Origin of the sequence: Streptomyces sp. NPDC006012, assembly GCF_042871185.1 — a bacterium.
In the GTDB taxonomy this organism is placed as follows: domain Bacteria; phylum Actinomycetota; class Actinomycetes; order Streptomycetales; family Streptomycetaceae; genus Streptomyces.
Genome location: NZ_JBIAIE010000023.1, coordinates 56,449 through 114,119, shown reverse-complemented (window position 1 = coordinate 114,119; position 57,671 = coordinate 56,449). Strand labels below are relative to the sequence as shown.

Genomic DNA, 57,671 nt, shown 5'->3' with positions numbered 1-57,671 from the left:
TCGCCCCGGGTCAGCTCGCCCAGGTCGGCGGCCGTCGTCATGCCCGCCTTCACGCGCAGTGTCTCGTTCCCGGCGGGGGTGATCAGGCCGTCCGAGGAGGCCAGGCGGATCTTCAGGTCCGCGTCGCTGTCCGAGGGGGTGAAGGCGATCAGCCGGACGTCGGTGGCGTCCTTCGGGATGCCGGGCAGCACCAGCGTGTCGGCCGGGTCGCCGGACGCCGCCAGCCAGTCGCCGCCGGTCTTGGCGTCGAGGGCCTGGACGGCCGCGCCGACCCGTCCGCTGCGGACGTTGACGTGCAGCGTCAGGTCGCTCTGCGGGTCGCCGGCGAGCGTGGACAGCAGGACGGGCTTGCTGGAGTGCGGCGGGACCGTGATGCCCTCCCCCACCGTGGACTTGATCGCTCCGTCCTTGCCGAACAGATCCAGGTCGACGACGGCCGCGCCGTCGTCAGGGTTGGTGAGGTGCACGTAGTCCGTGCGGTCGGCGGCCGTGGAGACACCCGGGAACCAGAACTCGGTGTCCGCCGCGGTACAGGTGACGCCCTGCAATCCGCGGGCGGTGCCCGCGGCGATCGAGGTGGTCTCCTGGACGGTCCAGCCGGGCGCCGGCTTCCCCTCGGCCGTACCGGCGAGCGCGGGCGTGTCGGATCCGGAGGTGTCACCGGTGGCCGGGGTGCCGGGTTCCTTGGGGGTGAGCACCGGCTCGGCGCCGTTCTTCTTGCCGCCCTTGCCGCCCTTTCCCTTCCCCGGGTCGCCGGTGCCGTCCGCCGACACCTCGGTCACCGGCTTCAGTTCGGCCTTGCCGTCGCCCTTCGTGCCCTTCGTGACCGGGGTGAAGGACGTGTACGACGTCTCGGCGATGTCGGAGAGGCTCGGCGCCGGGCACAGCAGGCTCGTACGCTCCACGGGCAGTTGGGCAGCCGCCTCGGGGACGGCCGCGCCGGAGGCGTCCGGCGTCTCCAGCGTGGCGAAACCGGTGATGGCGGCGAGCGCGGCCGTGCCGGCGATCAGGGACAGGGTGGTGCGCTTCACTGCTGGCTCCCGTCGGGGCGCTCACTGGCGGTGCCGTGGTGGTGGGGATGGGGGTGGGCCGCCGGGTCGTAATGCGGGTCGTAGCCCGCGTCGTAGCCGGGCTGCTCGTAGCCCTGCTGATACGTCGGGTCGTACGCACCCTGCTGGGGAGCGCCGTCGTACCCGTACGGGTCGTACTGGCCGGTCTGGTACGGGTCCGCCTGGTAGCTCTGCTGGTCGTAGCCGCCCTGGTACTGGCCGGCGCCCTGGTACTGGTCGCCGTAGTACTCGGCGCCCGCGTAGGCCCCCGTGTCGTTGCCCCAGTTCGTCATGTCCTCGCCCGGGGGCACCGGCGTGTCGTAGGTCTGCTGGTGCGGTACGGCGGCCTGGGCCTCCTCGGCGGGCTGTGGGCCGTCCGGGCCGGGCACCTCCGGCACGCCGGACTCCTCGGCATCCGCCTGGGCGCGCAGGCGGCGGGCGCGGCGGCCCTCGCCGGCCACGGCCTGCGCGGGGACGGCGGCCTCCTCCTCGGGCAGGTCGTCGTCGACGTCGCGGCGACGGCCGGGCAGGGCGAGCACGACCAGGACCACCGCGAGCGCGCCCTGGGCCCACAGCCAGCCGGTGTGGCCGATCGGAGCGTCGTAGCCGACGTCCAGCGTGCCGCCCTCGGCGGGGAGTTCGAAGCCCTGGGCCCAGCCGGCGACCGTGGTACGGGTGAGCGGTCTGCCGTCCAGGGTGGCGGTCCAGCCGTCGTCGGCCGCGTCGGCCAGCCGCAGGACGCGGCCGTCGGAGCCGGACGGGACGGTGGTGTGGATGTCGACGGGACCGGCGGGGACGGGCTGCGGGGTGCCCGAGCCGTCGGCGGACACGATGGCCGCGCGCGAGACCTGCTGGTCGACGCGCCACAGCGCGCTGCCGTCCTGCTCGCTGAGCCGGCTCAGACCGGGCGTGGCGTCGAGGACGCGAGTCATGTCGCGGGGTGCGCCCTTGTGGACGATGACGTAGCGCACCGCGAAGCCGCCGAGCTGGTCCGCCTGGTCGGCGCCGGAGCCGGCGACGAGGTTGGCGACGACCTTGTCGAGGGTGGCGCTCTCGCCCTGCGCGACGGCGAGTTCGGCGTCGCCCATGCGGGCGCCGGAGCCGCGGACGAGGGTGTAGCGCACCTGCGCACCGGAGTCGCTGGCGAGGACCAGGGTGCGGGCCTGGTCCTCGGTGCCGCTGTCCTCGGCGACGAACGCGGGCACCTGCACCGGCTCGCGCCGCTCCACCGGCCCGTCGGCGCCGCCGATCATCCAGCCCACGGCGACCAGCAGCGGGCCTGCCGCCGACGCGAAGGCGATCAGCGCGGCGACCGGCTGGCGCCAGCCGAAGCTCTGCTCGGCCACGCGCGCGCGTGCCCCGTCGGCTCCGAGTGCGGCGGCGGCGAGCAGCGCGATGCCGTAGACGAGGGTGGCGGGGCCGGCCCAGGCGGAGCCGTTCGACAGGGCGGCGAAGACGAGGGCCACCAGGGCGACCGCCCAGGCCCGATGGATGCCCGCCTGGCGTTCGGAACGCAGCAGGGCGGCCAGCGCGGCCAGCACGAGGCCGATGAGCATCAGCCCGTCCACCGTGCCGGGGCCGCCCGGGCTCGCGCCGAGCAGGTCGAGCGTGGAGGCCGCCGAGGCGCCGTACTCCAGTCCTGCTTCCTTGAAGAAGCCGAACGGGAGCAGCGTCAGCGACCACGGCGCGAGGACCAGCAGCGGGGTGCCCAGCTGGGTGAGGAAGCGCAGGCCCTGGGCGGGGAGGTCCGCGCGGCGCACGGCCAGCACGCCGATGCCCAGGATCAGCGCGATGGGCCACACGATCGGCGTGAAGGCCGTGGTGACGGTCAGCAGAAGTGCGTACGCCCAGGTGGCACGCCAGCTGCCGCGCGTGCCCGAGCCGTGCGCCAGGCCGCTCGCGGCGATGCCCGCGCGGGCGATCAGCGGCAGCAGCACGGACAGTACGGCGGTGCCGATCCGGCCGCTCGCGAGGGCGCCGGTGGCGGCGGGCAGGAACGCGTAGGCGATGGCCGCCCACGCGCGCAGGAGGCGCGAGGTGACGAGCGGGCGGGAGGCGAAGTACGCGGTGCAGCCGGCCAGCGGGACCGAGCAGACGAGCAGCACCGTGACCGCGAGGCCGGTCGAGCCGAACAGCACGGACGCCAGCAGCGCGACGATCGCCAGGTAGGGCGGCGCGGACGGGGTGCCGCCGGTGCCCACCGGGTGCCAGGCGTCGAGGTAGCGCGACCACAGTCCGCCGGCGTCGGCCGGGGCGGGCAGCAGGGCGCCGCCGGACAGCGCGCCGCCGCCGAGCAGGGAACGGCAGGCGACCAGCGAGACCAGCAGCAGGACCAGGAAGAGGACGGGGCCGGGTTTGCGGGCGATGCGCTTGAGGCGGGCGAACTGCTCGACCTCCAGGAAGTCCGCGTCGTCGCCACCGGGGCCGGACTCCACCGCGCCGCCGTGCCGGCCGGCCGAGGAGACCTCGGGGTCGGAGGAGCCGAAGACATTGCCCGCGACCTGTTCCACGGTGGCCCGCACGGTCGCGCCGGGCGGCGGGAACAGCGGGCGCAACTCGCCCTTGTCCACCTGCGGGCGGCCGCGCCTGCGCCGGCCCGCGAGGATCCGCTCGGGCCGCAGCAGGACGCCCAGCAGACCGCGGACCTCGTCGACGGCCTGGCCGGGGACCTTGCCGACCAGGTAGGCGAGGGTGCGCAGCAGCGTGCCGAGCACCAGCCGCAGCAGGATCCAGGGCAGCACCGCCGTACGCGCGTTGACGAGGAGGGTGTAGGCGGCGCCCGCCTTGTCGACCTTGTGCGGGGAGGCGGCGGTGCGGCCGCCGCAGTCGACGGTGCGGCGCTCGCGGGAGGCGGCCTCGGCGTGCCGTACGACGGCCTCGGGGGCGATGAGGACGCGGTGGCCGGCGGCTTGGGCACGCCAGCACAGGTCGACGTCGTCGCGCATGAGGGGCAGCCGGCGGTCGAATCCGCCGAGTTCCTCGAAGACGTCGCGCCGGATCAGCATGCCCGCGGTGGAGACGGACAGGACGCGCTGCACGTGGTCGTGCTGGCCCTGGTCCTGTTCGCGGCGGTCCAGGCCGGTCCAGCGGCGGCCGGAGTTGGCGATGCTGACGCCGACCTCCAGGAGCTGGCGCCGGTCGTACCAGCCGCGGAGCTTGGGGCCGACGACGGCCACGTCGTCGCGGCCCAGCTCCAGCTCGTTGTCGACCACGCGCAGCAACTGGGCCAGGGCGTCGGGCTCGGGGGCGCAGTCGTCGTGCAGGAGCCACAGCCACTGGACGGGCTCTCCGTGCGGCAGCTCCGGCATGTCGTACGCCTCGTCGCGCCAGCTGCGCGTGACGGGGTCCCAGCCGCTGGGGCGCTTGAGGTAGGGCAGTTCGTCCGGGGTGAGGACGGGCGCGTTGCGGTTGGCCTCCTCGACGGCCTGGCCGAAGCCGGTGCGGCGGGCGAGGTGCAGCACGCGGTCGGCGCCGAGCGCGTCGGTGACCAGCTGGGCGGACTCGTCCGCGCTGCCGGTGTCGGCCGCCATCGCGTGCTGGACGGGCCGCTCCTGGCCGAACAGCCCGGCGAGCGCGTCGGGCAGCCAGCGGGCGCCGTCGTGGGAGACGAGCACCGCGGTCACCACGTGCCGCGGGAACTCGGGCGGACGGGCGGGGTCGAAGGCTGCCGAGTGGGCAGGCTCGAACGCCGCCGGGCGGGCCGGGTCGAACGCTGCGGCGGCAGCGGCGTCTTGACTGGCTGCCGTATGGCTGTGCACGGACATCGAGGTACGGGCCCCGGTTCGGTGGACTGTGGTGGACGCCCGCACCCGGAGGGGGCGGCGGGGCGTCTCGGACGAGCGACCACACTATCGGCTGGGCATGGCGACGGCCCGCCGCCTGTGGATAACCCACCGGCTACGGGCCGTTCGTGACGTATGTACGTGAAGGTTCCGTTGTATGTGAAGGATCCGCCGCACGTCAGGGACCCGCGGTACGTGCAGGTTCCGTGCCGTCGCGATCAGACGGCTGCCTTTTTCAGCCTGCGGCGCTCACGTTCGGACAGGCCGCCCCAGATGCCGAAGCGCTCGTCGTTGGCGAGGGCGTATTCGAGGCACTCGGAGCGGACCTCGCAGGCGAGACAGACCTTCTTGGCCTCTCTGGTCGAGCCGCCCTTCTCGGGGAAGAAGGACTCGGGATCGGTCTGGGCGCACAGCGCGCGCTCCTGCCAGCCGAGTTCCTCGTCCGCGTCGTCGACCAGCAGTTGCTGCACCAGCTCGGTCATGTGCGCCCCTCGTCTGTCTTTCACGTCCCCGTGTGGCGGCCGTTACCGATTTCGGCTGAACGACACGAGTGAAATTACAAGTGTGCTGCTCCGGGCGAGTCAAGCCGAGATCTGCTATTGAGCCCGTTATTCACTCTGCGGAACCAAGGCCGTGCGGAAAGTGTTCAAATCGGCATAAACCTTGACACGCTTCGGAGGCCCCGGGAGGGCCGCCGACCCCGTACAGCGATCTGCGGGGATCCGTACGCAGAAGGACGCCCAGGAGTTCGATCGCGTTCCGGCGCAACCCGCGCTCCCGGATGTGCGCGATGTCTCCCGGCGGCTCGGCGGGCAAACCTTTCGCCCGGGAGAGGAACCGGATGAGGTGAAGCATGTGCCACATATCGGATGCCAGGTTGACACTGCGGGTGTGAACCGATGTCCTTGAGGGCATGCTCGCGAACTCGGCTCTCACCCCGACCCGCTCCGCCGGGTCCCACGGTGCTGCCCGCGCTCGCCGCAGCTGTTGTCGCTGTTGCGGCTGTTGAGCCAAGCCCGCTCCGGCTGTTCCCCCGAGTCCCTCCGACTCGGCCGCTGACTGCCTCAGCCCGCCTTCCCGAAGCCCCCGCGCTCCATCCGCTCGGCTTCGCCCGGCCCCACCGCTCGCCGTTCTTCTCTTCCCGCTCTGCCCCGCGTCGTCTCCGCGTCGTCCCCGCGTCCCCTTCTCACCGCTTCTCGCCGCTGCTCGCCGCTTCTCACTTCTTCCCACCTCTTCGCCCTCCCGTCCCGAAGCCCCCCGCCACTCCTGCCGAGGACCCACAGCACCACGATGAACACCGACAACGACCTGCAGATCGCCGGCGACATCCTCGAAGTCCCCCACCTGCTCCAGCCCCCGCGCGAGCACCCGGAGACCGTCGCCGGTTTCGTGGGCCTCGCCCGCTCCGTCGCGGCAGACCGCGCCCAGTGGGCGCACCTGGTCCGGTACGACGCGACGACCCGCTGGTACCACCGGCTGCGCACCGGCCCCGGCTACGAGGTGTGGCTGCTGTCCTGGGTCCCCGGGCAGGGCACCGGACGGCACGACCACGGCCGGTCCTCCGGAGTGCTGACGGTCCTGGAGGGCACGCTGACGGAGCGGTCCGGACGGGGCGCGCGCGTGCTGGCGCCGGGCGTGCAGCGGGTGTTCGCGCCGGGTTATGTGCACGAGGTGGTCAACGACGCGCTGGAGCCCGCGGTCAGTCTGCACGTCTACCACCCCGGCCTCACCGAGATGACCATGCACGCCGCCGCGCACTGCGAGGCCCGCGGCGTGCCGCGTCCGCTGACTGCCTGACGCGTTGTCGTACCCGGCTGCCACACTGATTCCATGCGCATTGTGGTTCTGGCAGGCGGCATCGGTGGTGCCCGGTTCCTGCGCGGTCTGAAACAGGCCGCGCCGGACGCGGACGTCACGGTGATCGGCAACACCGGCGACGACATCCACCTCTTCGGGCTGAAGGTCTGCCCGGACCTCGACACGGTGATGTACACGCTCGGCGGCGGCATCAACGAGGAACAGGGCTGGGGTCGGGCCGACGAGACCTTCCACCTCAAGGAGGAACTCGGGGCGTACGGGGTCGGCCCCGGGTGGTTCGGGCTCGGCGACCGGGACTTCGCCACGCACATCGTGCGGACGCAGATGCTCGGCGCGGGCTATCCGCTGAGCGCGGTGACCGACGCGCTGTGCGACCGCTGGAAGCCCGGCGTGCGGCTGATCCCCATGACCGACGACCGGGTCGAGACGCATGTGGCGGTCGAGATCGACGGCGAGCGCAAGGCCGTCCACTTCCAGGAGTACTGGGTGCGGCTGCGCGCCTCCGTCCCGGCCGAGGCCGTCGTGCCGGTCGGGGCCGAGCAGTCCAAGCCGGCACCGGGCGTCCTGGAGGCCATCGCCGAGGCGGACGTGATCCTCTTCCCGCCGTCCAACCCGGTCGTCTCCGTCGGCACCATCCTCGCCGTGCCCGGCATCCGGGAGGCCATCGCCGACGCGGGGGTGCCGGTGGTGGGCCTGTCCCCCATCGTCGGGGACGCGCCCGTGCGCGGGATGGCCGACAAGGTGCTCGCGGCGGTGGGCGTGGAGTCCACGGCGGCGGCGGTCGCCGAGCACTACGGGTCGGGCCTGCTCGACGGCTGGCTCGTCGACACGGTCGACGCGGACGCGGTCGAGCGGGTCGAGACGGCCGGCATCCGCTGCCGGGCCGTACCGCTGATGATGACCGACGTGGCCGCGACCGCGCAGATGGCGCGTGCGGCGCTGGCGCTCGCTCAGGAGGTGCGAGGAGCATGAGCGACGAGACGATCGGCGGGCCGGACGGGGGTGCGGGGCCGGGGCGTGGTGCGGACGGTTTCCGGGTCTGGGCCGTCGCCGGGATTCCCGAGGTCCAGCGGGGCGACGACCTGGCAAAACTGATCGCCGCTGCCGAGCCGGGACTGCGTGACGGGGACGTGCTGCTCGTCACCTCCAAGATCGTGTCCAAGGCCGAGGGGCGCATCGTCGAGGCGGCCGACCGGGAGGCGGCGATCGACGCGGAGACGGTACGGGTGGTGGCCAGACGCGGCTCGCTGCGGATCGTCGAGAACCGGCAGGGCCTGGTCATGGCCGCCGCCGGGGTCGACGCCTCCAACACCCCGGCGGGAACGGTGCTGTTGCTGCCCGAGGACCCCGACGCGTCCGCGCGCGCGGTCCGCGACGGGCTGCGCGAAGCGCTCGGCGTGGACGTCGGGATCGTGGTCACCGACACCTTCGGGCGGCCGTGGCGGGCGGGGCTCACGGACGTGGCGATCGGCGCCGCGGGCGTGCGCGTCCTGGACGATCTGCGGGGCGGCACGGACGCGCACGGCAATCCGCTCAGCGCCACCGTCGTCGCCACGGCGGACGAACTGGCCGCCGCGGGAGACCTGGTGAAGGGCAAGGCGGCCGGGCGTCCGGTGGCGGTGGTGCGCGGACTGCCGCAGTTGGTCGGCGATGAGCACGCGGAGGGTGCGCGGGCCCTGGTGCGCGACGCCCGCAACGACATGTTCCGGCTCGGCACCTCCGAGGCCGTGCGGGAGGCGGTGACCCTGCGGCGCACCGTGCGGGCCTTCACCGACGAGCCCGTCGACCCCGGGGCGGTGCGGCGGGCGGTGGCCGCCGCGGTGACCGCGCCTGCGCCGCACCACACGACGCCGTGGCGGTTCGTGCTGCTGGAGTCGGCGGCGGCGCGCACCCGGCTGCTCGACGCCATGCGGGAGGCGTGGATCTCCGATCTGCGGCGGGACGGCAAGAGCGAGGAGTCGATCGCCAAGCGGGTGCGCCGCGGCGAGGTGCTGCGGGGTGCGCCGTATCTCGTCGTGCCGTGCCTGGTGACGGACGGCTCGCACACCTACGGGGACGCGCGGCGGGACGGTGCGGAGCGGGAGATGTTCGTGGTCGCCACGGGCGCGGGCGTGCAGAACTTCCTCGTCGCACTGGCCGGGGAGCGGCTGGGCTCGGCCTGGGTGTCGTCGACGATGTTCTGCCGGGACGTGGTGCGCGAGGTGCTCGGGCTCCCACCGGACTGGGATCCGATGGGCGCGGTCGCGGTCGGGCATCCGGCCGAGCAGCCCCGGGAACGTCCGGAGCGCGAGGTGTCGGACTTCGTCGAAGTGCGGTGACCGCCGCGGGGTCAGCAGACGATAGAAAACAGCAGTAGACGACACCGGAAGCTCTGGGACCTCTCGCATGGCAGGACGATTCGCTCCGCGGCCCACGCGCACCACCGTGCGCGGTGGGCAGGCCGCCGTGCCCACGGGCGTGCCGCGGCCGGCCGGACCGGTTTCGGAGCGGGTACGGACCTGGGCGCCGGAGGGGCAGCTCGACATCCGGCTGGTGCTGGGGCCGCTCAGACGCGGACCGGCGGATCCCACGTTCCGGGCCGAGCCCGACGGATCCGTGTGGCGGGCCAGCCTGACACCCGCCGGGCCCGGCACGCTGCGGGTGTCGGCGTACGGCGGCCGGGTGCGCGGCGAGGCGTGGGGCCCCGGAGCGGACTGGCTGCTGGAACGGCTGCCCGAGTTGCTCGGCGCCGCGGACGACCCCGAGGCGTTCACGCCACGGCACCGGCTGGTGGCCGTCACCCGGCACCGGCGTCCGGGGCTCAGACTGACCCGTACCGGGCTGGTCCTGGAGTCGTTGATCCCGTCGGTCCTGGAGCAGAAGGTCACAACCGGCGAGGCGTACCGGGCCTGGCGGCTGCTGGTGCGGAAGTTCGGGGACCCCGCGCCGGGGCCGGTGCAGGGGCGTATGTGGGTGATGCCCGCGCCGCGGACCTGGGCGCTGATTCCCTCCTGGGAGTGGCACCGGGCCGGGGTCGACGACAAGCGGGCGTCGACGATCCTGCGGGCCGTACGGGTCGCCGCGCGCCTGGAGGAGGCGGTCCGGCTGGAGCCGGCGGCCGCGCAGGCGAGGTTGGAGGTCCTGCCGGGGATCGGCCCCTGGACGTCGGCGGAGACCGTGCAGCGCAGTCATGGGGCGCCGGACGCCGTGACCGTCGGGGATCTGCACCTGCCGGGGATCGTGGGCTGGGCGCTTGCCGGTGACCGGTACGCGGACGACTCCGTGATGCTGTCCCTGCTGGAGCCGTACGCGGGTCAGCGGCATCGGGCGACCCGGCTGATCCTGCTGAGCGGACGGACACCGGCGCGGCGGGCGCCGCGGATGCCGCACGGGGACATCGGCCGGCTGTAGCGGGGCGGGCGGGGCGCTCCGCCGGAAGTGCCGCGATGTGCCGTAGTTCGTCCGCGACGCCGTCGTGGCCGGTCGCGCAGTTCCCCGCGCCCCTTCCGGGCGCTGCCTGCGCCCCCGGAACCAGCCCGGAAAGCTGCGGTCGACGGAGAACTACTGGCCGGAGGAGGAGAACTACTGGTCGGAGGAGAAGCGGACCGCGCCTGCCGGGATGCGGGCGTCGCACCAGACGCGGGCGCCCGCGCGAAGTTCGTTGTCGGCGCCGACGACCGCGCCGTCGCCGATGACCGTGCCGGTCAGCACCGAGCGCTCGCCGACGCGGGCGCGGGTGCCGATCATGGAGTCGGTGATGACGGCGCCGGGTTCGATGACCGCGCCGGGCAGGATCGTGCTGCCCGACACCCGGGCGCCCCGGGCCACGAAGGCACCCTCGCCCACCACCGTGCCGCCGGTCAGCTTGGCGTCCGGCGCGACCCGGGCCGTGGGCAGGACGAGCCGGTCGCCGCAGCGGCCGGGGACGGCCGGCGAGGGTGCCCGGCCGAGGACCAGGTCCGCCGAGCCGCGGACGAAGGCGTCCGGGGTGCCCAGGTCCAGCCAGTACGTCGAGTCCACCATCCCCTGCAGATGGGCGCCCGCCGACAGCAGGTCCGGGAACGTCTCGCGCTCCACGGACACCGGGCGGCCCACCGGAATGGTGTCGATCACCGAACGCCGGAAGACGTACGCCCCGGCGTTGATCTGGTCGGTGACGATCTCCTCGGGGGTCTGCGGCTTCTCCAGGAAGGCGAGGACGCGCCCGGTCTCGTCGGTCGGGACCAGACCGTAGGCGCGCGGGTCCGTCACCTGGGTGAGGTGCAGGGAGACGTCGGCGCCCGTCGATTCGTGGGTGTCCACCAGCGCTCCGATGTCGAGGCCGGTGAGGATGTCCCCGTTGAAGACCAGCACCGGGTCGTCGGGGCCCGAGTGGAGCCGCCCGGCGACGTTGCGGATCGCGCCGCCGGTGCCCAGCGGCTCCTCCTCGGTGACGTACTCGATGTGCAGGCCGAGCGCCGCGCCGTCGCCGAAGTACGGCTCGAAGACCTCGGCCAGATAGCTGGTGGCGAGGACGATGTGTGTCACGCCCGCCGCCTGCGCCCGGGCCAGTTGGTGGGTGAGGAACGGGACTCCGGCCGCCCGGACCATGGGCTTGGGCGTGTGGACCGTGAGCGGACGCAGCCGGGTGCCCTTGCCGCCGACCAGGAGGATCGCTTCTGTCACCTGTCGTCTCCGCTTCCTGCCGGGACCGGCCGAACCGTCTTTCGGCCGGTCAGTGTATGCAGACCCTGCGACGACGCCCTCGATGACCGCGCGGTTTCACGCGGTGTACGCGTGCGATGTCCCCCCGGCCGTCCTCGACGGCGTGAACGCACGCCCCGGCCTCAGCGCCCCTGGTAGCGGGCCGCGGCGGCACGGACCGTGCCGAGCTTGGAGTACAGCTGCTTGCCCGGGCAGTCCGTGGAGTACCCGTCCCGGTGACCGGAGATCACGTTCAGTCGTACGTTCTTCCCCTTCGGGTACAGATTGCCACCGCCGGACTTCAGGTATGTCTTCCCCTTCGGGTTGGCGCCGAACAGGCCGAGCTTCCAGGCGGTGAGCTTGGCGGCGCCGGTCACCGCGGCGGCGGGCGGCTTGGCGGAGTTGAAGGTGCCGATGACCGCGACGCCCATGCTGTCGCTGTTGAAACCGAGGGTGTGGGCGCCCCTGACGGCCTTGGTCACACCTCCGGCGCGGCCCTCGTAGATGTTTCCGCACTTGTCGACGAGGAAGTTGTAGCCGATGTCCCGCCAGCCCATGCTCTTGACGTGGTAGCGGTAGATACCGCGGATGACGGACGGGGCCTGCGAGCACTTGTAGTTGTTGCCCGAGGCGGTGTGGTGCACGAACGCCGCCTTGACCGTCTTGGTGTAGACGAAGCCCCGTTCGCGCAGCTTCTCGTCCGCGCCCCAGCCGTGCCGGGTGACGATGCGCGGGCGCGGCGCGGTGTGCGGCTTCGCGAGCTGCGTCCCGGCCGATTCGGGGCCGCGCGGGGCGAGCGCTTCCCGCTCGGCGTCCTCCTTGCTGAGCGCCGGGATCTCGCGTGCGCCGAGCGGGACGAGGTCGGCGTTGGCGGCGGAGGCGCCGGCCTCGGCGTCGTCCAGGCCGACGCCGGTACGGTCCGGGTCGCCCGGGGAGCCCTGGGCCGGTGACACCGCGCCGGGATCGATGAGTTCCAGGCGCAGCCCCGACGGCAGGGGGGAGACGGCGGTCGAGGTACGGCCGTCGCCGGTGGCCGGTGCGGCGTCGGCGCGCACCCGTAGTTCCACGGCGTCCGAGTCGCCCACCCACAGCGGGGCCGTGGCGCCGTGCACCCGGCCGGAGGTGCTCTCCGCGGTGTCCGGGTCGGCGCCGTGCGCGTTGTGCGTGTCGACGTCCTGCCAGCCGGACCAGGTGCCGGTCGCGGCGGCGCGGGTGCGGACCTGGACCTGGCCGTGGAGTTCGGTGCCGGGGTTGTCCCAGACGACACCGACGAGGGAGAAGTGGCGTACGTCCTGGCGGTGGACGCCCTGCTCGGGGGCGGAGCCGAGGACGCGTTCGCGGGTGAGGGGGACGAGCGGCAGCGACTGGGTGCTGCCGGGGACCGCTGGGCCGGAGGTCCGGCCGCCGGTCATGGACCCGGCCACGGGCGGTGCCGGTCGCGCGGGCGCGGCGGCTGCGGGCACGGCCAGGGGAAGGGAGAGCACGGCCGCACAGGTGAGGCCGACCGTGGGGGCGCCGATCGGGGAGATCCGGGAGAAACGAGAGAACTGGGAGGAAAAGCAGAGGAATCCACGCATGTCCCTGATCTTCAACAGAGCCACACATATCTGTCCATTGCGGACTTGACGGGCCGTCGGGTTCCGTTCGTCCGAACCGGTGGCGCCGCCGGGCGGTCGGCACACGGGGCGCCGCGTACCCTTGCGCGGGTGAACGCCACCGATCGCACCCCCGCCGACCTGCTGCGTTCCGCGCTTGCCGCGGATCCCGGACGCCCCCTGGTGACCTTCTACGACGACGCCACGGGCGAACGTGTCGAACTGTCCGTGGCCACCTTCGCCAATTGGGTGGCCAAGACCGCGAATCTGCTCCAGGGGGACCTGGCCGCGGGCCCCGGGGACCGGGTCGCGCTGCTGTTGCCGGCGCACTGGCAGACCGCGGTGTGGCTGCTGGCGTGTGCGTCGGTGGGCGCGGTCGCGGACGTGGCCGGGGATCCCGCCGCGGCGGACGTCGTGGTGAGCGGGCCGGACACGCTGGAGGCGGCGCGGGCCTGTTCCGGCGAGCGGGTCGCACTGGCGTTGCGGCCGCTGGGCGGGCGTTTCCCGCAGCCGCCGGCCGGGTTCCTCGACTACGCGGCGGAGGTGCCGGGCCAGGGAGACCGGTTCGCGCCCTTCGCGCCGGTCGATCCGGAGGAGCCCGCGCTGATCGTGGCCGGGGCGGAGCTGACCGGGTCCGAGGTCATCGACCGGGCCCGCACCGACGCGCCCGAGCTGGACCTGACCGGGCCCGGCTCCCGGCTGCTGTCCGGACTGCCGTACGACACCTGGGAGGGCCTGAGCGCGGGCCTGTACGCCCCGCTGGCCGTCGGGGGGTCCGTGGTGCTGTGCCGACACCTGACCCGACTGGACGAGGACGCCTTGAACAAGCGGATGGAGAGCGAGCGGGTGACCGCCTCCCGCCACTGACGCAGACCGTCTCCGGCACCCCTCCCCCACCCCGGCGGTCCGAAGGGGTGCCGGAGAAGTACGGACCGGAGGAGTACGGGCCGGAGGAGTACGGGCCCTGAGGGGGAGCGGAGAAACACGGGCGGTAGAGGTACTGGCCACAACCAGCCACCCCGGACCCACCAGACCCACCGGACCCACCGGACATACTCCAACACATACGGACACATCCAAACACATCCGGATTGCGGCGTCCGCGGCGGCGATTGCCGTCCCCGGCACCTTCGGTCCACGCACACGCCCCTCACCTCCCGGCACCCCGTTGCCGACTCCCGCCCTTCCGGGGTACGGGCCGCTGCCAGGTACGGCCCGACGACGCCTCGCGGGATCCGGGACGGACCCGGGACGAGTCGCGAACTGCGCCCGTTTTCCCTGGTCACCCGCATGATCCGGCCCCTCTGCCGCACCCCGGGACGACACCGCGCGCCGAGCGCTCGCGCCCCCTCCAGCCCTTCCCGCGGACCCCGGCGCCATCACCCGTTCGGAGTAATCCGGGCCGCCTTCGGCACCCATCCGGGCGATCGTCGAAGGAGCAGAACCGCACGTTCGTACGCCACGAGGGGGTGGACCGTACGTGAGCGACACCGCAGGTACGCCCTCCGGGAGCGCCCCCGGTCCCGGGGCCGGCGCCTCCGCCACCGGGGACGGGCTGACACGTCGGCGCCGGCGGCGGTGGACGACGGGGTCGGCGCTGGGGCTGGCGGCGCTGGTCCTGCTGGGCTCCGGGGGCGGGTGGGCCCTGTACACGAGGCTGAACGGAAACATGACGGCGGACGAGGCAGCCGCCGCCGAGCTGGCCCGCTACGAGCGCGAGCGGCCCACCGCGCTGGTGCACGGCGCACAGAACATCCTGCTCATCGGGTCCGACACCCGCGCGGGGGACGACAACGGGACGTACGGGCGGGACTCGGGCACCGCGCGCTCCGACACCATGATCCTGCTTCACCTCGCCGCCGACCGGCGCAGCGCCACCGCCGTGTCCCTCCCCCGGGACCTGATGGTCGACGTGCCGAGCTGCCTGCGGGCGGACGGCGGGCGCAGCCGGCCGGCCCTGACGATGCTCAACTACGCCTTCGAGACGGGCGGTTCGGCCTGCGCGGTACGGACCGTCGAGAAGCTGACGGACATCCGGATCGACCACTACGCCGTCGTCGACTTCAGCGGCTTCAAGAAGATGGTGGACGCCGTCGACGGCGTGGAGGTGTGTCTGCGGAAACCCGTCGACGACAAGGCCGCCAAGCTGAAGCTGCCGGCGGGCCGGGTCCCGCTCGACGGCGAGCAGGCACTGGGCTTCGTACGGGCCCGCAAGACCCTGGGCGACGGCAGCGACACCGACCGGATGCAGCGCCAGCAGCAGTTCCTCGCCGCGCTCGTCGACAAGGCGCGCAGCAACGACATCCTGCTGAACCCGGTGAAGCTCTACCCCCTGCTGGACGCGGCCACCTCGTCGCTCACCACCGATCCCGAGCTGGCCAGTCTGCGCGGTTTGTACCAACTGGTACGCGGGCTGCGGAACATCCCCACCGAACATGTGCAGTTCATGACCGTTCCGCGAAATTCGTACCCCTACGACACCAATCGCGACCAGCTCGTCCAGCCCGAGGCCGGGAAACTGTTCGCGCAGCTGCGGTCCGACAAGCCCGTGACGACCACCAAGAACAATCCGCAGCATTCAATGACAAACAGCGGCAAATCAGGCGGGCAGCAGCCCCCTTCCCCGGTTCCGACGTTCCCCGGCAGGACGGCCGCCGAGGACGGCTGCGCATGAAGTGCGGAGCAAGTCGACGGGCTTGTATCCAGGTGTATGCGGCGGATTGTGCGGTTGTAAGGGGTGCGGAATTTCTCACTGCCGTCCCTCGACGCTGAACTGGGCGGATAGTGTGACCCGGTGCACCACACCACGAGGCCGTGGGACTGTGCACTGTTTGACCGAGACCCGAGCGCCTTGAAGGGGGGAGGCGCCGCGTGGCCCCGACGGAGGATTCGAACAACCGTGGACGCGCAAGGCCGTGGGCGGGCGGACAACATCGATCCCGCAGACCAGTGGGTGCTCAATCCGAACACCGGCGAATACGAACTGCGACTGGGCCCTCCCGCTCCGCAGTCGTCGGTGCCCGGTCCGCGCCGTTCCGGAGCACGTGAGACCGGCCGCAGGCCCGGCGACCGGACGGCGGCACCGGGACAAGGGCAGGGCAGAGGACCGGGAGGGGAGATCCCGGCGCAGCGCCGGCGCCGCGGGGAACCGGAGCAGCCCGTGCGCGGCCGCGGCCGGCGGCCGGCGAAGAAGAAGACGAAGGCGAAGAAGGCGCTGCTGTGGACCGGCGGCTCCCTGGCGTTCGTCCTGGTCGCCGTGTCGGCGGCCGGTTACCTCTACATCAGACACCTCAACGGCAACATCACGTCCGTCTCCGACGACGGCGCGAGCACGGGTGGCTTCCGCACGGACCAGGCCATCAACATCCTGCTGATCGGTACGGACAAACGCACCGGTTCGGGCAACGAGGGCTACGGCGACACGGGCAGCGTCGGGCACGCCGACACCAACATCCTGCTCCACGTGGCCAAGGACCGGTCGAACGCGACCGCGCTGAGCATCCCGCGCGACCTGATCGTCGACGTCCCGGACTGCCCGACCCAGCAGCCCGACGGCAGCACCAAGGTCATTCCGGGCACGCAGGGCGTCCGCTTCAACACGAGCCTCGGGCAGGACGGACGGACCCCGAGCTGCACCATGCGCACGGTGACCGAGCTGACCGGGGTCACGCCGGACGACTTCATGGTCGCCGACTTCAACGCGGTCAAGACGCTGACCGAGGCCGTCGGCGGCGTCGAGATCTGTCTGGCCAAGGACATCGACGACCCCGACTCGCACCTCAAGCTGCCCAAGGGCAAGCACAACATCTCCGGTGAACAGGCGCTGGCGTTCGTGCGCACCCGGCACTCCGTCGGCTTCGGCGGCGACCTCAGCCGGATCTCGCTGCAACAGCAGTTCCTGAGCGCGCTGATGCGCAAGCTGAAGGGGAACTCCACCCTGACCAGCCCGACGAAGATGCTGAAGCTGGCGAATGCCGGCACCGAGGCGCTGACCGTCGACGACAAGCTGGACAGCATCGGCAAGCTCAAGGACCTGGGTCTTGAGCTGGGCAAACTCAATCTGAAGAACATGGCCTTCACGACCATCCCGGTCTTGGACAACCCGGCGGAGAAGGTCAAGGCCACGGTCGTCCTCAACGAGGCGACCGCCCCTGCCGTGTTCACCGCGATCAAGAACGACGTCTCCTTCACCGCGGTGCAGAAAAAGAAGCAGCAGCAGAAGAAGGACGCGGAGGCCGGCCGGCTCAAGGGCACCAAGTCCGACCCGTCCGCGGTCCGGGTGCGGATCCTCAACGGCGGCGCCGACACCGGCATGGCGCAGAAGGCCCTGGAGTGGCTGCAGAACGACAAGGGCGTACTCAAGTCGGAGAACGCCGGCAACGCCGCCGCGGGCGTGAAGCTGAGCAAGACCACCCTTGAGTACGCGCCCGACCAGGCGGACCAGGCCCGCGAACTGGCCTCCCTCCTGGGGCTCGCCGGTGCCCAGCTGAAGCCCGGCGAGAGCGTGACCAACTCGCAGGGACTGCCGGCGATGACGCTGACCCTGGGCAAGGACTTCCAGGGCCCGGGTGAGTCGCTGTCCGCTCCGCCGAAGGCGCCGGACGTCGACAAGTCCACGGCGGACGAGGTCAAGTGCGCGTCCTAGCCGAAACCCGCCCCGGCCGGACATCCGGACGGTTGCCTTCTCCCCGGAACGCCGGTCACCCGCGTCCGGCGGCGCTCCGCCGTTTACCCGGCGTTCCTGCGCCGGTGGCCGTACGGCGCCGGCACCGCTGAGGATCGCAAGCAGACAAGGTGCGTCTTCCAGGTAACCCATTGGGTCCGTCGTGCGTCTAACCAGGCGCGGGACGGACCCGTATGGCAGGCGCAGGGTGGGGAGGGCAGGGTTTTGGCGCAGAGCGGTGTGCGGGGGGAAGTTCCCGCGGTCGAGAGCACGACGCCACTCGTACCGCGGAAGTCAGGTGTGTCCGACGGAGGCGGCCGGCACAGCGGCGGGGGGCGGCACGGCAGCGGCCCGGGCGGCCCGAGACGAAGTCGCAGAAGGCGGGTGCTGCGCTGGTCGGCGACGGTGCTCGCGGTGGTGATATTGGGCACGGCGGGCGCCGGCTACCTCTATTACCAGCACCTCAACGGCGCCATCCAGAAGGGGCAGCGCAGCAGCGGCGACTCCAAGGCGAAGAAGGCCCATCCGAACGCGGCCGGGCAGACGCCGATCAACATCCTGCTGCTGGGTTCCGACAGCCGTGACACGGACGCGAACCTGAAGCTGGGCGGCGGCAAGGACCTCCGTACCAATCCACCGCTCGCCGATGTGCAGATGCTCATCCACCTCTCCGCGGACCGCAAGAGCGCGGCGCTGGTGAGCATCCCGCGTGACACCCGGGTCGACATACCCGCGTGCAAGGACCCCAAGACCGGCCAGAAGTTCCGGGCGACCAACGCCATCATCAACAAGACGCTCGCCCGTGGCGGAGCCGGCTGCACGCTGTCCACCTGGGAGAACCTCACCGGGATCTACATCGACCACTGGATGACGATCGACTTCGGCGGCGTGGTGAGCATGGCGGACGCCATCGGCGGCGTCGACGTGTGTGTGAAGCAGAACGTGTGGGACCGCCCGCTGCCCGGCACGGGCGGCGGCTCGGGCCTGAAGCTGACGGCCGGCACCCACAAGGTGCAGGGCAAGCAGGCGCTCCAGTGGCTGCGCACCCGGCACGCCTGGGGCAGCGACCCGCTGCGCGCCAGGGCCCAGCACATGTACCTGAACTCGATGATCCGCACGCTGAAGCAGCAGAACGTCTTCACGGACACCGGGCGGCTGATGGGCCTCGCCAATTCGGCCGTCGACTCGCTCAAGGTCTCCGAGGAGATCGGCACGGTCAAGAAGCTCTACGACCTGGGCATGCAGCTCAAATCGGTGCCGACGAACCGCATCACCATGACGACGATGCCCTGGCTGGAGGACCCCCAGGACCCGGACGCGCACGTCGTGCCGAACACCGCCGACGCCGACAAGCTGTGGCAGATGCTCCGTGACGACGTGCCGTTCGACAACAAGGGTGCGGCCACGCCGAAGAAGAAGACGACGGCCCCGAGCTCGCCCAAGGCGTCCAAGGCGCCGTCCGTCTCCCCCGACCGGCTCGGTGTGATGGTGCAGAACGGCACCCGGACGTCCACGCTCGCCGCGGTCCCGGGCCGGGCGGACGCGATCAGTCAGGTGCTGGCGCAGCAGGGCTACACCAGGGCGACGAAGGACACGTCGGCGGCGCTGTCCGAGGAACGGACGACGGTGCGGTACCCGAGCGCGGATCTGGCGGGCGACGCCGCCGCGGTCGCCAAGTCGCTGGGGATCCCGGCGGGGTCGGTGAAGCAGTCGACCGATGTGTCGGGGGTCACGGTCGTCGTGGGTGCCGACTGGCGCAGCGGCACCGCCTATCCGAAGCAGGCGCCCCCGAAGGCCGGTGACCTGCCCAGCACCTCCGACGTCATCAACGGCTCGGACAAGGGCCAGTGCATGGACGTGTACAAGCCTTACCAGTGGTAAGGCCGTGGCAGTGGCAGAGCCGGACCAGTGGTGAAGCCCTGGCATCGGTAGGGCCCTGCCGCTGAGGAGGCCCGCCACCGGTGAGGCCGGCCAGTGGTGATGTTCTGCCGCTGGTGATGCCCTGCCAGTGGTGGCGCGCTGACGACGACGGGCCCCTTCCCAAATTGTGGGAAGGGGCCCGCGCGCGTTCCGGGATGCAGCGGCTCAGGGGGTGTTCGCCACCGCCGGGCGGCGGGCGGCGATGACCCGCCTGGCCAGGGAGCGCGGGCTGGTCAGGAAACCCCAGCCCCAGGACATGTGCATGGTGGCGAGGGCCACGGGGATGCGCAGGCGGGCGGCCGGCGGCAGCCCCTTGCCCGCGGGGACCGAACCGGCGACGATCGCCGCCAGATAACCGCCCGGGACCACCAGGGCCCACGGGGTCAGGGCGACGCCCACCACGATGCCCGCGGCTATCGCGCACACCGCCGTCGGCGGGGCCAGGTAGCGCAGGTTGATGGAGCCCTCGTGGTAGCGGGCGACGACGTGCCGCCAACGGCCGTAGTTCTTGTACTGCTTGGCCAGGGCGCGCACCGAGGGCCGCGGGCGGTAGGACACCTTCAGCTCCGGCGAGAACCAGATCCCGCCGCCGGCCTCACGGATGCGGAAGTTCAGCTCCCAGTCCTGGGCGCGGATGAACTCCTCGTTGTAGCCGCCCTGTTGCTCCAGCACCGCGCGCCGGAAGACACCGAGGTAGACGGTCTCCGCCGGGCCTGCCGTGCCGCCGGTGTGGAAGGCGGCGTTGCCGACGCCGATCTTCGAGGTCATCGCGGCGGCGACGGCGTGCTCCCAGTCGTTCTCGCCCTCGGCGTGCATGATGCCGCCGACGTTCTGCGCGCCGGTCTCCTCCAGGAGCCGTACGGCGGTGGCGATGTAGTTGGGCGAGAGCATGCCGTGCCCGTCGACGCGTACCACGATCGGGTGACGGGAGGCTTTGATCGCTGCGTTGAGGCCGGCCGGGGTACGGCCGGTCGGGTTCGGGACGGTGTGCACGCGCGGGTCGTCACGGACCAGTTCGGCGGCGATCTCGTCCGTGCGGTCCGTGGACGGACCGAGGGCGATCACGACCTCCATCTCACCGGCGTACTCCTGCGCGAGGATCGCTTGGACGGCTGCGCGCAGGTGCCGCTCCTCGTCGAGGACGGGCATGATCACAGAAACTGCGGGGAGCCGCACGTCGGACTTGGCGTTCATAGGGGGCTCACGTTACCGCGAACGGGGGACACCGGTGCGTGCCGCCGGGCTAGTGCGGCGGGCTGGAGATCGTATGGGCCTACCGTTACGCCGGATCCCACGTACGGCCGTCGTCCGGAGGTGTCCCCTTGCCCCCCAGCCCGCCCCGGCCCGCTGCCCGGCCGCAGCGCCGCCCGCAGCCGCCCCGCCGTGTGCCGCGGCCGCCCGCGCGGACAGTGCGGCCCGTGCGCCCCAAGCGGCCCCGCTGGGCCATGCGGGCGGTGACGACGCTGTCCGTAGTGGTGCTGGCCTCGGCGGGGATCGGGCACGCGGTGGTCACCAGCCTGGACGCGGACATCGCCCGGGTGGACCCGTTCAAGGACATGAAGAACCGGCCGAGCGGCGGGCACGGCATGAACGTCCTGCTGGTCGGCACCGACGGCCGGGACAAGATCTCCGAGGTGGAGCGGCGGCGGTTCCGGCTGGGCGGCGCCCCCTGCCACTGCACCGACACCATCATGATCGTGCACATCTCGGAGAACCGGGAACGGGCCACCGTGGTGAGCCTGCCGCGCGACTCGTACGCCGAGGTGCCCGAGCACCTCGACGGGACCACGGGGCTGCGGCACGGCGCGCATCCGGTGAAGCTCAACGCGGCCTATGCCGAGGGCGGCCCGCAGCTGACCGTGCGCACCGTGGAGAACATGACCCACGTGAAGATCGACCACTATCTGGAGGTCGACTTCACCAGCTTCATGAAGACCGTGGACGTGCTCGGCGGGGTCCGGATCTGCACCGCGCAGCCGCTGAAGGACTCGCACACCGGCCTCAACCTGACGCCCGGCGCGCACACGCTGGTCGGCGGGCAGGCGTTGCAGTACGTCCGCGCGCGGCATGTCGACGGGGCCAGCGACCTGGGCCGGATGCAGCGTCAGCAGCGGTTCCTGGCTGCACTGATCGAGCGGGCGACCTCGTCGGGGGTGCTGCTGAACCCGATCAGGTTCCGGGACGTGTCGCGGGCGGTGCTGGGCTCGGTCCGGGCGGACACCGCGTTCGGCACGGACGAGCTGCTGGACCTGGGCCGGGCGATGCGGAACTTCTCCCCCTCGTCCTCCGAGTTCACGACCGTGCCGATCGGGCAGATGGCGTTCCCGGTCAAGGGCATCGGCTCGACGCTGAAGTGGGACGCGGCCGGGTCGGCGAAGCTGTTCACGTCCCTGCGCGAGGACCAGCCGATCACCGTGGACCGCAAGCCGGCGCGGGCCCGGGCCATGCCGGTGGAGGTGGCGCCGCAGCAGATCCGGGTGCAGGTGGAGAACGGCACCGGCACGGCCGGGCTCGCCAGGCGGGTGGACGCGGCCCTGGCCGCGGCGGGCTTCGCCACCACCCATCAGCCGGTGACCTCGGCCGAGCAGAACGTACGGCGCACGGTGATCGTCTACGATCCCCGCTGGGACCGCTCGGCCAGGTCCGTGGCGGCGGCGCTGCCCGGCGGCGAGCTGCGGGCGGTGCCGGGGCAGGGGCCGGTGGTGAAGGTGATCGCCGGGGCGGACTTCCACGCGGTCCGCACGGTGAAGGTGCCGGCGCCGCCGCAGGGCGAGACGGGGGCGGTGCGCGGGGACGAGGTGGTCTGCTCCGGGAAGGGCTGAGCGTTCCCCGGGATCAGTCGACCGAACAAACCGCCCAATATCCGTAGCTATCGCCCGTTCACGTCGATCTCTCGGATGGCGGTACATACCGGTCCAGCGTAAGACGGAAGCACCGGGGCCCGCCGTGGCCCTTTCGTCCCCCTGGAGGAACCATGACCCAGCCCGGAACCATGCCTGCCCTGTCCCAGCAGATGCAGGACTGCATTCAGGCGTGCATGAACTGCCACAGCGTGTGCGAGGAGACGATGAGCTCCTGTCTGTCCATGGGCGGCCAGGCCCAGATGCAGATCATGCGGACGCTCCTGGACTGTTCCGAGATGACCCGCATGTGCGCGGACATGATGATGCGGCGCTCGCCGATGGCCGCGGAGATGTGCGCCATGTGCGCCAAGATGTGCGAGATGTGCGCCGAGGCGTGCATGACCATGCCGGACGACGCGCAGATGCAGCGGTGCGCCGAGGCGTGCCGCCGCTGCGTGGAGACCTGCCGCGCGATGGCGTCCTCGCGTATGTGATCCTCGCCCGCCCGACCCAAGGGCACCCTCCGGGGTGCCCTTGGTGCCCGCACTCCGGGGTCAGTCGCCGGTGACGGTGACCTTCTCGTCGTTCTTCAACTCGTTCACCAGCGTCTTCACCTTGGACTTGTCCCACAGGAGGTTGCCGCCGCTGGAGCCGGAGATCGGCATGTTCATCGAAGTGCCGTCGCCGCCGCTGACACCCTTCATCGCCCAGAACATGGACGCCAGGTCCCACAGGCTCATGTCCTTGTCGACGGTCAGCGAGTCCAGGCCCGCACCCAGCGTCGGGTAGAGCTTGAACGGGTTCAGGATCGTGCCGGGCGTGGCCACCTGGTGGGCCAGCGCCGACAGGAACTTCTGCTGGTTCTTGGTGCGCTCCAGGTCGGAGGTGGCGAAGGCGTGCCGGGTACGGACGAAGGCCAGCGCCTCCTCGCCGTTCAGCGTCTGCGTGCCCGCCTGGAAGTCGGCGCCCGAGTACTTGTCCTTGAAGCCCTTGTCGATGGTGATCTCGACACCGCCGACCGCGTCCACGATGCTCGCGAAGCCGCCGAAGCCTATCTCCACGTAGTGGTCGATGCGCAGGCCGGTGTTGAACTCGACCGTGCGGACCAGCAGCGTCGGCCCGTCCTCCGCGTACGCCGCGTTGAGCTTCGTGTGCCGGCCCTGGCCCTGGTAGACCTTGCCGGAGCTCGACCCCTTGTAGCTCGGGATCTCCACGTCCGAGTCGCGCGGCAGCGAGACCAGCGTGTCGCCGTTGTCACCGACGTGCAGGATCATCATCGAGTCGGTCCGCTTTCCTTCGGCGGAGCCGGTGTGCAGCTGCTTCTTCTGCTCCGAGGACATGCCCGCGCGGCTGTCGGAGCCGACGATCAGGTAGTTCGTGCCCTCGCCCGCCTCGGGCCGGTCGATGACCTTCGAGAGGTCGACGTCCCGGTTCAGTTTGGAATCGGCCCAGAAGTAGGTCCCCACGCCGGTGACCACGAGCGCGCTGACCACGACGATCGCGGTCCACTTGATGCGGCGCCGCCAGTTCCGCTCCGGGCCGTACGGCTGCGGTCCCCCAGGACCGCCGCCGGCTGCGCCGTAGACCTGGCCCGAGTTGTAGCCGTTGTCGTAGCCCTGCTGACCGCCGTAGCCGTCACCGTACGACGGCTGCTGCGGGATCCCGCCGCCGTACGGGGGCGCCGGCGGGCCGGGGTTGCCGTACCCACCCTGCCCGGGCACCTGACCGCGCCTGACCTGCCGCATGGATCGGGCGCCCTCGGGCCGCTCGCCGGCGCTACCGCGGCCGTACCCGTTGTTGCGGTTGTCGTCGGACCATCCCTCGGGCCAATCATTCATGCGCCCCAGTGTGCAGGGCAGGGCCATATGGCTTACAAGGGCCGTCGGAAAATAAGAGCGCCGCTGTTGCCAACCTGACACAAATCCGCCAGGTGTCAGCTCGACATATGGTGGGGCTCATGACAGACCCGGCCGCCGAAGCAGATTCGGACATTCCAGGCAAGCCAACCTCGGCGTCCCGCACCACACTCAGCCACATCATGACCCTCAACGACACGAACCTGCTGGGTACGGTGCACGGCGGCGTGATCATGAAGCTGGTCGACGACGCGGCGGGCGCGGTGGCCGGCCGGCACAGCGGCGGTCCGGCCGTGACCGCGTCGATGGACGAGATGGCCTTCCTCGAACCGGTCCGCGTCGGTGACCTGGTTCACGTGCAGGCGCAGGTCAACTGGACCGGCCGGACCTCGATGGAGATCGGCGTGCGGGTCATCGCCGAACGCTGGAACGAGTCGACCCCGGCCACCCATGTCGGCTCCGCGTACCTGGTCTTCGCGGCCGTGGACGCGGACGGCAAGCCCCGTCGGCTCCCGGCGGTCCTCCCGGAGACCGACCAGGACCGCCGCCGCCACCAGGAGGCCCAGATCCGCCGCACCCACCGCCTCGCCCGCCGCCGGGAGATCCTGGAACTGCGCGAACGGCGGGCGGCGGACGGGTTCCACGACTGAGGGCCGGCCGGCTTTCGCCCCCTTGAGTTCAGGGAGCCGTCCACGGCACGCCCACCCGCGGTTGACGACAGCGGGAAAGTTGCCCGCGTGAGCGCGCGAACGGCCCCCGGCTATGCTCGGCCCTCGCATCGCATCCGTACCCCCTCGGGAGCCCCCCATGAGCCTGAAGATCACCGTGATCGGCACCGGCTACCTCGGCGCCACGCACGCCGCGGCCATGGCCGAGCTGGGCTTCGAGGTGCTGGGACTCGACATCGTGCCGGAGAAGATCGACCTGCTGCGGCGCGGCGAGGTCCCGATGTACGAGCCCGGGCTCCGGGAGTTGCTGCGCCGGCACGTGGCCGGCATCGAGGGCGCCACCGGGCGGCTGCGGTTCACCATGGACTGGGCCGAGATCGCGGAGTTCGGCGATGTGCACTTCGTCTGTGTGAACACCCCCCAGAAGTACGGCGAGTACGCGGCGGACATGTCGTACGTCGACGCGGCCTTCGCCTCGCTGGCGCCCCACCTCACCGGCCCCGCCCTCGTCGTCGGCAAGTCCACCGTGCCCGTCGGCTCCGCGGACCGCCTGGCCGCCTATCTGGCCGAGCACGCGCCCGCCGGGGCCGATGCCGAGCTGGCCTGGAACCCGGAGTTCCTGCGGGAGGGCTTCGCCGTCGAGGACACCCTGCACCCGGACCGGATCGTGGTGGGCGTGCGCAGCGAGCGGGCGGAGAAGGTGCTGCGGGAGGTGTACGCGACGCCGGTCGGCGAGGGCAGCCCGTTCGTGGTGACCGACTTCCCGACCGCCGAGCTGGTGAAGACCGCGGCCAACTCCTTCCTGGCGACCAAGATCTCGTTCATCAACGCGATGGCGGAGGTGTGCGAGGCCGCGGGCGGCGACGTGGCCAGGCTGGCCGAGGCCATCGGCCACGACGACCGGATCGGAAAGAAGTTCCTGCGCGCCGGGATCGGTTTCGGCGGCGGCTGTCTGCCCAAGGACATCCGGGCGTTCATGGCCCGGGCGGGCGAGCTGGGCGCGGACCAGGCGCTGACCTTCCTTCGTGAGATCGACTCCATCAACATGCGGCGCCGCGGCCTGATGGTCGAGATGGCCCGGGAGGCGGTGGGCGGTTCTTTCCTGGGCACGCGGGTCGCGGTGCTCGGCGCCGCCTTCAAGCCCGACTCGGACGACGTCCGGGACTCCCCCGCGCTCAACGTGGCCGGTCAGATCCACCTCCAGGGCGGCCAGGTGACGGTGTACGACCCGAAGGGCATGGACAACGCCCGCCGTCTCTTCCCGACACTCGGCTACGCGGACTCGGCGCTGGAGGCGGTCCGGGGCGCGGACGTCGTCCTGCACCTCACCGAGTGGCGGGAGTTCCGCGAGCTGGACCCGGCCGCGCTGGGTGAGGTCGCGTCCACGCGGCTGCTCCTCGACGGCCGCAACGCGCTGGACCCCCAGGTGTGGCGCCAGGCCGACTGGACGTATCGCGCGATGGGCCGCCCGACCGCGTAGCGCGACCGCCGTGGGCGACCCGCCCGGGGTTCCGCGATGCCGCCGGTGGTCTGCGCCGCGGCACAGTCGCGGCCGGCACAATCTCCCGGCCGCGTCTCCCGGCCACAGCAAGAGACCATTGCAGGAACTGCTGCAAAGACCGTTGTAGTGGCCGGTGTACGGGGAGACCCTTCCGGGCACGGACGCCGGTTCGGCCGAGGCTCAGTCGGCCGAACCGGCGCTCTGCTGCATTCTGCACCACCGCTCCCACGGCACGAGCGGCAACGGTCCCCGGGGCTACGGTCCGTGTACACCCGGCGGCCCGGCGGGAGTTGGCGCTGTTCGCCCCGCGGGTACGGCAGCGGGGCAGCCGCAGTGAGGCGACGTCCGGAACCGGCGCTCTGCCGAACCCGGGCGGTCCGTCAGCGTCGCGTCGCCTTCCTCTTCCCCTTGGGCGCCTGCAGCTGCTGGTCCGTCCGGTCCCCCTGCGAGGACGACTGCCGCTGCTGGCCAGTCCCGCCGAACTGCGACTGAGTTCCCCGGGAATGCCCGGCAAGGGGGCTGTTAATCCCGGTGATGTCCCCGATATTCGGGTTATAGGGCATACCGGTGCCGGACTGCGGCTGAGTTCCCCAGGCGTGCGGGGCAAGGGGGTTGTTAATCCCGGTGATGTCCCAGATGTTCGAGGCATAGCCATCGGTTTGGAATTGCCCGAAATTACCGTAAGCCCCATCCGAAAAGCCTTGCGAACCCGCCCCCACCTGATTCAAAAAAACGGGGGCCTGAGCGAGAGACCCATCCTGATCGACTGGAATCCCGAGATCCCAGGGGGACTCGAGATCCGCGAGTAGGTTGTGGTCCTCCAAAAGATTGGAATTTGGGACCGAGTCCACCCAATTAAATTCCTGGGAATCGCCGCTTTGGCCGTGCTCGGAGGAGAGCACGGCATGGTCCTGTGGGCTGATTCCGGCCGGGTAGCCGGACCCGGGGTACAGGCCTGCATCGGCCGAACCCGACTGACCGACGGAAGTGACAGAACTTTCCCCTAGCCCCTGAGAATTACCGGATTGGCCCCGCTGTATGAGCGACGCGTCGTATTCCAGATAGTATACATCCCCATTATATTTGGGTTTGTAGCCGTGCTTCTTAAGTGCTGCGACCATCTTGTCCGAGTAGTCCCCAATCCTCCCCTGCAGCGTCTGCCTAAGAATCCACGTCGACCAGGTAAACCTTGCTTCTTTGTCTTCCCCTTTCCAATTTCTATAGGCTAACGTTGTCAATTCACCTATCTTGGGCAGCTGGCCGTGAGTTCGATTTTCCAGCAGCGCCGTAATAGCTGCATCGGGAGCAATTGGCATGGAGCGCTTCCCTCCAAGGATCGGCGGACTTCTCCTGCTGTAACGGCTCCTGCCTCCGGACGGTTCACCCAGGGGTGCGGGTTGTTCGGGAAGGCGTACGACGACCGAAGGCTGCCCGTACGGGTAGTCCACCCCCAGCGCGGCGAGGGCTGCCGCACGTCGCCGTTCCCGGGTGACAGCCGAGGGGTGACCGCCGCGGCAACGACGACACGGGGCCGGACGAGGCGCGCATTCCGTTCCGTCGTACTCGACTGCCCAGACCCGCTGCGGCTCGCCGTGCTACGCGGCAATCGTGGGTGGCGTCCCCCAACGTCGAGGACGAGGACTGGATGGCTCTGAAGGCACCCGGCGCCCCACGGATCACCTCCCACCACGAGCCGGACCACCCCGGACAGTCCATCAACGGCGCGACGCCTTCCCCTTCCCCTGCGACGGCGCCTGCCACCGCTGGTCCGTCCGCTCCCCCTGCGATGACGGCTGCCACCGCCGGCCAGTCCAGCCGAACTGCGACTCAGTTCCCCGGGCCTGCCGGGCAAAGGGGTTACCAGGCCCGCTGACGTCCCCGATGTTCGGGTCATAGCCACCGGTTGGGAATTGCCCGAAATTACCGTGAGCCTGATCCGAAAAGCCTTGCGAACCCGCCCCCTGATTCAAAAAGACGGGGGGCGGATCAAGATACCCATCCTGATCGACTGGAAAGAAATCATCGATTTGGCGCTCAAAAGGGTAGTAATCCTGGACCGAGTCCACCCAATTAGATTGCCCGAAATCGCCGCTTTGGCCATGCTCCACGGAGGGGAGCACGGCATGGTCCTGTGGGCTGATTCCGGCCGGATAGCCGGACCCGGGGTACAAGCGTGCATCGGCCGAACCCGACTGACCGACAGAACTGACAGAACTTTCCCCTCGCCCCTGAGAATTACCGGATTGACCCCCGGGTATGAGCGACGGATCGTAGTGCAACATGAATGCACGCCCATCATATTCGGGTTCGTAGCCATGCTTCCCAAGTGCTGCTTTCATCTTGTCCGAATAGCCCCGGACCCTCCCATACGTCATCCGGTCAGAAACCCACTTCGACCAGGTAAACGATATTTCTTTGTCTTCCCCTTTCTCATTTCTATAGGATAACTTTACCGGTTCACCTTCCTTGGGCATCCGGTCTCGAGGTCGATTTTCCAGCAGCGCCAAAATAGCTTCATCGGGAATAAATGGCATGAGCGCTTCCCTCCAAGGATCGGCGGACTTCTCCTGCTGTAACGGCTCCTGCCTCCGGATGGTTCACCCAGGGGTGCGGGTTGTTCGGGAAGGCGTACGACGACCGAAGGCTGCCCGTACGGGGTCCATCAACGGCGCGACGCCTTCCCCTTCCCCTGCGACGGCGCCTGCCACTGCTGGTCCGTCCGCTCCCCCTGCGAGGACGACTGCCGCTGCCGGTCAGTCCGGCCGAACTGCGGCTGAGTTCCCCGGGAACGCCCGGCAAAAGGGCTGTTCATCCCGGTGATGTCCCCGATATCCGGGTTATAGGGCATACCGGTGCCGGACTGCGGCTGAGTTCCCCAGGCGTGCGGGGCAAGGGGGTTGTTAATCCCGGTGATGTTCGGGGCATAGGGCATACCGGTGCCGAACTGCGACTGAGTTCCCCAGGCGCGCGGGGCAAAGGTTGGGTTGAAGCTCCCGTCAGGCTGGGTCGAGAGGCCCTGTGTACCGGGTCCCACCAGACCATCCGGCAAGCCAAGGGAAACATCCGCAACTCGCGGATACCCGAGACCGAAGAACGGATCGACGGCCAATCCTGGAAATTGTCGGAGCCAGTCTTCGTAGTTAGATTCCCACGAATCAAGGCACGCATCACCCGCCCGCGACTGCCCAGCCGGATTTCCCCCTGTCTCCCTGGCCTGCGGAGCCCGAGAACTTTCCCCCGCTCGCCCCTGGGAGTTACCGGATCCGCAATCGCCCGACATTATTTGCGACTCCTTGACCTTCAGCCCCACCCTATCCCCAATACGCTCCGGCACCCAGCCGTGCTTTTCAAGCGCTTTGATCAGGTTCGGCGAGTAAGACCGGGTCCTCCCTGTCGATATTTGGGTATAAAACCAGGAATAAAAAACAAAAGCCTCACTTTTACCTTTAACGGTTACTGTCACCAGCTCTTTTGGCTTGGGAAGGTTACCTGGCTCTCGACTGTTCAGCACCACCTCAAGAGCCTCATCGGAAATTGTGTACCTCATGGAATGTTTCCTCCGATCGGCAGACTGCTTCTTTACAACGGCTGCCGCCTTCAGATGGTTCACCCTGAGGGTGCCGTAGTAGGCCCGCAACCTGGGGTCGGATCAGCGCGGCGAACGGGCCGGCTGGACCTACCACGCGGTGGGCCGCCCGACCGCCTGAGCGCTGCGCTCACTGGAAGTGCGGCGGCAGCCGTCGGTGGCCACGGCGCCGCCGCGAACACTCACCTCTGCACGTTCGGGGCTTCGCCCGGACAGCACGGACCCCGGTTCGCCCGAGGCTCAGTCGGCCGAACCGGCGCCCCGCCGCATTCTGCCCCGTCGCACCGCAGCACGAGCGACGAACCGCCCGCGCCTCACGCCCCCTTGGCCCGATACCGGCGCATCTTCGCGCGCGCCCCGCACACCTGCATCGAGCACCACCGGCCCTGGCCCGCCCGAGGCCGCGGCAGTAGCACTCCCAGCAAGGCTCGCCCCGTTCGCGCTGCGTTTTCGTGAGCATTCCCCTGCGCGTTCGTGAGCAGGAGTCGACCGCTTCACACTGCGGCTGTCCCGGGGCCACGGGCCCAGGGCGGTCCAGGTCTCTTTTTCCGTGTGGGGTTCATCGGGGCAGAAGCCCACGCAGAAGCGAACCGTCAGCTGACGGCCGGAAACGGATCACGAGCGGAAAACGGGCGGTCCATCGAATCTACCGCGCATTCCCCTGCCTGCTCGTCCTCCGCGCCTGTTGCCGGCGCAGTTCCCGTATGATCCACTCCAATCCCTCCTCCAACCCCTGGACGGGCGTGCGCTGCCACGCCGTCGGAGTCTCGGGCCGGTTGGCCGGGCTGTGCGGAGGTAGATTTCCAGAGGCGGCATTGCCAATGGGGTTATAAAACAGACTGCTTGGGCTGAATACCACACCGGGTTGGCCATACTCCATACTGGTTGAAGGTTGACCGAAGTCATCCTGAGACTCGACCGGGAAGGCAACGTATCCCCACTGATTCTCGAAACCACCATTCGGGTTGACGGGAACAATCGGAACTTCCTGCACGAACCCATTGGTCGGGTAGGAGAGCACAGCCGAACCTGCATGGTCCCCGAAACTGTCCGGCGCTACGCCAGGGGGGCCGTCGAAAAAATCCATTGAATCGCGGAAATCCCGATTCCAGGCCGCCAAATCAAGTTCCTGGGGATGATTGACCTGACCGTCGGTCATCATTGCGTCGCTCTGTGCGCCGGCGTTCTCCCAATAGCCGGACGCGCGGTTCAGGTCTACACCGGCCAAGCTCGACGGGCCAGGGATGCTCTCCGGTGCCACCTGAGCCCCCCAAGCCCGAGAGCTTTCCCCTCGCCCCTGGGATTTGCCGAGTTGATCGCGGTCCCTTTGTTCTCCTGGCTCGATGGGTACGATGCGATACCCTTCACCATATTTTTCGGGTTTGTAGCCATGCTTCTCAAAACCTTTGACCAGGTCCGTCGAGTATTTGGGAAACCTCCCCATCCTTTTCTGATTCTCAAACCAGCGATAGAAATCCACAGCTATGACTTCTTTACCCCCCCCCTCGCTTTCTTATCATCTATTTCCATTCGAATAAATTCATCCGATTGGGTCAAATCTCCTTTCCCCCTGCTCGCCAGTATCGCAAAATAAGCTTCGTCGGGAACTGTCCGTGGCACGGAGACCTCCTGCAGGAACCGGCAGACTTGTCCCTGATAACGGCTCCCGCTTTCCGATGGTTCACCAGAATGAGAGCGGGTTGCCGGGAGGAGGTCGCGGTCGGGGTGTATTCCTGCTGGCCGTGCCTGTGGCGGGGGCGGAGGCAGGGCGGGAGACCCCTGGTACGAGCAGGAAATGATCACCAGGAAAGCACTGGAACGTGACGCCGGTTCGGCCGAGGCTCAGTCGGCCGAACCGGCGCCCATCCGCATTCTGCTCCGTCGTTCCACGGCACGAGCGCCGAACCGCCGGCAACTCACGCCCCCTTGGCCCGATACCGAGCATCAAAGGCCGGAGCAGAGGCGAACCATCAGGTGCCGGCCGGAACCGGATCACCACCGGAAAGCCGACGGACCATCAACGCCCCGGCGAACTCCCCCGCCGCTGCGCACCCGCCCGCTGCCGGTACAGGGCATCTATGCCCTGCTCCAATGCTGCCAACCTCGTCTCGAAAGGCCTCCGCCAGCCCGTCGCCGGAGTCCCGGGCCGGTCGGCCGGGCTAAGCGGAGGTAGATTTTCAGAGGCGGCGTTGCCAATGGGGTTGTCAGACGGACCGCTTGAGCTGCCCGGCTCAGCGTGTTGGTCATACTCCATACCGGTTGAATCTAGATCGACCTCATCGTCAGACTGGACCGGGAAGGCAACGTATCCCCACTGATGCCCGAAACCAACGGTCGAGTTGTCGGGAACAAGTGGGAATTCCCACATATCACCACTGGCCGGGCCAGAGAGCACAGCCGAATCTGCATGACCCTCGAAACCGCCCTGCATTATGTCCGGGAGGCTGTCGGCAAATTCCAGTGAATCGCCGAAATCAGGATCCTGGGGATGATTGACTTGATGGATGTCCATCGTCATTGCATAGCTCTGTGCGTTGGTGACCGCCCAGTAGCTGGACACAGGGTTCAGATCTGCACCGGCCGGGACCAACGGATGAGGGATACTCTCCGGTGCCATCTGAGCATCCGCAACGCGAGAACCCTCCCCAGCAGGCCCGTGAGGGTTACTGGGGTGGTCGCGGCGTTCGTCTTTTTTCGACGTGCCGTGTGGATGACCGTGGGCCCCAACATCAAGATCTGCGGGTTCATAGCCATGCCTCTTCGCCGCCTTGAGCAGAGCATCCGGATATTCACTCGCCGTCCCTGAATATCCGTGCTTATAAAGCCACCGGCCGAGGTCGAATTCATCGGCCTCGCTCCTTGGCATAACCCCGACCTTTTTCTTCGCCTTGGGGAGGCTCTCTCCTCTGTCGGCTATTTTATTCAGTAGCGTTGTAAAAGCATCGTCCCTCTCCACGGAGGACCCCTTTCAGGAACCGGCAGGCTTCTCCTGCAGTAAACGGATCCCACCTGCCGATGGTTCACCGGGGTGGGAGCGGGTTGTCTGGGAAGGGTCGCGATCAACTGATCGGGGAGTATCCCTATCCGTCCGGGTTTCCTCCGTGCAAGGTTCACCCGGGCAAGGCCGGAGCAGGAGCGGACCGTCAGGTGACGGCCGGACCCGGATCTCCACCGGACCCCAGCGGTCGGTCAACGCTTCGGCGCCCTCCCCTGCTGCGCCTGCAACCGATTCTGCAGCCGCGCCACCGCCTCCTCCAGTCGCGTCACCTGCCTCTCCGCCTCCGTCAAGTCAGGCGTGCCCCGACCCGTCCCCTGAGCCCCTTCCTGTGCCTGCCCCTGCAGCAGTTGCGCCCGCGGTGCCTGCAACTCCTGCAGCCGCACCACTTTCTCCTCCAGTCGCGTCACCCGCCACTCCGCCTCCGTCAAGTCAGACGTGCCGGCCGAGTTGTGCGGAGACTGAGTTTCAAGGGCGTAGCCGCCGACGAGGATGCGGGACGAACCGCTTTGGTCGTGGCCCACAGGGGACGGACCGTGGTCCGTTCCGTCGAAACCTTGCTGCGGCGGGTAGCCCGGTGCGGCAGGGCCGTAGAGGATTTCCCGCCAATCAGGGTTTTCCCTCATGAAATTCTCGACACCGATCCGAGCTTCCTCCGGAATGGCGTAGCCCGAAACGCCGGTTACCGCCTGATATCCGGGCTCGACGTTCAAGCCTGCATCGACCTCGTCCGGGAAGGCAACGTAATCCTCGAAACCACGGGTTGAGCCGACGGAAACAACCGGAACTTCCGGCACGAAACCATTGGTCGCGCTGGGGAGCGCAGCCGAACCTGCGTGCCCCAAACTTTCCTGCGCTACCCCCGGGCCGAAAAAATCCATTGGATCGCCGAAATCCTGATCAAAGGCTGTAAAATCCAGTCCCTGGAGATAATTGACCTGACCGCCGACCATCCCAGGGGCGGGGGTCATCACGAGGTCCTGTGCGCCGCTTTCCGCCCAATAGCCGGACGCGAAGTTCAGGTACGCACCGGCAGCCGGTACCACCTGATCCACCGAAGCCCGAGGGCTTTCCCCTCGCCCGTGGGAGCTGTTCGGTACCTCCTGGACCTCCGGAGCGCGAGGACTTTCCACCGCTCGTCTGTAGGAGTCACCGGCTTGGATGTGTGCCAGGGCGCCGGTTTCCGTTGCATTGCCGGGCCTGGGGGGCAGACTTGCTTCTGCCGAGCCCGACCGGCCGGGGAATCTGTCCGGTATCGCCGGATCCTGCGAAGCGCGAGGCCTTTCCCTCTCCCGCCTGGGGGAGTCACCGGCTTGACTGTGGTCCTGGGCTTTCCTTGAGTCGTCCCGCAGACGTGTCGCCCCAGGAATAAATTCGAAAGATTCGACTACAAAGCCGTGCTTTCTAAGCGCCGGGACCAGGTCCCCCTTATATCCGCGAGCCCTCCCTGCCCTGAACTGAACGTCGAGCCATCTGCGGATGTCAATATATTCGGCTCTGTGCCCGACCGTGACTTTGACTCTTTCCCCTAATTTGGGCAGGTTTCCTTTGTCTCTCGAATTCAGTAGCTTAGTAAGAGCCTCATCGGAATATGCTGGCACGGAAGGACCTCCTTCGGGGACCGGCAGACTACTTTTGAAGCAACGGCTCCCACCTGCCGATGGTTCAACAAGGTGGGAGCGGGTTTCCGGGGGTAACCGGGTGGGAAGGTCGCGGTCAGGCGGTCGGGATGTGTTCCTGCTGATCGTGTGTGTGGTGGAGGCGGGCGGGGGGAGACCCCTTGGCCCGATACCGACGCATCTTCGCGCGCGCACCGCACACCTGCATCGAGCACCAGCGGCCACGGGCCGCCGGGCTGCGGTCGTAGTACGCCCCGTGGCAGGTGGCCGCCTCGCACGCCTTCAGCCGCATCCAGGTGCCGGCCACCAGCGCCTCGGCGACGGCCGCGGCGACCCGGGAGAACAGCGGAGCGTCGGCAGGGACGGAGGTGAGGGCGGCGGAACCGTCGCGGTCGTCGACCGACAGGTACAGCGGGGCATCCGCGAGCAGTGTGCCGAGCGGGGTCACCGCGCGGTGCGGCGGGTGGCCTCCGTGGGCGAGCAGGGCGGCGCGCAGTGACTCGCGCAGTTCGCGGCCCGCCGCCAGGTCCTGCGGGCCGATCCCGAAGCGCGCCCGGCCGTCCGCCGAGTCCAATGTGTCGGCGCCCGTTTCGATGTCCAGCGTGTTGACCAGGCTCTCGATCAGGGCAAGTCCACCGGGCGCGGGCGATCTCTCACTCATGCTTGCGACGTTACCGCCCATGGGGCAGCATGCAGTAACCGTTACCTGTTGCACAGATGTACCAGTAACCCATGATCGTCAAGATCGAGGAGAGAGTCATGGCCTACGCCAAGCTGGGCGTCGTCGTCCTGGACTGTCCGGACCCCCGCGCGCTCGCCGCCTTCTACGCCGGGGTGCTGGGCGGCACCGCAGAGGCGGACCCCGCGGCCCCCTCCTGGGTGGATCTGAAGCTGCCCGACGGGCAGGCGCTGGCCTTCCAGGCGGCTCCCGGATACGTCCCGCCGACATGGCCCGCGGCCGACCGGTCCCAGCAGTTCCACCTGGACCTGGTCGTGGCGGACCTGGACGCGGCCGAGCAGGGCGTGCTCGCCCTGGGCGCGACGCCACTCGACACGGATGACCGGGCGCGCAGCTGGCGGGTGTACGCGGATCCGAACGCTCTCGACTTACCGTTCTAGCGTATCGGCTGGTCAGACAACACAGAAGCCCCGCACGGCACTCGGCCGCACGGGGCGTATTGCTGTCCGGGGAGGCTACGCGCCTCGGTCAAGCTCTCCGAGCACCGGGCCGGGGACCAGTCCCACGGCGTGACTCGGGCAGGCGTACAGGGTCACTCCAGGCCCGCTCTGGCGCTCGATGTACCGGACCGGCACCGGGGCGTAGGTCCAGTGTCGGCAGCGGCAGCACACCGCGCCGTACGGGGCGGGGGCGGGTTCGCGGCGGAGCATTGCGTTCATGAACTCGTCGGCAGTCACGCGGCTGCCTCCTGCCAACTGGTGCGGACGCCAGTGATATTGACGGTGGGGAAGTCGTAGTCAACGCCGATTTCGGAGAACGCCGCAGCCCACCATCGTTCGCGTTGATCGGGGGTGAGCCCGCGGGTTTCCTCGGCGTGGAAGATGGCGCGTGCGTCGACTGCACTCGGCCCTCGCCACGGGCGGGACCATGCATTCGCCGACCCGTCCCCGGTCACGGGGGGTGCCACGGAGACGGCTCGGCGCTTTCCGCGGGCGGGCAACAGCCGCCGCAGCACCCACAGCACTGCACGGGCGATAGAGTCACGCATGTCGTTTCAGCTCCTGGTTAGCTGTTTCGGCAAGCCCCGGGTGGATCGGTCCTACGCGGTCCCTCGGGGCGCTTTCGGTTTCAGTTGGCTGTGAGCAGCGCGGGCGGAATCTCGTTCGCATTCAGCACGGTCACGCCCCGCAATTTGCGGTACAGCCGTTGGGCGAGCATCCCGGGATAGCGGGGCTTGTTGAAGCTGGAGTAAGCGTCTTGCTCGGATGGAATCCAGCGCGTCAGGTCGTCGCTGACTCGGTAGAGCGTTCCGGATACGCCGCTGATCACCGACTTACGGACCAGCAGCACACTCACGCTCTCTTCATCCCGCAGGAACGGGCAGCGTCGCAGCGACAGCGACAGACACGTGCGGCACACGGGGGGCGTGTCCGTGGTGATCCGGTCGGGCCGCTTGGGTTGCTCTCCGGGGCGCTGCCATTCGACGAACACCGTGCCCGAGCTTGTCTCGGCGGGTTGCGTGCAGACCTGGCACAGCAGCCCTGCCATGCATTCGCGCTGCCGCAGCGGGTCCATGCAGTCGAACATGACGCGCCCGCGCTCGCCCTCGGGCGGCCTGGTCATGCGGGCCCACAGGTTGCCGTGCGGGTCGCGGTCCTCCGGGCGAGGGTGCACGTACGCGATGTGGGGCACGCCGTTGCGCGGTACCTCGATGCACAACTCAGATTCGCGGGGGCCAAGCTCGTTGCTGTAGGCGGCGACGTAGGGCGCGAGTGCGGGCACGGCTGAGCTTTCTACGAGGAGTCGGAAAGGGACGCCCCGCCCGTGTGCCACGGGGGTAGCACTCGGACGGGGCGGGCGGAACCTTGCACAGTGCGCACCGTGGTTTGGTCCCTCATCCGTTGCTGAACACGCCCAGCGGCCCCGCAACGGGTCTTGCAACCCGCTCTCGGCGCTCTTTCCCCGTGAGGGGATGGTGCGGTCCGAAACGGGCGTCTGTGGTGCTGGTGAAAGCTAGGCTCCGGTCATGCCCGAGCCCTTCATCAACGGCGACGTACACCACCGCGCGTGCGGCATCTGTCCGTCGCGGTTCCATGCGGTTGGTGAGTTCGACGTGTTCGAGCGCCCGACCCCGGAATGCCCGTTCAACAAGGCTGACGGTCACCGGTATTTGAGCGACGGGACACCGGTGTGTGTCCACCCCGAGAAGGTCGGGCTGCCCGCGAAGCGCTACAAGAGTGAAGGCGCTCCGCTGACGGTCGAGTTGCAACTACCGCCCGACCCTTCCGCGGTGGTGCCGTACTTGCATGAGGTGCTGTACGGCGCGGCTCCGGTGCTTCTGGATGACCTGATCTTTCAGGCACAGCAGCAGATCCGGCAGCGCTTCCCGGAACTGGACCCGCTTACGGTGATGCGGCAGGCGCTCAGCTAGCCGCTACGCGGGGACGGGCTCGAACGTGATGCTGTGCGCGAGACCCATCCGGCGGAAGCCCGCCGCCTCGTACCTCCTGCGCAGGATGGTGAGCCGGCGAGCCACCTCCGCGTGCGTGATCCAGTACCGAGCGGGCGGCTCGCCCCACGCGGCGCGGTACGCCTGGTGGGTGTAGTCGTCCCGCGTCCAGTCGGTGTGCTCCTGGTCGGTCTGGTGGATGATCTGCGCGCCGACCCGAGCCGTGATCCGGGCGAGGATCTGCGGCTGAGCGATCATCGCGTGTGTCATCTCGTCCACGGGCACGGCGACGGGGATTTCTGCCGCGCGCTCGTCGCCGGTCGCCTCGAACACGGCGGCCTTGAGACAGAGCGCGCGCAGTCCCTCGATGAACAGCGGGGCCGCGTCGTCGGCCTGGTCGTACTCGCTGATGACCGGACCGCCGGTAAAGCACGTCCAGTCCTCGTCATAGCGCAGGCTCGCGGCCCTGAACGCGACGAACTCCGGATCGGCCTCGATGGCCGTCAGGATCTCCCGTGCGCGCTCCGCGGTGCGCTCGGCATGGGGAAGAGTGTTCACGACTGTTCTCCTTCGGTCATGGTGCGCGGTTGAGGTTTGGGGGTGCTCGGTTCCGCCATGTCCGTCATGCGGTGCCGAGCGGCCCGCCCTGGTCACAGAAAGGGGGCGAACCACCCCGACGAGCGCCGGGGCTTCCTGTGGCTCGCGCGACCCTGGCGGGGGCTTGTCGGCTGTCCGTCATCGGCGGGCAGTGTGGGGATGGACTCGGGCCGGGACACGGCCACGGGCCAGACAGTCAAGGTGAAGCGGCATCCCTTGTCCGGGATGACCACCGACAGCGGAGCCCCATCCTTGAGCTGAACTCGGGCCGCGTGGTGCTCATCGGGGTCCTCGATCCAGAAGCGAAATTCGGTGGGGCAGTCGGGCACAGGCACAGTGCCCACCTGCATCCATGGCTTGACCCACGCCGAGCGCTCTGGGGCCGGGTCGAGCCGGTCCGCGATGCGCTCGGCCTCACCCTGTAACCACCGCAGCGCGAGTTTCGGCGAGATCGTCTGGAAGGTGCCGAGTACGTACGGGACCGTCTCGCGAGTCCCGTACACCTCCCCTTCCGCGAGCACTTCGCACCAGTAGGCCCGACCCTGTATCCCCGCACTGAACCGCTCGGGGTTCCTCGTGGCCGTTCGTGTGCGCTTCTCCATGTCCGGGCCCTCCTTGCGGTGTCATCCCTTGCAGTGGCCGTGCTCGCACTAGGCAACCGTCCGACCACGCACAGCGGTACCGTTGGGAAGAGGGCAGGAGTTAAGAGCGTTAAGCAGTCAGAGCACGGGAGTTGGGGACCAGTGACGACACGACAGCCGAACGCCGGACTAGAGCGGCTGTACCGCGAGAGCGGGTGGACCCTGCGGCAGTTCGCCCAAGAGGTCAACCGCATCGGAACCGAACGCGGAACCCCTCTCAAGTACCAAGGGCCGTCCGTTCACCAGTGGCTGAGCGGCCACCTGCCAAAAGAATCTGTCCGGCCTTTGATTCTGGAAGCACTCTCCCGGAGACTGCTCCGTCCCATCACCCACACCGAGGCGGGATTCCCGGCACCCCCGGAAGAGTCCAATAGTCACCCGACTACCGTTGAAGGGCTGGTAGACCTCGGGAGGCAAGACATGGACCCCTCACGCCGTAGCATTCTCGGCGCAGGGTTGTTTTCGGTTGCCCTTACCATTCCCGACTGGCCGGACGTTATCGGCCGGATGGAAGCCGCTCAGAAGGGACAAGCGCAGCGCATAGGAATGCCCGACGTAAACATGATCATTGCCATGACAGAGCGCATTTCCGGTCTCGATGATCAATTTGGCGGTCGCCATGCGCGCCCCATGGCGGCTGCCTTCCTCGTTAATACCGTTGCCCCCTATCTGCGGGCAGAAGCTCCGGGACCTGTCCGCAAAGCGATGATGGCCGCCGCGTCTGACCTGTGTTACCTAACTGGATATATGGCAGTAGACGAAGGAGTTCACGGGCTAGCCCAACGCTATTACCTGAAGGCGCTGGAACTCGCGGGGGCGGCAGAGGATCATCTGACCTACTGCACCACACTCCGGGGTATGAGTGTGCAGGCTGTTGATTTGCGGCACGGACGACATGCAATGCGGCTCGCCGACGCTGCCGCCGCAGCCTCCCCCGAGGCGGGACCGCGAATGCGGGCATTCCTCGCTGGCCAACAGGCCCACGCCAGCGCTCAAATGGGCGACCGGTCCAAGTCCCTGATGTACCTTCGCGAGGCGGAATCGGCCGTAGAAAAAGCAGAGTCCCGCTCAAAGACGTTCGGGTCCTACAACTCTTCGACCCTTGCATACCATATTTCCCAAGTCCGATTCGAACTCGGCGACGTTCTCGGCAGCGTAGAATCACTGCAAGCGCATTTCCGTCTTCGCGATACCACTGACAGCCGAAGGTCGGCAATCCGTTTCAGTTTCATGCTTGCCGAGCGACAACTAGGAATAGGGCACCTCGAAGCGGCTTGCGAAACCTGGGGAAAGGCCCTGGAAGAGGTTCCTACTATCCATTCTGGGAGAGTAGACGAGCAGGTGGCGAAAATCGCCCCTCTTCTTCGCCCGTACCGATCGAACTCGACGGCACGTGAAATCTATGATCGCGCTCGTGAAGCCGCTTGATTCGAGCGGCATGAAACAGAAATGCCCCGTACTCCTCACCTTGGTGTGGGTGACGAGTACGGGGCCCTGTGTTGCTTCGGATTAGTCCCACACGTCTGAGTCGTCAGCGTCAGGTTCGGGTGCCGTAATGGCGGTGCGGGCGCTCGGTGAAAGACCCAACTCTCTGACGTAGCGGGCGAGCTGGGACCGATATTGTCCTGCAATGGTGGTAGCGCCATTCTTCTGCCATCCTCGCTCGCCCCGTACGAGCAAGCCATTCTCTGATAGCTCGCGCTCGCACTGGTCGATTCGCGCGGCAGATATGCAGTAGTCCTTAAGGACCGTGGTATCTACCTCGCCGAGTCCAACCGCTAGTTTCAGCACGGGGACGACGCGTTGCCATTCGCGCGAGGCTACTGCACGACAGCGGGAGTTCACCGCTTCCTGTGTCGGATCGCTCTCGCTGCGGAAGGTCTCGCGCCAATCGGGCTCGGCGAGTTCTGAGGGCGGTACGGCAGCGCCTTTCGGAACGGGGCGCTTCCCGGGGTTGCCCTCTCTGATCACTTGCAGCGTGGGTTTCTTGCGACGTGGGTCGGCCAAGGCCACTTCCTTTCGATATGCGGGCAGCGTTGCGCGCCCGCGCAAATGGCTTTAGCTGCGGCGAGAGTCTTTAGCCTCCCTGCCGCTCAGCAGCGAGAGGGGAAGGGGCCACCCCCCTGGTCAGAACGGCGGAAGCTCACGCGATTCACGCCGCGAACGAGCCTCAGCAGCAAACCCACCAGGCTGATTACGTGCCGTCTCACCGTTATGGCAACGCACGCACAGCGACCGCAGATGCTTCGCCGCGTCAGGTTCCTTGTCGCCGCGAGCGAGCAACTGCCGCCGGGACAGCGGCCAATGGTCAGCAACCGTCGCAGCACGCCCGCACAGCACGCACCACGGGTTCGCGTAGAGGTACGCGCGTCGGATGCGCTGCCACCGAGTGGTGTAGACGGCTCCACCCCGCGATGCACGGTCCTTGTTCGCCTCGCGCTGATGCTTCTCACAACGCCCACCCGTGGTCAGCTCGGGGCAGCCAGGGACAGAGCACGGGGGGCGGGGCTTACGGGGCATGGAGGGTCACCTCCAGGACGGGGGATGGGTCAGCCTGACGAAAAGGAAGCAACAGGAAGCAGCACTCAAACCGTAGCGCTCACGTATGGCCGCATGATGCGCTTTGAACATGCAACGAACGCCTAACTCCAAGACCGCCCCGCCCTGCTTTGAACTGCGTTGCGGCGGACTGCGCTTGACGATTCAGCGCGTCCCCGGATGGCTGGTGGCATCCCTCGCCACAGCTACAGGCAGCGGACTCGCCGCGTGGTTCACACAACGGTGAGGAGGGTGAACCACACCGTTCCACTCCTGCCGTCAACCCGGAAAATTCGAGTATCGGGCAGGGGTACCGGAATTACACGGCATCGGGGCCATTCGGCGGAATAGCCGGTGGGTCAATCGGGGTCCCGTCCGGTTGGCGGGGTGTGAGGTCGATAACCGTGAGCCGGCCAGTGCCGAATTCGCTGAATTCCCCTTGGCATTACGGTTTCTGTATCTGTTCCCATATCGCCCCATGCGGGCCGTCCGTGTTCATCACGGGGGAAGTACGGGTAATCTCCGTCCGACCCGGGGTCGAGTGCGTCAACCGCCATCGTCACTCCTTGCTGTCCAGGAACTCGGCTCGCGTCTCCCGCAGTTGAGCGGCAAACGTGGCGGCATTCTCCTGCGCCTTCTTCTCTGCGTGGGAGACGATCTCATCCAGGATGGCTATCGGGTAGAAGCGCTGTTCTGGCACGGTGACAACTTCCCGCAATGCAGTCTGTGCACGCTGCGCCTCATCAAGAACGTGCCTGCGCCTGTGACGGGCAGCTCGGTACTCGACGTAGGCGACGAACCAGGGTTCGACGGAAAGCGCCTCATAGAATCGCTCTCGGGCCTCGTCACCGGAGTGCGCGGCTTCGTCAGCTCGCGTCTGCCATGTGTCGGCGAACTGCCGGTCATATTCCGCCCCACGCTCCGCCCTGCGCGCCGATTCGGCTTCCTGCGCTGCCTCCAACTGAGCCTGTGCGTCAGCGAGTGGAGCGGACAACTTTTCCGCCTGCGCCCGAAGCTTGGCCACGCGTTCGGCTGCCTTCTGAATGTCGTGCGTCGTCATCTCAGTTGCTCCCCTTCGTCGCATCACGTCCGTGCTCGGCCGCAATCTTCTTGTCGTTCTCGTAGTAACCAAGGCTCATGCGAACAGTTGTACCGAGCTTTTCGAAGACCTCAGGGCGCGAGTCGCGCAATGTGGCGAGTGCTTCCATGCGCTCATCCCGCTTGAATGCGTCAGCGCGGATCTGTCCCTTGTCGCGGCGGCCGTCCATAAAACCGAATCGCCTGAGTGCTTCACTCATGTTTGTTTCCTTTCTATCCGTTGGGTCAGCGGGCTTGCACGTCCGAGCCGACTTGGGGCCGGTCCGGACACAGTGGGGACCCGCGCTTACAACCCTTTTCGGCGCCGGGTCAAGGGGCGGTTACTCATGGGCGGTGCGGTCCCCGCGCGTTGCCTCACGACCCCTGCGGCCATCCCGGTAACGCGGGATGCGTGGTGCACGGGCAACGCTGTTCCGAGAGTCGGGCACTCAGTCCGCCGGGTTCCCCCCTTGGGATGGGTGCGCGGTAATCCCACTCTCGGTATTGAAAGGGAGAGAACCTTGCCCGCACCTTTCGGGCTAAGCCGGTTCTCTTCCTAGTCTATGTGGAGAGCGAAGGTTTCCCGGATCCTCGAAGCGTTTGCGGGGGCATCTCTGGTCCCCCTTCCGAGCTGTAAGGGAGAGCGGAGGTTTCCCCACGGCGCCGACCGTGGCGGTGTGCTGAACGGTGGTCCGGTCTCTCATCTCTTATATTTTTTCTACGTGTTCTAAAAAATAGGTCTGAACCGTCACTCTGACACCACCCCGCCCCGCTGTTGGGCCTGTCGTCGGCCGAGCCGACGGGGCTCCAGGACAGCAGAGAGCCCCGGTGGTCTATCCTGACCGGTCCGGGGCTCGTTGGGTGTGCGGTTAGTACTGCTGCGGATTAGGCCACGAGGTCCACCGTGTCAGCTGCCGCAGGACTGGCCTTGATCAGTCGTATGCGGCTTCCGCTCTGCGGGGTGTGCTCGTCGGGTGCGGCGAGTTCTTCCCTGAGCGCCGTGTATTCCTCAATGGCCGGGTCGAGTTCGCCTGCCACAGTGAACGACACGCGCTGCTCGTCCAGTGTCCGCCATCCGCCCCGGGTGCCCTTGCGGACTTCCAGGCGGGCGCCTGCCTCTATGAGCATCTGCCGTCGCGTCTCGCCGTCCGCCTCGGCCCATTCATCGGCGAGGGTGCGCCCAGTCGGCGTGACGACTCGCGTTTCCGGACGCGCCGGGGTGGCTTCCAGCGTGGCCAAACGGTTGTCGAGTGCGTCCGCGCGTTCCTTCCATGCGCGCTTGGCGGCATTCGATTTCTGCTGTCCCTTCTCTTCCTGGTGCGCGGCGTACTCGGCAAGCGTGGCCGAAATCTCCGGGGCAGGATCGTATCCGGGTATGATGACTGTCCGACTGACAGGGATCGGGCCGACCAACGCCAGAAATTCCCGCTCCACATACTCTTCGATCCAGTCGGCGCGGATGGCAACAGGAGCGGGGCACACGATGCCCGTCAGGTGCGCTGTACATTTGTAGCTTGCGGCTTGCGCCCCTTTGGTCTTGTTTGACATGTGGTACATGCGACCGCCACATCCTGCACAGTGTGCGACACGCAGCAATTTGCTTGCCTGGTCGGAGCGACTGTGCGTCGTATTTCTCTCACTGTAGGCAGCGAATATCTTGCCCACCACGTCGAACTCCTCACGGGTGAGTATCGGTTCTGTGGTCATCATGACCGGTGCGCCTTCGCTGTCGCGCACAGGATTTCCCTTGTACGTCTTCCAACCAATCAGCGCAGGAGAGGTAAGAACGCTCCGGATAACCGAGGGAACCCAGTTGAACCTATCCCGGACCGTCGTCTCCCCTTTCGCGCCGCCTGTCTTCCCTCCAATCTTCCGGCCTTGCTTGACTGACCAGTGGTCACGCGGCGTCAGAACACTGTCGGCTCTGAGTTCCTGACAGATCTTGTTGATTGTCTTCCCGGAAAGAAGATCTCTGATGATGCGCTCAATCACCTTTACAGCCGCCGGGTCAGGCATGAGGGTCTTTCCCGAGCCCAGTTCCTTCGGCATCTCTACGATCTGATAGCCATAAGCCGGACGCCCGCCCCGCCACCGGTACGGCATCAGCCTCATAGCTGCCTGCGCCCCGGTGACCCGATCCTTGATGCTCTGCGATTCCACTTGTGCGGCAAACGCGAGCATCATCATCATCAGTTCCGATGTGGGGTCCATCGGGTTGCGGAAGTCAAATACGAGCCTTCCCCCGCCGATGCCCTCGGCAAAGACAAGCATCTTCCGGTGTTCCTTGGCCCACTTCGCAAGGTCGTGCATGTGCGCCATGGACCGGATAGCACGGTCGAAGCGCCACCACACCAGGGCGTCAAAGTCATCGGGGCGCGCGAGCCACCCGCCGAGTTGCGGTCGGTCGAACGGGCCGAATTCGGACGCGCTCACGTCAAGATCCACAGCCTCGCGAAGCTGGTCACCTTCGCCAAAGTCGATGCCGAGTGCAGATGCGGCTATGTCGTCGGCCTCGCGCTGCCGTTCGGGGCTGGTGGTCTCGTCGGTGAGCACGGAGAGACGGACACACCGCACACCCCGAAGGGTCTCGGTGTAGACCGTGCCCGCCAGCGGACTCCGCTGTTGTCGGGTTGTGTCCATACCCCTTGTGGGGAGCGAAGGTTTCCCACTCGGTGTTACGGGCCCATTGACCTGCGCAGATGTAGCCATGACCGGGGTGCCTCCAGAACGGTAGTTCCGGAGCGTCCGGAGACCCGGCCGGGCATCCGTTCTGCCTGTGCGCCGGCTGACCAGGCGGCCACCCCTGGCGGACGTGACGCCCGCTCCGCGGGGCAGGGGCAGGACGCCTTTGTGGTGACACTCAATGTGCCGCAACAGGCAGGACCATCCGGATCGTCCGTGCCACCCTTCCTGGCCGATCCCGCACTCGACATGAACGACCGCGCCGTCCAGCAAGCCATCCTGAACCAAGGCGTCAGCGCACAGGACCTCTTGGCCGCACAAGCCCTGCATGCCTCCTTCACCGCGAAAACCCTGAAGACCGTTTCCCCAGCCACCGAGTCCGACTACCTCACCGCCCCCGGCATTCAGGACTACGCCGACACTTATCCCGGCCAGGAGTACTTCAGCGCCCTTACCACCCCGGACCACGGTCCGGCAGGACCCCACTCCGCGTGGGCCACGCAGACTGCCGTGTCGGCCAGTTTCGCGAACCTGTCGATCTCGGCCTACGCACCCCCCGCCCAGGACGCATTCATGACGCCCTACCCTGCCCTGGAACAAGAGTCGCCCTACCCCGCACAACAACTCCCCCCAGCGCATTCCTTCGTGGCCGCCCACGCACGCGGCCCACTCGCGTGGACACCTTCCAGCGCCCAGAGCCTGCACGCGCCCCCCAGCACCCAGCCCCGCCCACGCCACCCCAGCGAGTGCGCAGAAACCGAGGGCGTGCAGCTTGATGACCCAGTCTCCGGCTTGATGCCGCACGCAGGGCCACGCTCACACCACCGCCCCTGGCCCGGTGAACACGGAGAGCGTCAAGAGGCACCGGTGGACCGGGGCCGGTCACCGGCAGGGAATGCCCCACTCGGGCGGAGGCCGAGTTTCCCGGACGCGCCTGGCGAAGCGTTTGTCACGGGCAAGGCGGGGTCGGTGGCACCCATGGTGAGTCCCCTCGGGCAGTCGAGGGCGGTACGGTCGCCTTTCGCACGGTCGGCCTCCTGCCCGCCGCTCACGCCGCCCTCTCCCGCCACATCACCCACGGGCGCTCGATCACCTCGACGAAACTGGTGTGATCGGGGTGGTCGCGCAGGTGCCGGAACGCCCACGTCTGCGGCTGTGCCGGATCTTCACTCGGCGGCGACTGCTCGGCGCACTCGCTGCCGTCGTCCTTGAGCGCGAGGCACCGGAACGCGTAGACGAGCGGCGGGGCATCGTCGTCCAGGTCCGGCCGCAGCCGCCAGTTGACGAAGCCGAACCTGCGGTGGCGAGCGGGTGCGGTCACAGCGCCTCACCCCGGCCGCGCGCGTTCGCACGAGCGGTCTCCGCACACAGCCGCTGTGTGGAGCAAGCGGGTTGTACGTCGGCCGGGTCAACAGCCCATTTATGTGCGCCTGTTACTGCACGCAGATTCCAGAGCCCGCCAAACTGACCACCAAATTCGCCGACTTGTTCGTCCGGGTCCACCAGAAGAGTGCCAAGGGACGGGAGGGTGGGGGGTTTTTGCCGCCCCGCGGGATTGATCTCACCGCACACGGCCGTTCCTCTCTGTAGCGTCGTCACTACGGGGAGGTTCAAGCGTGACCCACGCCTTGGTGCCCTTCAAGCTGCTGGAATAGAACGAAAGGTTGGTGTACGGCCCTTGAATCGCAAGGAGTTGAACCCGGATGCCTCACCTCAGGCGGCCTACGGTGCGCGTTTACGCAGCTTGCGTGAGAAACATGGGTGGACCCAAGAGGAACTCGGCACACGTACCAACTATTCCAGCGTGCACATTTCGGCGATTGAAACCGGTCGGAAGCCTCCGACTCTCCGCTTCTCGCGCAGTACGGACCAAGCCTTCGGCCTCACGGGCAGAGCAGACGCGTTCGAACGCTGGTACCGCGAGATGAAGCACAGCGCGTTGCTGGAGGGGTTTCCGGAATACGTCAAGCACGAGGCCCGGGCCGTGGAGATTCGGCTGTTCGAGATCGGGATCATTCCCGGCCTGCTTCAGACACCGGCGTACGCACGCACCCTGGCAGACGGCGATGTGGGACGGGGCACGATCACGCCTGACCAGGCCGCAGAACGCGTCTCGGTGCTGGCGGAGCGGCAGGCGACACTGGTACGGACCCGGCCGCCCACCATGCTGGTGGTGATGGACGAAAGCTGCATCCGCCGCCCCGTCGGCGGCGCCGACGTCATGAACGAGCAGTTCCAACGCCTCGTCGAGTTCGCCGCGTTGCCGAACTCCATGCTTCAGCTTGCTCCGTACAACATGGGCGAGCGGCGACCGTTCAACCTGCCGCTCAACCTGCTGACGATGTCGGACCGGTCCATGATGGCGTACGCGGAGTCCCAGGCCCGGGGGCACTTGGAACGCGAACCTACGTTCGCCCTGTTCGCGTTGTCGGCCTACCATCAGTTGCAGGCCGAAGCGCTGTCACAGACCGAAACCGTGGCCGTGCTCAACCAGTTGCGAAAGGGCACCCCGTGACGACCCAATCCCCCCGCTGGTTCAAGTCCTCCTACAGTTCCAACGGCGGCAACTGCATAGAGGTCGCCGTAAACCTCGCCGCCCCCCACGACCAGGTCCCCGTCCGCGACTCCAAGAACGCGGACGGCCCGGTCCTCACCCTCCCCACCCACGCCTTCACCACCTTCGTGGCAGGCGTCAAGGCCGGAGACTTCGGCACCGTCTGACCGCCCTGCACCAGGACTCCGCCGCGCCACGCCTGAACGTCCGGCGCGGCGGGGTCCTGGAGCCCCCCCTGTGGGGCCGGCATGGGGCCGACCCGGTCCCGGAAGAGGGCACCCCCATGACAGACGCGACACCCCTGAAGCCCCACGAACCCATCGCACGGTTCCGCTCCGTCGTGCTCGACTGCACCGACCCGGTGCGGCTCGCCGAGTTCTACGCGGCGATCGTGGGCGGCGTCCCGCGCGTCGAGGACGAGGACTGGGTGGTCCTGGAAGCACCCGGCGCCCCACGGATCGGCTTCAACCGTGATCCGGACCACCAGCCACCGGCCTGGCCACGCGAGGGCGGCAACGCGCAGCAGATCCACCTCGATCTCGACGCCGGGCGGACCTGGGCGGAGATCGACGCGGCCCACGCGAAAGTACTGGCACTGGGCGCCCTGCCGCTGGACCTGGCGGACCGGGAGACCAAGGACTTCCAGGTGTACGCCGACCCGGCCGGCCACCCCTTCTGCCTCTGCCGGATCGACCACCCCTGAAAGGCCACCGGGGCCTGGCGACCCGCGACTGGGCCGCGCAGAAACCGCCGGGCTGGCAGCCGACTACTCACACGTCCAAAGGACGCAGGAGATAAGCCGTTCCTCCTGTGCGCCGATGAGACGGTACCGCCGGCTGAGGGGCTGAATGGATGGCTGAGACCGAGGTCGGGCGCCCTTCGCCTCAGTCGCGGCCGACACAGACACCGGACTCGTTCATCAGGAGCTGACCGGTCCCCCGCAGATCTCGCGCGAGAAGGTGCCTTCGGGATACTCGTACCACTCGGCCTCGTCCGCATCGAGGTCCAATTCGACACCGCCGGTTCGAGCGCCTGGCGCAGACGCTCCTGAAGGAGCTCGCCGAGGAAGTTGTAGGGCAGGCCCGGCTCCTTGAGGCGGTCGGCAGCCGGCCGCCGAGGAGCGCGACGGCACCGCGCTCAACGTGGCCGGTCAGATCCACCTCCAGGGCGGCCAGGTGACGGTGTACAACCCGAAGGGCATGGACAACGCCCGCCGTCTCTTCCCGACACTCGGCTACGCGGACTCGGCGCTGGAGGCGGTCCGGGGCGCGGACGTCGTCCTGCACCTCACCGAGTGGCGGGAGTTCCGCGAGCTGGACCCGGCCGCGCTGGGTGAGGTCGCGTCCACGCGGCTGCTCCTCGACGGCCGCAACGCGCTGGACCCCCAGGTGTGGCGCCAGGCCGACTGGACGTATCGCGCGATGGGCCGCCCGACCGCGTAGCGCGACCGCCGTGGGCGACCCGCCCGGGGTTCCGCGATGCCGCCGGTGGTCTGCTGCATTCTGCACCACCGCTCCCACGGCACGAGCGGCCACGGTCCCCGGGACTACGGTCCGTGTACACCGGGCGGCCCGGCGGGAGTTGGCGCTGTTTGCCCCGCGGGTACGGCAGCGGGGCAGCCGCGGTGAGGCGACGTCCGGAAACGGCACTCTGCCGAACCCGGGCGGTCCATCAGCGTCGCACCCCCTTCCGCCTCCCCTTGGGCGCCTGCGGCTGCTGGTCCGTCCGGCTCCCCTGCGATGACGACTGCCGCTGCCGGCCAGTCCGGCCAAACTGCGACTGAGTTTCCCGGGCGTGCGGGGCAAAGGGGTTGTCAGGCCCGCTGACGTCCCCGATGTCCGGGGCATAGCGCATACCGGTGCCGAACTGCGACTGAGTTCCCCGGGCGTGCCCGGCAAAGGGGTTGCCAAGCCCGCTGACGTCCCCGATGTCCGGGTCATAGCCACCGGTTGGGAATTGCCCGAAATTACCGTGAGCCTGATCCGAAAAGCCTTGCGAACCCGCCCCCTGATTCAAAAAAACGGGGTCCGGAGCGAGAGACCCATCCTGATCGAATGGAATCCCGAGATCCTGTGTGAACTCGAAATCCGCGAGCTGGTCCCCCAAAAGATTGTAATCTTGGGCCGGTTCCAGGTCCTGTGAGCTGATTCCGGGCGGATAGCCGGACCCGGGGTACGGGCGTGCATCGGCCGAACCCGACTGGCCGACGGAACTGACAGAACTTTCCCCTCGCCCCTGAGAATTACCGGATTGGTCCGGGAGCATGAGCGACGCGTCGTATTTCAACTTGACTACGCCCTCACCATATTCGCGTTCGTAGCCGTGCTTCTCAAGTGCTGCGACCATATCGTCCGGGTAGTCCCGCTCCCTCCCATGCATCATCTGCCTCAAAGCCCACGTCGACCAGAGAATCTTTGCTTCCTTGCCTTCCCCTTTCTTATTTCTATAGGCAATCGTTACCAATTCACCTATCCTGGGCATCTGGCCTGCAGTTCGACTTTGCAGCAGCGTCGTAATAGCTTTATCGGAAACATATGGCATGGAACGCTTCCCTCCAAGGACCGGCGGACTTCTCCTGCTGTAACGGCTCCTGCCTCCGGACGGTTCACCCTATGGTGCGGGTTGTTCGGGAAGGCGTACGAGACCGAAGGCTGCCCGTACGGGTAGTCCACACCCAGCGCGGCGAGGGCTGCCGCGCGTCGCCATTCCCGAGTGACGGCCGGGGGGTGAACCGTCGCCGCAACGACGACACGGGGCCGGACGAGGCGCGCTTCCGTTCCATCGTCGACTGCGCAGATCCGGTGCGGCTCGCCGTGCTACGCGGCAATCATGGGCGGCGTCCCCTACGTCGAGGACGAGGACTGGACGGTTCTGAAGGCACCCGGCGCCCCACGGATCGCCTCCCACCGCGAGCCGGACCACCCCCCGGCGCCTTCCCCTTCCCCTGCGACGACACCTGCCACCGCTGGTCCGTCCGGCTCCCCTGCGATGACGACTGCCGCTGCCGGCCAGTCCGGCCGAACTGCGACTGAGTTCCCCGGGCGCGCGGGGCAAAGGTTGGGTTGAAGCTTCGCTCAGGCTGGGTCGAGAGGCCCTGTGTACCGGGTCCCACCAGACCATCCGGCAAGCCAAGGGAAACATCCGCAACTCGCGGATACCCGAGACCGAAGAACGGATCGACGGCCAATCCTGGAAATCCTCGGAGCCAGTCTTCGTAGTTGGATTCCCACGAATCAAGGCGCGCATCACCCAAGCGCGACTGCCCAGCGGGATTTCCCCCTGTCTCCCTGGCCTGCGGAGCCCGAGAACTTTCCCCCGCTCGCCCCTGGGAGTTACCGGATCCGCAATCGCCCATTATTTGCGAATTTTTGACCTCCAACCGCACTGTATCCCCAATAGGCGCAGGCACCCAGCCGTGCTTTTCAAGCGCTTTGATCAGGTTCGGCGAGTAAGGCCGGGCCCTCCCTGTCGATACTTGGGTATAAAACCAGTCATAAAAAACAAAAGTCTCGCTTTTATCTTTAAAGGTTACTGTCACCTGCTCTTTTGACCCGGGAAGGTCACCTGGCTCTCGACTGTTCAGCAGCTCCTCAAGAACCTCATCGGAAATTGTGTACCTCATGGAATGTTTCCTCCGATCGGCAGACTGCTTCTGTTGCAACGGCTGCCGCCTTCGGATGGTTCACCCTGAGGGTGCCGCAGTAAGCCCGCAACCTGGGGTCGGATCAGCACGGCGAACGGGCCGGCTGGACCTACCACGCGGTGGGGCCGCCCGACCGCCTGAGCCCTGCGCTCACTGGAAGTACGGCGGCAGCCGTCGGTGGCCACGGCGCCGCCGCGAACAGTCACTTCTCCACATTCGGGGCTTCGCCTAGAAGGTGCCTTCGGGGTACTCGTACCACTCGGCCTCGTCCGGATCGAGGTCCAGTTCGGCACCCGCCGGTTCGAGCGCCTGGCGCAGGCGCTCTTGAAGGGGCTCGCCGAGGAAGTTGCAGTGCAGGTCCAGCTTCTTGAGGTGGGTCGGCGGCCGGCCGCCGAGGAGCGCAGCGGCACCGTCGTCACTCCAGGTGCCCAGGGACAGGTCCAGCACCTCAAGCCGGTCGGCCACCGGGGCCGACGCCACGGCGGCGGCGACCTCGTCCGGTATCTCGCTGTTGCGCAGGGCCAGGCGCCGCAGCCGGGGTGACCGGGCACCTGACAGCACCGCCTCCAGCGCGGCCGCCTCGCAATCGGCCCCGACTGCCGCACGCATCACCCCAACCTGCGGCTGAGGTTCAGCTACTTGGGCTGCGCGCCGAGTTCCGGCGCATGCGCCGCCGCGGCGGCGACGGCACGAGCGGGCGCGCGGAGTCGCTCGGCGACGGCGTAGGCGGCTGCGGCGGCCAGCATGCCGGCCACCGCCTCGGCGTAGGCGGGAGCCTGGTAGTGGACGACGGCTGCCACGATCGCGCCGACGGCCCACCCGGCGAAGGCGGTCGGGCGCAACGCGGCCTCCGGGCGGTGCGCGGCCCGGCGACGCATCAGCAGTTGGTCGGTGATGATGACCGCGCCGATCGGAGGCACGAAGATGCCGAGGATGTTCAGCCAGGTGGCAAAGTGCGTCCACACCCCGGCGAGGGCCGCGATGACGCCGACGGCACCGAGGATCAGTGTCAGCCGCCGCATCTTGTCGCCGGTGAGGTGACTCCAGCCGACGGCGCCGTTGTAGAGGCAGTGGGTGCACACCGATCCCAGGTTGATCAGGACGAACGCCACCGCTACGGCGGACAGCGCGGTCCCGTGCGACGCCAGCAGGCCCAGGAAGTCACCGCCGTCGGTCGCGGGAGCCACCGCGGCACCCGCCGCGACGATCACGCCGCCGATGAGCAGGGCCACGAAGTTGGCCACCGGAAAGGCGGTCAGGCCGGCCGTGACCGCCTGCCGGCCGCTGCCGGACCAGCGTGTGAAGTCGGCCGTCATCGTGCCGGAGTCGGCGAACGTCGCAATGGTGATGGTCACCGCCGCGCCGATGGTCAGCGCGGTGGAGTTGTGCGTCCCGTGATAGGAGGTGATACCGGTCAGCGAGTGGGTGCGCGAGGCGAGCCAGAGGGCGACGAGGCCGAGCACGAGGAACAGCGGCGCCGAGATCATGCCGAGCACGGCCAGGGCCCGGATCCCGATGTACGTGATGCCGATGTAGAGCAGACCGGCGATCAGGACGACCAGGGTCTGGTTCCAGCCGAAGGTCGCGTGGAGAGTGGCTCCGGTGAGACCGGTCTGGAAGGCGAACCAGCCGACCACGATGGTCGCCAGGAAGCCGCACGCCACGGTGTATCCGCGGCGGCCGAAGGTGGACGTCGCCACCAGGGCGAAGTTGCGGCCGGTGGATCCGGCCACGTAGCTGAGGGCACCGACGTACACGCTGAGGGCGAGGCTGCCGAGCGCGATGGCGATGAGTCCGCGTACGAAGCCGAGCCCGTAGACGATGATCCCGCCGAAGACGGCGTTGGTGAGGATCATCGGGAAGCCGAACCAGACGGCAGCCACGGAGGACCAGGAGCGCCGGTGCTCGGCGGGCACGGGCTCGTGCTCGAACTCCGATGTCAGTTCGTGGTGGGCGGCGGGTTTGTCCTGTTGATGCTGGAGGGAGGTCATGATCCACCTCTTCCGGGCTTCTGTCCGCAGGGGCCCCAGGGCCGTACGGACGGTCGAGAGAGCCAATCCGGCCGCAGGTTGCGGCCGGTCGCTGAGCACGGTGTGTGACGGGCGGCACCGTGCCGACCCAGCCGACTCGCCGTTGAGACGTACCGGTCCCGGCGGGGCCGCCGGGCTTGGTGCTTGCGGGTCCTGCGCACCCGGGTCAGCGCGCGAGGAATTCCTTGGTTCGTTCCGGGCCGAGTCGGTGAACGCCACGTCCAATGGGCCGGCTCACTGCCCGTGGAATGGCCCCATCCGTTGGGATGGCGCGCAATTCGGCGTCAGGGATGAACTCGCGGGCCCACACCTCATGTTCCGGCAGAAAACACAGGTCCTTCCCGGCCGGCATGACCAGGACATTGGACCCTGATGATCTTCAGCACCTTCTCCGTTTCACCGCCGAAACCCGGCACCACCAAGCCGCTGATTTCGGTCGAACGTAATTTGCCCCAGGGCCGCACGTCAACGGCACACAAGCGGAGTGTCGCAGGTCACATGGCCTTTATGGATGCGCGGAATTGGTTTACAGAGATGTAACACTTCCTTTATTTACGCCGCATTGTGTTCCGCCTATCGTCGTGTGATCACAGATCTCGTATCACGGCCAGTCGGGAGTCACGGCACGCCATGGAAGCAGAAGCGATCAAGGTCTCTACGGTCCACCACGAGGTGTATGACCGGCTGCGACGCTGGATCAGCAGTGGCAGCCTGCCGCCCGGCACGAAGGTCTCGATCCGCTCGATCGCGGACAGCTTCGGAGTCAGCACCATGCCTGTCCGGGAGGCGCTGCGCAGACTGCAGGCAGAGGGATTCGTCCTCTTCGAACGCCGCAGCGTCACCGTGACCGACCTGTCCAAGGACCAGGTGACCCAGCTTTTCAAGATCCGGCTGCGCCTGGAACAACTGGCATCGGAATGGGCCATCGGGCAGGTGAACGACGACGACATCGCAGATCTTGAAAGAATTCTGCAAAGGATGAATCAAGACGGCATCGGAGTCGAGGAGTGGCGCGGCCTCAACCAGGATTTCCACCGCCGCTTCTACGATTGCGCCCGGAGCCCGCACCTGCTTGATCTCATCAAGAACGTCTGGGACAAGATCGAACCTTATATGGCGGTCTACGCGTCCACCGTGGAAGATTTCCATGAAGCACACAAGCAGCACACCGAGATTCTGGAACTCATCCGGTCAGGAGACCTCCCCCGTCTCCTGACCGCGACAGAAAGGCATCTGGAGGACACGGCAGCGATCGTCCTGCAGGCCCTGTGACCGACCACAGCCCCGCACGACCTATCAGCCTGCCGACCGCCCGGGAACCGTCGCCGGTCCCGCCGCGGCCGGCACGGAGTGACAGGAGCCCCCTGAGACCATGTTCGAAGAACTCACCGTCAACGCCTTCCACGCCGCCCTGCGCACCGGGGAGATGACGTCCGCCGACCTGGTCGACTGGTACCTGGCCAGGATCGAGGCACACAACACGCAGGGGGCGGAACTCCAGGCAGTGGTGACCGTCAACCCGCGTGCCCGTGACGAGGCCGCCGCCGCCGACCAGCACTTCTCCGACACCGGCCGGCTCACCGGGCCCCTGCACGGCGTGCCCGTGCTCGTGAAGGACCAGGTCGAGACGGCGGGCCTGCGCACGACCTTCGGGTCGAAGCTGTTCGAGAACTATGTGCCGGAGGCGGACGGGACGCTCGTCACCAGGCTCCGGGAGGCCGGAGCCGTCATCCTGGCCAAGACCTCGATGTGCGACTTCGCGGCCGGCTGGTTCTCCTCCTCGTCGATGACCGACCACACCAAGAACCCCTACAGCCCCGCCCGCGAGGCCGGCGGATCCAGCTCCGGCACCGGCGCGGGCCTGGCGGCGAACTTCGGGCTCGTCGGCATCGGCGAGGACACCGGCGGCTCCATCCGCATCCCCGCGTCGTTCAACAACCTGTTCGGCCTGCGCGTGACGACCGGTCTCGTCAGCCGTGCCGGATTCGCGCCCCTCGTGCACTTCCAGGACACCCCCGGCCCGATGGCCCGGACCGTCGCGGACCTCGCGCGCCTGCTCGACAGCATCGTCGGCTTCGACCCGCGGGATCCGTTCACCGCCGTCGCCTGGCCCCCGCCGGGCAGCTACACCGAGGCACTCGACCAGGAGATCCCGTTCGACGCCTGGCGGATCGGGGTGCTGGAAACCGGCTTCGGCCCCGCCGCCAACCCCGACGCCGAACCGGTCAACCAGGTGGTCCGGTCAGCGATCGGCCACCTCACGGACCTCGGCACCGCCACCGTGCCCGGCCTGGAGATCGAGAAGCTCGGCGACTGGATCGCCGACACCTCCCTCTACGTCCGGCAGTCGAAGGCGGACATCAGCCGCTTCCTCGCCCAGCGGCCCAAGGCCCCGGTAACGGACTTCGCCGGGATCTACGACAGCGGAGTGTTCCACCCGTACAACGACCTGCTGCACGGGATCGCCGAGGGCCCCGAGAATCCCGAGGACGACCCCGAGAACCTGCGGCTGCGGCTCAACCAGGAGCACTTCCGCCGGCTGATGCTGAACCTGTTCGCCACCCATCGGCTCGACTTCCTCGTCTACCCCTCCATACAGGTCGTTCCGCCGACCCGCGACGAACTCGCCGCGGAGAAGTACCGGGCACTCACCTTCCCCACCAACACGGTCATCGGCTCCCAGGCCGGGTTCCCCGCACTCACCCTCCCGGCGGGCTTCACCGACAGCGGGCTGCCCGTCGGCATGGAACTGCTCGGCACCCCGCTGACCGAACGGAAGATGCTGCAATTCGCCCAGGCGTGGGAGAAGTCCACGCAGCCGCGGAAGGCGCCGGTGCTGTGACAGCGCGCGAACTCGACCTCAACGCCGACCTCGGCGAAAGCTACGGCGTCTACCGCTACGGCGCCGACGAGGCGATGATGAAGCTCATCACCTCGGCCAACATCGCCTGCGGATTCCACGCCGGCGATCCACTGGTGCTCCAGGAGTCGGTCCGCCTGGCACACGAAAACGGAGTGCGCATCGGCGCCCACGTGGGCCTGCCCGACCCGCTCGGCTTCGGCCGCCGGGAGGTGGCCATCACCCCGTCGGAGGCCCACGCGTACACGCTGTACCAACTCGGGGCGCTGGACGCGTTCCTGCGCCCCCGCCGGATAGCCATGCACCACGTCAAACCGCACGGCGCGCTCTACATGATGGCCTCCCGGGACCCCGTTCTCGCCGACGGCGTGGCCCGCGCGGTCGCGGACTTCGACCGGAAGCTGGCGGTCTACGCCCTGCCCGGCTCGGCACTCGCCGAGGCAGGACACCATCACGGCCTGCGCGTGGTCGGCGAGTTCTTCGCCGACCGGCCCTACGACGGCACCGAGGTGACCATGTTCGGCTGGACCTACGACCAGCTGGGCTCACCCGCGGACACCGCGGACCGGGTCAGCGGGATGCTCGCCGACCCGCGCTTCGACGAGGTCGGCACGGTCTGTGTGCACAGCGACACACAGCAGGCACCCCTGCTGATGGCCACCGTGCGCAAGCGGATCATCGACGAGGGCCACCAACTGCCCTGACCACCGGCGGCGCCGCGACTCCGGCGCCGGCCGGTGCGTCCGGACCGCGCCGCAGGCACACCCCCTGGAGGACCGGACGGTCCGGACGATCAGCCGTCCAGCGCCTCGATCGTCGCGTTGGACGGGCCGCGCGTCGCCTGGAGCTCGCGGGCCACGTCCTCCGCCGCGCCCAGCACCCGTACCGCGTTCTGCCAGGTCAGCTTGGCCAAGTCGGTCTTGGACCAGCCGCGGTCCAGCAGTTCGGCGATCAGGTTCGGGTAGCCGGAGACGTCGCCGAGCCCGTCCGGGGTGAAGGCCGTGCCGTCGTAGTCACCGCCGATGCCGAGGTGGTCGATCCCGGCGACCTCACGCATGTGGTCCAGGTGGTCGGCGACGGTGGCCACCGTGGCGACGGGACGCGGATGCGCCTCTTCGAAGGCCCGGTGGACCTTCATCGCCTGCTCCGTCGTGTCGAGGTGGTGGAAACCGTGGACGCGCATGTTCGCGTCGGCCGCGGCCGTCCAGTCCACCGCCGCCTGGAGGACGAACTTCGGTACGAACGTCACCATCGCCACGCCGCCGTTCGCGGGCAGCAGTCGGAGGACGTCGTCCGGGATGTTGCGCGGGTGGTCGCAGACCGCGCGGGACGAGGAGTGCGAGAAGATCACCGGCGCGGACGTC

The 57,671-nt window shown here is 68.3% G+C and carries 46 protein-coding genes and 3 pseudogenes (2 of these 49 only partly in view); 22 read left to right on the top strand and 27 right to left on the bottom strand.

The features are described from left to right. The 3 genes from ACFYPJ_RS30355 to ACFYPJ_RS30345 all read right to left on the bottom strand — a co-directional run. A protein-coding gene (locus ACFYPJ_RS30355) for a DUF5719 family protein (protein WP_389023984.1) crosses the window boundary here: on the bottom strand, positions 1-1,031 show its 5' portion. The gene continues 487 nt to the left of window position 1, outside the view; 1,031 of the gene's 1,518 nt are visible here — the first part of the coding sequence; the start codon lies at positions 1,029-1,031; its stop codon lies beyond the left edge, outside the window. Beyond that, positions 1,028-4,813, bottom strand: coding sequence for a glycosyltransferase (locus ACFYPJ_RS30350; protein ID WP_389023981.1), 3,786 nt, complete (start codon positions 4,811-4,813; stop codon positions 1,028-1,030). The genes ACFYPJ_RS30355 and ACFYPJ_RS30350 overlap by 4 nt, the downstream gene beginning before the upstream one ends. 236 nt (positions 4,814-5,049) lie before the next feature. Beyond that, positions 5,050-5,313, bottom strand: a complete 264-nt coding sequence (locus ACFYPJ_RS30345) for a WhiB family transcriptional regulator (RefSeq protein ID WP_003975777.1) — start codon at positions 5,311-5,313, stop codon at positions 5,050-5,052. Between the two features lie 808 nt (positions 5,314-6,121). Between ACFYPJ_RS30345 and ACFYPJ_RS30340 the strand changes: the two genes are divergently transcribed. The 4 genes from ACFYPJ_RS30340 to ACFYPJ_RS30325 all read left to right on the top strand — a co-directional run bounded on the left by ACFYPJ_RS30340 (position 6,122) and on the right by ACFYPJ_RS30325 (position 10,039). Then, positions 6,122-6,628 carry a cysteine dioxygenase gene (locus tag ACFYPJ_RS30340; protein WP_389023978.1) on the top strand — a complete coding sequence of 169 codons (507 nt, stop codon included), beginning with the start codon at positions 6,122-6,124 and terminating at the stop codon, positions 6,626-6,628. A 33-nt stretch (positions 6,629-6,661) separates the two neighbouring features. Continuing rightward, a complete protein-coding gene (gene cofD / locus ACFYPJ_RS30335; protein ID WP_389023975.1) occupies positions 6,662-7,621 on the top strand; it encodes a 2-phospho-L-lactate transferase in 960 nt (319 codons plus the stop codon). After that, positions 7,618-8,967: a coenzyme F420-0:L-glutamate ligase gene (locus ACFYPJ_RS30330; RefSeq protein WP_389023972.1), complete on the top strand. Its 1,350-nt coding sequence runs from the start codon at positions 7,618-7,620 to the stop codon at positions 8,965-8,967. Before cofD ends, ACFYPJ_RS30330 begins: the two co-directional genes overlap by 4 nt. A 67-nt stretch (positions 8,968-9,034) precedes the next feature. Next, positions 9,035-10,039 (top strand): DNA-3-methyladenine glycosylase family protein, encoded by a 1,005-nt coding sequence (locus ACFYPJ_RS30325; RefSeq protein ID WP_389023969.1) that lies wholly within the window; start codon positions 9,035-9,037, stop codon positions 10,037-10,039. A 171-nt stretch (positions 10,040-10,210) separates the two neighbouring features. Here the strand turns inward: ACFYPJ_RS30325 and ACFYPJ_RS30320 are convergent, their stop codons facing one another. Together ACFYPJ_RS30320 and ACFYPJ_RS30315 are read right to left on the bottom strand one after the other, a co-directional pair. Next, complete coding sequence (locus ACFYPJ_RS30320) at positions 10,211-11,293, bottom strand: sugar phosphate nucleotidyltransferase (protein ID WP_389023966.1); 1,083 nt, start codon at positions 11,291-11,293, stop codon at positions 10,211-10,213. Between the two features lie 161 nt (positions 11,294-11,454). After that, complete coding sequence (locus tag ACFYPJ_RS30315; protein WP_389023963.1) at positions 11,455-12,888, bottom strand: peptidoglycan recognition protein; 1,434 nt, start codon at positions 12,886-12,888, stop codon at positions 11,455-11,457. A 129-nt stretch (positions 12,889-13,017) separates the two neighbouring features. Here ACFYPJ_RS30315 and ACFYPJ_RS30310 point away from each other — a divergent pair, with 129 nt between their 5' ends. From ACFYPJ_RS30310 to ACFYPJ_RS30295, 4 genes are all read left to right on the top strand, one after another. Then, positions 13,018-13,773 (top strand): TIGR03089 family protein, encoded by a 756-nt coding sequence (locus tag ACFYPJ_RS30310; protein ID WP_389023961.1) that lies wholly within the window; start codon positions 13,018-13,020, stop codon positions 13,771-13,773. 613 nt (positions 13,774-14,386) lie between these two features. Further along, a complete protein-coding gene (locus ACFYPJ_RS30305; protein WP_389023958.1) occupies positions 14,387-15,580 on the top strand; it encodes an LCP family protein in 1,194 nt (397 codons plus the stop codon). A gap of 225 nt (positions 15,581-15,805) precedes the next feature. Continuing rightward, positions 15,806-17,551 carry an LCP family protein gene (locus ACFYPJ_RS30300; RefSeq protein ID WP_389023955.1) on the top strand — a complete coding sequence of 582 codons (1,746 nt, stop codon included), beginning with the start codon at positions 15,806-15,808 and terminating at the stop codon, positions 17,549-17,551. Positions 17,552-17,794: 243 nt separating this feature from the next. Further along, positions 17,795-19,450 carry an LCP family protein gene (locus ACFYPJ_RS30295; RefSeq protein WP_389023952.1) on the top strand — a complete coding sequence of 552 codons (1,656 nt, stop codon included), beginning with the start codon at positions 17,795-17,797 and terminating at the stop codon, positions 19,448-19,450. Between the two features lie 204 nt (positions 19,451-19,654). Here ACFYPJ_RS30295 and ACFYPJ_RS30290 read toward each other — a convergent pair whose 3' ends face one another. Then, the gene (locus ACFYPJ_RS30290; protein ID WP_389023949.1) at positions 19,655-20,683 is read right to left on the bottom strand and encodes a glycosyltransferase family 2 protein; all 1,029 of its coding nucleotides are present in this window, start codon (positions 20,681-20,683) and stop codon (positions 19,655-19,657) included. Between the two features lie 251 nt (positions 20,684-20,934). On the opposite strand from ACFYPJ_RS30290, the gene ACFYPJ_RS30285 reads away from it, so the two are divergent. After that, the gene (locus tag ACFYPJ_RS30285) at positions 20,935-22,311 is read left to right on the top strand and encodes an LCP family protein (RefSeq protein ID WP_389024036.1); all 1,377 of its coding nucleotides are present in this window, start codon (positions 20,935-20,937) and stop codon (positions 22,309-22,311) included. Positions 22,312-22,463: 152 nt separating this feature from the next. Next, entirely contained in the window at positions 22,464-22,826 is a 363-nt protein-coding gene (locus ACFYPJ_RS30280) for a four-helix bundle copper-binding protein (protein ID WP_389023946.1), read from the top strand. A gap of 60 nt (positions 22,827-22,886) precedes the next feature. On the opposite strand, the gene ACFYPJ_RS30275 is transcribed toward ACFYPJ_RS30280, so the two are convergent. Next, positions 22,887-24,170: an LCP family protein gene (locus ACFYPJ_RS30275; protein ID WP_389023943.1), complete on the bottom strand. Its 1,284-nt coding sequence runs from the start codon at positions 24,168-24,170 to the stop codon at positions 22,887-22,889. Positions 24,171-24,289: 119 nt separating this feature from the next. Here ACFYPJ_RS30275 and ACFYPJ_RS30270 point away from each other — a divergent pair, with 119 nt between their 5' ends. Further along, a complete protein-coding gene (locus ACFYPJ_RS30270) occupies positions 24,290-24,838 on the top strand; it encodes an acyl-CoA thioesterase (RefSeq protein ID WP_389023940.1) in 549 nt (182 codons plus the stop codon). A gap of 157 nt (positions 24,839-24,995) precedes the next feature. Further along, positions 24,996-26,336, top strand: coding sequence for a UDP-glucose dehydrogenase family protein (locus ACFYPJ_RS30265; RefSeq protein ID WP_389023937.1), 1,341 nt, complete (start codon positions 24,996-24,998; stop codon positions 26,334-26,336). A gap of 401 nt (positions 26,337-26,737) precedes the next feature. Here the strand turns inward: ACFYPJ_RS30265 and ACFYPJ_RS30260 are convergent, their stop codons facing one another. The 8 genes and pseudogenes from ACFYPJ_RS30260 to ACFYPJ_RS30225 form a co-directional block, all read right to left on the bottom strand. Further along, the gene (locus ACFYPJ_RS30260; RefSeq protein ID WP_389023934.1) at positions 26,738-27,673 is read right to left on the bottom strand and encodes a hypothetical protein; all 936 of its coding nucleotides are present in this window, start codon (positions 27,671-27,673) and stop codon (positions 26,738-26,740) included. A gap of 399 nt (positions 27,674-28,072) precedes the next feature. Then, positions 28,073-28,891: a hypothetical protein gene (locus tag ACFYPJ_RS30255; protein WP_389023932.1), complete on the bottom strand. Its 819-nt coding sequence runs from the start codon at positions 28,889-28,891 to the stop codon at positions 28,073-28,075. Positions 28,892-29,019: 128 nt separating this feature from the next. After that, the gene (locus ACFYPJ_RS30250; RefSeq protein ID WP_389023929.1) at positions 29,020-29,904 is read right to left on the bottom strand and encodes a hypothetical protein; all 885 of its coding nucleotides are present in this window, start codon (positions 29,902-29,904) and stop codon (positions 29,020-29,022) included. Positions 29,905-30,257: 353 nt separating this feature from the next. Continuing rightward, positions 30,258-30,347, bottom strand: a pseudogene (locus tag ACFYPJ_RS30245) (CGNR zinc finger domain-containing protein); the annotation flags it as partial. A 242-nt stretch (positions 30,348-30,589) separates the two neighbouring features. Next, the gene (locus tag ACFYPJ_RS30240) at positions 30,590-31,423 is read right to left on the bottom strand and encodes a hypothetical protein (RefSeq protein WP_389023927.1); all 834 of its coding nucleotides are present in this window, start codon (positions 31,421-31,423) and stop codon (positions 30,590-30,592) included. A gap of 537 nt (positions 31,424-31,960) precedes the next feature. After that, a complete protein-coding gene (locus ACFYPJ_RS30235) occupies positions 31,961-32,899 on the bottom strand; it encodes a hypothetical protein (RefSeq protein ID WP_389023924.1) in 939 nt (312 codons plus the stop codon). 233 nt (positions 32,900-33,132) lie between these two features. Beyond that, a complete protein-coding gene (locus ACFYPJ_RS30230) occupies positions 33,133-33,993 on the bottom strand; it encodes a hypothetical protein (protein ID WP_389023921.1) in 861 nt (286 codons plus the stop codon). Positions 33,994-34,654: 661 nt separating this feature from the next. Then, positions 34,655-35,218, bottom strand: a complete 564-nt coding sequence (locus ACFYPJ_RS30225; RefSeq protein ID WP_389023918.1) for a CGNR zinc finger domain-containing protein — start codon at positions 35,216-35,218, stop codon at positions 34,655-34,657. 98 nt (positions 35,219-35,316) lie between these two features. On the opposite strand from ACFYPJ_RS30225, the gene ACFYPJ_RS30220 reads away from it, so the two are divergent. After that, positions 35,317-35,676 carry a VOC family protein gene (locus tag ACFYPJ_RS30220; RefSeq protein ID WP_389024033.1) on the top strand — a complete coding sequence of 120 codons (360 nt, stop codon included), beginning with the start codon at positions 35,317-35,319 and terminating at the stop codon, positions 35,674-35,676. Positions 35,677-36,364: 688 nt separating this feature from the next. Here ACFYPJ_RS30220 and ACFYPJ_RS30215 read toward each other — a convergent pair. Next, complete coding sequence (locus ACFYPJ_RS30215; protein WP_389023915.1) at positions 36,365-37,018, bottom strand: hypothetical protein; 654 nt, start codon at positions 37,016-37,018, stop codon at positions 36,365-36,367. 244 nt (positions 37,019-37,262) lie between these two features. On the opposite strand from ACFYPJ_RS30215, the gene ACFYPJ_RS30210 reads away from it, so the two are divergent. Continuing rightward, positions 37,263-37,667, top strand: a complete 405-nt coding sequence (locus tag ACFYPJ_RS30210; RefSeq protein WP_389023913.1) for a hypothetical protein — start codon at positions 37,263-37,265, stop codon at positions 37,665-37,667. Between the two features lie 3 nt (positions 37,668-37,670). Here the strand turns inward: ACFYPJ_RS30210 and ACFYPJ_RS30205 are convergent, their stop codons facing one another. Beyond that, positions 37,671-38,243, bottom strand: coding sequence for a hypothetical protein (locus tag ACFYPJ_RS30205; RefSeq protein ID WP_389023910.1), 573 nt, complete (start codon positions 38,241-38,243; stop codon positions 37,671-37,673). 92 nt (positions 38,244-38,335) lie between these two features. Continuing rightward, entirely contained in the window at positions 38,336-38,884 is a 549-nt protein-coding gene (locus ACFYPJ_RS30200) for a hypothetical protein (protein ID WP_389023907.1), read from the bottom strand. A gap of 141 nt (positions 38,885-39,025) precedes the next feature. On the opposite strand from ACFYPJ_RS30200, the gene ACFYPJ_RS30195 reads away from it, so the two are divergent. Continuing rightward, positions 39,026-40,351, top strand: a complete 1,326-nt coding sequence (locus ACFYPJ_RS30195) for a tetratricopeptide repeat protein (RefSeq protein ID WP_389023905.1) — start codon at positions 39,026-39,028, stop codon at positions 40,349-40,351. A gap of 81 nt (positions 40,352-40,432) precedes the next feature. On the opposite strand, the gene ACFYPJ_RS30190 is transcribed toward ACFYPJ_RS30195, so the two are convergent. From ACFYPJ_RS30190 to ACFYPJ_RS30170, 5 genes are all read right to left on the bottom strand, one after another. Next, a complete protein-coding gene (locus ACFYPJ_RS30190; RefSeq protein WP_389024030.1) occupies positions 40,433-40,768 on the bottom strand; it encodes a phage terminase small subunit P27 family in 336 nt (111 codons plus the stop codon). A gap of 1,252 nt (positions 40,769-42,020) precedes the next feature. Next, positions 42,021-42,521 (bottom strand): hypothetical protein, encoded by a 501-nt coding sequence (locus tag ACFYPJ_RS30185; protein ID WP_389023902.1) that lies wholly within the window; start codon positions 42,519-42,521, stop codon positions 42,021-42,023. Position 42,522: 1 nt separating this feature from the next. After that, complete coding sequence (locus tag ACFYPJ_RS30180; protein WP_389023899.1) at positions 42,523-42,759, bottom strand: hypothetical protein; 237 nt, start codon at positions 42,757-42,759, stop codon at positions 42,523-42,525. 664 nt (positions 42,760-43,423) lie between these two features. Beyond that, positions 43,424-45,091 carry a recombinase family protein gene (locus ACFYPJ_RS30175; RefSeq protein WP_389023895.1) on the bottom strand — a complete coding sequence of 556 codons (1,668 nt, stop codon included), beginning with the start codon at positions 45,089-45,091 and terminating at the stop codon, positions 43,424-43,426. Between the two features lie 1,177 nt (positions 45,092-46,268). Beyond that, on the bottom strand, positions 46,269-46,541 hold the full coding sequence (locus ACFYPJ_RS30170) for a hypothetical protein (RefSeq protein WP_389023892.1): 273 nt from the start codon (positions 46,539-46,541) through the stop codon (positions 46,269-46,271). 357 nt (positions 46,542-46,898) lie between these two features. Here ACFYPJ_RS30170 and ACFYPJ_RS30165 point away from each other — a divergent pair, with 357 nt between their 5' ends. The 4 genes and pseudogenes from ACFYPJ_RS30165 to ACFYPJ_RS30150 all read left to right on the top strand — a co-directional run. Continuing rightward, positions 46,899-47,735: a helix-turn-helix domain-containing protein gene (locus ACFYPJ_RS30165; RefSeq protein WP_389023891.1), complete on the top strand. Its 837-nt coding sequence runs from the start codon at positions 46,899-46,901 to the stop codon at positions 47,733-47,735. Further along, the gene (locus ACFYPJ_RS30160; RefSeq protein WP_389023888.1) at positions 47,732-47,941 is read left to right on the top strand and encodes a DUF397 domain-containing protein; all 210 of its coding nucleotides are present in this window, start codon (positions 47,732-47,734) and stop codon (positions 47,939-47,941) included. The genes ACFYPJ_RS30165 and ACFYPJ_RS30160 overlap by 4 nt, the downstream gene beginning before the upstream one ends. Positions 47,942-48,057: 116 nt before the next feature. Further along, positions 48,058-48,477 carry a VOC family protein gene (locus tag ACFYPJ_RS30155; protein WP_389023885.1) on the top strand — a complete coding sequence of 140 codons (420 nt, stop codon included), beginning with the start codon at positions 48,058-48,060 and terminating at the stop codon, positions 48,475-48,477. Between the two features lie 418 nt (positions 48,478-48,895). Then, a pseudogene (locus ACFYPJ_RS30150) lies at positions 48,896-49,216 on the top strand (UDP binding domain-containing protein); the annotation flags it as partial. Between the two features lie 229 nt (positions 49,217-49,445). On the opposite strand, the gene ACFYPJ_RS30145 reads toward ACFYPJ_RS30150, so the two are convergent. The 3 genes and pseudogenes from ACFYPJ_RS30145 to ACFYPJ_RS30135 all read right to left on the bottom strand — a co-directional run bounded on the left by ACFYPJ_RS30145 (position 49,446) and on the right by ACFYPJ_RS30135 (position 53,408). Continuing rightward, positions 49,446-50,315 carry a hypothetical protein gene (locus ACFYPJ_RS30145; RefSeq protein WP_389023882.1) on the bottom strand — a complete coding sequence of 290 codons (870 nt, stop codon included), beginning with the start codon at positions 50,313-50,315 and terminating at the stop codon, positions 49,446-49,448. Between the two features lie 1,330 nt (positions 50,316-51,645). Beyond that, positions 51,646-52,011: pseudogene (locus tag ACFYPJ_RS30140) on the bottom strand (leucine-rich repeat domain-containing protein); the annotation flags it as partial. Positions 52,012-52,052: 41 nt separating this feature from the next. Further along, positions 52,053-53,408, bottom strand: coding sequence for a cytosine permease (locus ACFYPJ_RS30135; protein ID WP_389023879.1), 1,356 nt, complete (start codon positions 53,406-53,408; stop codon positions 52,053-52,055). Positions 53,409-54,077: 669 nt separating this feature from the next. On the opposite strand from ACFYPJ_RS30135, the gene ACFYPJ_RS30130 reads away from it, so the two are divergent. The 3 genes from ACFYPJ_RS30130 (at position 54,078) to ACFYPJ_RS30120 (ending at position 57,011) form a co-directional block, all read left to right on the top strand. Next, complete coding sequence (locus tag ACFYPJ_RS30130; protein ID WP_389023876.1) at positions 54,078-54,719, top strand: GntR family transcriptional regulator; 642 nt, start codon at positions 54,078-54,080, stop codon at positions 54,717-54,719. A 100-nt stretch (positions 54,720-54,819) separates the two neighbouring features. Beyond that, entirely contained in the window at positions 54,820-56,289 is a 1,470-nt protein-coding gene (locus ACFYPJ_RS30125) for an amidase (protein WP_389023874.1), read from the top strand. After that, positions 56,286-57,011: a 5-oxoprolinase subunit PxpA gene (locus ACFYPJ_RS30120; protein WP_389023871.1), complete on the top strand. Its 726-nt coding sequence runs from the start codon at positions 56,286-56,288 to the stop codon at positions 57,009-57,011. Before ACFYPJ_RS30125 ends, ACFYPJ_RS30120 begins: the two co-directional genes overlap by 4 nt. Positions 57,012-57,100: 89 nt before the next feature. Here the strand turns inward: ACFYPJ_RS30120 and ACFYPJ_RS30115 are convergent, their stop codons facing one another. Beyond that, on the bottom strand, positions 57,101-57,671 hold the 3' portion of the coding sequence (locus ACFYPJ_RS30115; RefSeq protein WP_389024027.1) for a dipeptidase. It continues 608 nt past the right edge of the window; the window shows 571 of its 1,179 coding nt (coding positions 609-1,179); the start codon falls outside the window, past its right edge; the stop codon is at positions 57,101-57,103.

Coding starts and splice junctions, on each gene's coding strand:
- ACFYPJ_RS30275 (WP_389023943.1), bottom strand. CDS start 24,170: ATGAATGATTGGCCCGAGGGATGGTCCGACGACAACCGCAACAACGGG.
- ACFYPJ_RS30330 (WP_389023972.1), top strand. CDS start 7,618: ATGAGCGACGAGACGATCGGCGGGCCGGACGGGGGTGCGGGGCCGGGG.
- ACFYPJ_RS30135 (WP_389023879.1), bottom strand. CDS start 53,408: ATGACCTCCCTCCAGCATCAACAGGACAAACCCGCCGCCCACCACGAA.
- ACFYPJ_RS30255 (WP_389023932.1), bottom strand. CDS start 28,891: ATGCCATTTATTCCCGATGAAGCTATTTTGGCGCTGCTGGAAAATCGA.
- ACFYPJ_RS30290 (WP_389023949.1), bottom strand. CDS start 20,683: ATGAACGCCAAGTCCGACGTGCGGCTCCCCGCAGTTTCTGTGATCATG.
- ACFYPJ_RS30155 (WP_389023885.1), top strand. CDS start 48,058: ATGACAGACGCGACACCCCTGAAGCCCCACGAACCCATCGCACGGTTC.
- ACFYPJ_RS30350 (WP_389023981.1), bottom strand. CDS start 4,813: ATGTCCGTGCACAGCCATACGGCAGCCAGTCAAGACGCCGCTGCCGCC.
- ACFYPJ_RS30260 (WP_389023934.1), bottom strand. CDS start 27,673: ATGCCAATTGCTCCCGATGCAGCTATTACGGCGCTGCTGGAAAATCGA.
- ACFYPJ_RS30315 (WP_389023963.1), bottom strand. CDS start 12,888: ATGCGTGGATTCCTCTGCTTTTCCTCCCAGTTCTCTCGTTTCTCCCGG.
- ACFYPJ_RS30220 (WP_389024033.1), top strand. CDS start 35,317: ATGGCCTACGCCAAGCTGGGCGTCGTCGTCCTGGACTGTCCGGACCCC.
- ACFYPJ_RS30225 (WP_389023918.1), bottom strand. CDS start 35,218: ATGAGTGAGAGATCGCCCGCGCCCGGTGGACTTGCCCTGATCGAGAGC.
- ACFYPJ_RS30270 (WP_389023940.1), top strand. CDS start 24,290: ATGACAGACCCGGCCGCCGAAGCAGATTCGGACATTCCAGGCAAGCCA.
- ACFYPJ_RS30340 (WP_389023978.1), top strand. CDS start 6,122: ATGAACACCGACAACGACCTGCAGATCGCCGGCGACATCCTCGAAGTC.
- ACFYPJ_RS30180 (WP_389023899.1), bottom strand. CDS start 42,759: ATGAGTGAAGCACTCAGGCGATTCGGTTTTATGGACGGCCGCCGCGAC.
- ACFYPJ_RS30265 (WP_389023937.1), top strand. CDS start 24,996: ATGAGCCTGAAGATCACCGTGATCGGCACCGGCTACCTCGGCGCCACG.
- ACFYPJ_RS30345 (WP_003975777.1), bottom strand. CDS start 5,313: ATGACCGAGCTGGTGCAGCAACTGCTGGTCGACGACGCGGACGAGGAA.
- ACFYPJ_RS30285 (WP_389024036.1), top strand. CDS start 20,935: ATGCGGGCGGTGACGACGCTGTCCGTAGTGGTGCTGGCCTCGGCGGGG.
- cofD (WP_389023975.1), top strand. CDS start 6,662: ATGCGCATTGTGGTTCTGGCAGGCGGCATCGGTGGTGCCCGGTTCCTG.
- ACFYPJ_RS30185 (WP_389023902.1), bottom strand. CDS start 42,521: ATGACGACGCACGACATTCAGAAGGCAGCCGAACGCGTGGCCAAGCTT.
- ACFYPJ_RS30325 (WP_389023969.1), top strand. CDS start 9,035: ATGGCAGGACGATTCGCTCCGCGGCCCACGCGCACCACCGTGCGCGGT.
- ACFYPJ_RS30250 (WP_389023929.1), bottom strand. CDS start 29,904: ATGAGGTACACAATTTCCGATGAGGCTCTTGAGGTGGTGCTGAACAGT.
- ACFYPJ_RS30210 (WP_389023913.1), top strand. CDS start 37,263: ATGCCCGAGCCCTTCATCAACGGCGACGTACACCACCGCGCGTGCGGC.
- ACFYPJ_RS30130 (WP_389023876.1), top strand. CDS start 54,078: ATGGAAGCAGAAGCGATCAAGGTCTCTACGGTCCACCACGAGGTGTAT.
- ACFYPJ_RS30145 (WP_389023882.1), bottom strand. CDS start 50,315: ATGCCATATGTTTCCGATAAAGCTATTACGACGCTGCTGCAAAGTCGA.
- ACFYPJ_RS30125 (WP_389023874.1), top strand. CDS start 54,820: ATGTTCGAAGAACTCACCGTCAACGCCTTCCACGCCGCCCTGCGCACC.
- ACFYPJ_RS30200 (WP_389023907.1), bottom strand. CDS start 38,884: ATGGAGAAGCGCACACGAACGGCCACGAGGAACCCCGAGCGGTTCAGT.
- ACFYPJ_RS30280 (WP_389023946.1), top strand. CDS start 22,464: ATGACCCAGCCCGGAACCATGCCTGCCCTGTCCCAGCAGATGCAGGAC.